The following is a 55,973-nucleotide window of genomic DNA, read 5'->3' on the forward strand; positions in this document are numbered from 1 at the left end:
ACCTCGCCGGCCTCCACCTCCGTGCCTCGATGATCTGGATCGACGACATCCTGAAGGCAACTGGCTGATCACAACATCACACAGGCCCTAGTACTCCAGCATGCCTCCGAAGATCCCCACCGCCCCCGTGCACAAGCCATCGGTGCGGTCGTAGGTGACCACTCGAGCTCTTTACTCTCATCAAAGCAGGTCAGATGGTAGGCGGTCCAAACTCAGCTCCGGTGAACACAGTTGAGATGCCGCAGGTCACAGCGATGGACATGTCTCAACACTACGTACTCCGCTCCCCCACCCCGAGCGCCTGCCATACCGGTCTGCACGGCGTTGACACCGGCTTTCGTCACTCGTGTCACAAACATTCGGCAGGGGATGTCAGTAGCTTGTCCCTGCTCAAGCCAGGTTCTCCACTGACATCACAATGACGATCAGCAACTGACAATCACACGCAGACCATCAGCGCGCTGCGGATGCAGCCCGGCGAGGGCAAGGTCGCCTCCCTCGTGGTACCAGTTCTGCTCGCGCCGGGCGAGACGGCCGACAACATGCTCACTTCGCGGGCGTTCGGCGGGCTGGCAAAGCTGCTGGAGGCCCTCCGGGCGCACGACGTCCGGGTGGTGGAGCAGCTCGCCGGGCAGCAGGCCCACAGCGTCTCCAAGGACGCGCAGGGCCAGGAGAGCCGGGGTGAGGGGACCGGGCCCGACGGGCCGTCGGCGTCCGCGTGCAAGCTGCTGAAGTTCAGCACCCCGCGTGACCCGGCGCGGCTGGCGGCGTTCATCAACCTGCGGGTCATCAACCCCGAGCACGAGCACTGGCGCCGCGGGGTCGAGGCCGCCGCCCTCTACAGCCGGTTCCACGGCGACCTGAAGGTCCCGTTCACCTACCGCGTGCCGGAGGGCGAGGAAGCCGAAGCGGTCGGATGGCCGGCCTCGCTCGCCAACTTCCCCCTCGGGCAGTGGACCGCCGACAATCGCCGTTTCTACGCACGCGGGCGTCTGGACGAGGACCGTGTCGAACAGTTGGAGCGGCTCGGCATGGTCTGGAGTCACTTCGACGTCGCGTGGGAGGAAGGCCTGGCTGCCGCGCGCGGGTGGGCTGCCGAGCACGGGCATCTCCTGGCGCCGCTCGACGCCGCTCACCAGGGTTACAAGGTCGGCATCTGGCTGAAGAACGCCCGCGCCGCCGCCCGGCGCGCTTTGGAGCTCGAGCAGCGCCAGGCCGAAGGACTCCCCGTCGACTCGTGGTCCGGCGCGATGTCGCCGGAGCGGCGCGAGCAGCTGGAGGACATCGACCCGTCCTGGTACCCGGCCTGGCCCGTCGAATGGCAGCGGGCCTTCCACCTCACTCGCCTGCACCTCGAAGAAGCCGGCGGCGAACTGCCCACCGAACCCGGCATCGTCGTGCACCAGGGCGAAGACCTCGGACGATGGGTGCGGGCGCAGCGCCTCGGCTGGGACAAGCTCACGACCGTGCAGCAGTGGATGTGCGAACAAGTCCTCGGCATCACACCCGCAAGCGAGAACGAGAAGCCGAAACCGCGCCGTACACAGGCCGACAAATGGGCCACCAACTACAAGGCCGCCAAACAGTACTACGAGCGCGAAGGACACCTCCAGGTACCGAGAAAGCACGTGGAAACGATCGTGTTCGGGGTCGGCGGCGAGAACCAGGAACAGCGACCTTTGCGACTGGGCGCATGGGTCAACAACCAACGCAGCAGGGCCGCCACGCTCTCCCTTGAGCGCGTGGAGCAGCTGTCCGCCATCGGCATGCGCTGGGCGTAACCGCCGTCGCTCGTACTACGCGAAGGCCCGCACAAATACTGTGCGGGCCTTCACATTTCGCTTCGCCCAAAGAAACTTCCTTGTCTGTGTGACATCTGTGAGTTCCGGCTCCATTCAAGCGGGTGACCGCGTACAATCAGGACTGCTCTCACGCGCGGATTGGGAGAGGGACGGGGACGTCGGCGAAGGCGCCGGTGTCGAGCTGGGTGATCGCGTTGCTCCACGTAGCGTGCGGGATGCGCACCGGTTCCTGCGCACCGGTGGTCGGCCAGTGCTTCGTCTCGGCCAGGCCCGTGATGGTGAGCTCGGCGGTCAGGTTGAGGTCGGCACCTGCTCGGGCCTTCTCCAGGCCGCGGAGCTGTACCTCGGTGAGCGTGGTCTCCATGGTGAGCGTTGTCGCGAACGGCTTCCGTGCGATGGGGCCGGCAGGGGCGAGTACGCCGATCCAGTTCGCCGGGCCCGGCACGTCGAAGACCCAGAGGCGGCCGTTGACGAGGAACGGGGCGTGGTGAGCGGGGCGACCATCTGCCGGGCCGGACCGAGCATCGGCAGTACCCCGAACCCGATCACGAAGTCCTTGACCAGCCACCGCCGGGCGCCGCCGACCAGGTTGTGCAGGATCGTCATGGCCTGCCAGATCAACGCCCACTGCCACACCCCGAGCAGGGCGCCTGTCAGCGGGAATGCGGCGAAGACGACGACGGCGCGCACGATGGTGCCCGGGATGCGGGCCTGGCCTGCCACCAGCAGGCCGGAGGCGACACATCGCAGGGGGGGGAGGCCGCGCCGGTAGGCAGGGCGGCGTCGTCCAGGGCCAGCAGGGCTTGGCGGGTGAGTTGCCCGATCAACTCCTCGATTCCGGTGGGGCACCGGTTTCCTCCAAGACGGCACGAGTCCGGGCCATCTCATGCGAACCGAGTCGTGTCCCCCGGCCGTGGCCCGTGAGCAGGTCGCGCTCGCTCCCAGTGGTCCTGTGCAGAGCCGAGGCGAGCAGGACGGTGTGCTTTCCCTCGGCCAGATCCTCGGCCGCGGGCTTGCCCGTCTCGGTTGGGTCGCCGAACGCGTTGAGCAAATCGTCGTGTAACTGGAACGCCTCGCCCAGCGGCAGACCGAACGCGCTCAGTGCCCGTGCACACACCGGCGTCCGCGCCCGCCAGGACCGCCCTCAGTTGTAAAGGCCGCTCCACCGTGTATTTCGCGCTCTTGAACCGGGCGGTGCGCAACGTCGCGTCCACATCGGTGCTCGGCTGTCCGGTGGCGAGTAGGTCGAGGTACTGCCCGTACATCAGCTCCGTGCGCATCCCGTCCAGCACTGCCGTGGCTGCGGCGAGCCGGTCCGCGCTCAGTCCGGCCGTGTGCAGCAGTTCGTCGGACCACGCCAGGGTCAGATCCCCAAGTAGCACGGCCGCATCCACGCCCAGCCTCGCCGCGCCGGAAGGTCCCGCATGGCGGGCGGCGGTGGCCTCGTGGGCGCTCGGCCGACCCCGGCGGGTGGCGCTGCGATCCATGACGTCGTCGTGAACGGGGGCGAAGGCGTGGAACATCTCCAGCGACGCGGCCACCCGCAGCACCGGCCCTCATCACCGCACCCCTTGGCCGCGCACCAGCCGGCCACGCGCAACACCGGGCGGGTCCGCTTGCCGCTGCCCAGGACCAGATCCCGCAGAACGTCGGTGGCCTCTGCGGGAAGTCCTGCGCAGCGGCCAGACGCGCTTTGGCGGCCAGGAAGGCGGCCAGGCTCTCATCGACGGCGCTCCGCACACAGGCGGGGTCGAGCACGGGGGCGGGGAGCGGGACTGCGGTCTCGGACGATGGATCTTCCTTCGACCAGCGGACCGGCGGGCACACTCCCAGATCCGCTGAGCCTGTTCCTCCCCTCGAACACGGCACGCCTCGCCTGTCCCTCAGGGCGCGCAGAGGCGCACCACCGCCCCAGAGGGGGCCGCGAACGTCACCACTGCGCCGGCGCGCGTCTCGCACAAATGGTGGCGCGAGCAAGGTCATGGAGAGGTCTGGGTGGTGAAGGCGAAGGAGCGGGAGGCCGCCGCGGCGTGAGCGAGCGCCCTTGGGCAGCCGGACGAACCGATGCGGGGGCCCGGACGGGCTCTGCCTGTCCGGGCCCTCGCTGTCGTGCGACGGTCAACGCGCCACCGGAGCTTGCCCCGGGGGCAGGGCCGACGGAAGAGGGAGCGCCAGGAGCCGCATTTCGTCGGTTCCCCGGTTCTGGCTGTGGCACCAGCGCGTGCTGGTGCCACAGCCAGAGCGCTAGAACCGCGGGTCGAGGAACGAGCCCCACGTGTAGGTGCCGGAGGAGTTGACCACCGAAGTGCGGCTGGTTGCGGCCGCGTCCCAGTCGGAGTTCTCCGGCACCAGTGTCGAGGTGTGGATGTAGTCGCCGTACTCGGGGTTCAGGCAGCTCTGCCAGCGGTACCAGCCGGTGTCGAGGTACATGTCCCGCGTGACCCACTGGTTCCCGCCGATGCGCAGCCCCCAGTTGTAGCTGCCCCTGGCCAGGTAGATGCGGCGGGTCTGCGTGCAGGCGAGATCTCCGCCTTGGGGATTGGACGTCAGGTACTGGGTCCGCAGGACCGAGGCCGTGTCCGCCGACGGCGCGGCCGCCGCGGTGCTGGGCGCGACCATCGCCGTCATGCCCAGCGCGATCAGCAGGGTGGTCAGGATTCGCCTTCGTCGTTTCATCACTTTCTCCTTCCGTGGTCGGCACTGCCTGCGCCGGCGGAGCCGAGGCGCCCTGGTCTGCTCGGATCCGAGCCGGCCGGCTGGTGCCCCGCTGCACCGATTCCAGCGGCCGCCTGGTTGTTCAGAAACCTGCTCCCCCACCCTGAACAAACCACGGCGCGCCCGAGACGGGGACGGTGTCGGCGAACGCGCAGCAGACACCCAGGACGATGGGGGACGTCACACAGTTCCGCCCCGTCTGGCTCGCGCGGTTCGGTGCTCGACCGTCGGTGAGAGCGCTCAACCCTCGCTGCGAGAGGTCAACGCTTGCCGGAGAATTCGTCGGGCGAGCGGACGTCGACGAGGTTCAGGTTGCCGATGGCCGCCATGACATCGTCGCGGAAGGCGCGGATCGAGGTGTCCTGCGGGTCGGGACCTGGGCGACCAGGTCGCGCGAGTCCAGCTCCCACTTCTTGCGGCCGCCGTCGAGGAGCTTCACGTCCTGGTGGCCGTAGACAGTTGTTGTTGCCGCCGTGGAGGACGATGGTCCGTCGACCAGGCCGCGCCGCCGCTGGTGCCGCCCGCGGCGACCGTACCGCCGCCGTAGGTCACCTCGTCGAAGGTCGTTGGCGAAGCCGTTGTCGGGCAGCAGCTTCTCAAACCTGTCTGGCCCACGAAGTCACGGCGCACCGGGTCCCGGGCCGGCCCCGTGGCCCGTGGCCGACGGTGCTCTCATTCGGGCCGGGCCGCACCGCCGACCGTGTGCATGTGCTGCAGCCCTTGCCGGTAGGAGTCGAGTAGCCCGGTCTCGGCGTACGGGAGCCCCAGATTGCGGCAGTGTTCCCGGACCAGAGGCTGTACGAGCCTGAGGTGAGGGCGGGGCATGTTCGGGAACAGGTGGTGCTCGATCTGGTAATTCAGCCCGCCCAGGAACCAGTCCGTGACCGGCCCGCCCCGGACATTCCGCGACGTCAGGACCTGGCGGCGCAGATGGCCCCAGCGCTCGCCCGCCGGGTCGGGCATGTCCATACCCTTGTGGTTGGGCGCGAAGGCCATCCCCAGGGTGAGCCCGAAAAGCGCCTGATGGAGCAGCGCGAACGCGACGGCCTTGCCCACCGGCAGGCAGGTGAGCAGCAGGGCGCCGTAACCGGCCGCGTGCAGCGCCAGCAGGGCGCCCTCGACGGCCCGCTCGCGCACCGGCTGCCGCCGCAGGTCCTGGACGCTGCTCACCTTCAGGGCGATGCCTTCGAGCAGCAGCATCGGGAAGAACAGCCAGGCCTGGTGGCGGGTGACCCAGCGGGCGAATCCCCGGCGCACAGCGGCCTGCTCCGCGGTCCACACCAGTGCGCCGGCTCGGACGTCCGGGTCCTTGTCGATGTGGTTGGGGTTGGCGTGGTGCCGGTTGTGCTTGTCGTTCCACCACGCGTAGCTCATGCCCAGGAGCAGATTGGCGTGGAGGAGTCCGATGGCGCGGTTCGCCCGGCGGCCGACAGCGATCTGGGCGTGCCCGGCGTCGTGGCCGACGTAGGCAGTGCGGGCGGACAGGATGGCGAGCGGCGCGGCGAGCAGCAGCGTCCACCAGGTGTCCCCGGCGAGGACGAACCCTGTTACCACGGCGGCCAGGGCGAGGAGGTTGACGGTGATCATCCGCGCGTACCAGCCCTTGCGACGTTCCAGCAGCCCCTGTCCCCTGACCCTGCGCAGCAGGGGAGTGAACTCACTCCCCCGCTGCGCGGTGACGCCGACGGGTTCGGTGGACACAGGCGGCGCGGCGGTCTGAGACATGGGGGACTCCGGTCCTTAAATCGGCCAGCAATGCTCTGACCTGCTTAAACGTACGGACCGGGGAGCATGTGGCGCCATGGCGTCAACACCCCGCCCGCACGGGGGCCAGCCCCAGGAGCCCGCAGGGGGGTTAGCGACACCTCCGCCCCGGCTTCCAGACGGCCACCACACCGGTGGGTTCGAGTGGCTGGCTTGCAGACGCTCTCATGCCTCATCGGCGTCGAGATCGCTGTGCATGCCCCGGGACGCTCCCCGCCGCTCGCTGGGCGGGCCGCGTGGGTGTTTTTCTCCCTCGCAACCCGATCCGGTCTGGCCTCGGCCCGACCCGTCTGCGACGGCGCTCCTTCCTCACGGCTGTTGCGCCGGGAAGTGGCGCGGTTGGCCCCAAGAGGCGGGGCACCGGGCGCCAGGCCGTCGTTCTGGTCCACGTCGTCGCCACGCCGTGCACCAGCTGGTGCGTCATGCGCGCCTCGGTCACCGAGGCGCGGGCGCCGGCTCGAAGGCGCCTCCTTGAACAGGGTCAGGCATGACACTCCAGCGCGCACCCGACCCCGTCGTCCTCGACGCCCACGAGGCCCAGTCCCTGCTCACGCTCCCGTGAGAAGTCGAAGAGTTCCTCGACGAATGCGAGGAAACCTTCGAGCCCTGGCCGCCCGCTTCGGCGTCAGGAAGGCCCCCTCTTTGAGAGGGTGTTCCGGGGCGGGCACATGCGGGACCGGGCTCTCTGCTGCTTCTTGGTTCCTGCGGTCCTCGACTGTTATGGGAGAGGGGGCGGGCGTCTGTGCGGCCCCGTTGGGTGTTCCGGCCCCGGCTTGTACATCTGACCACCCCGCGGGTGCGAACGCAGCGCCGTACGCGTGGGGTGGAGCGGCCCGCAGGGCGTCGGTCAGGTGATCACACCCAGGCCGTTCCGGACTTGCACTCCGCCGCCGAGCCCGTGGACTTGGTGATCGAGCAGATCTGAATACTGATCTGGGCCCCTGACTCGAAGGTGTTGGGGAGTACGAAGTTCCTGCTCTGTCCGTTGATGCCGGATCGCCACTCGTGCTTGGCGGTGAAGGTCACACTGGTGTTGACTTTCTTGACGACCAGGCGAGCGTAGTAGCCATCGTCGGCGGTGTACGAGGGGCCGTTGTCCCACACCGTGAAGGTGTCGATCGTGTTGTCGTAGCGGGCGCCCGCGTAGTTCCTCGGTGTGTTGACGTCGACCGGGGCCGCGTGTGCCGGCGCGGCTATGCCGAGCACCGCCGCTGTAGCGAGGGCGGTGCCGAGGCCGGTGCTTACGAGTCCATTGCGCATACGCATTGATGACTCCTTGTCTGGTAGGTCCTTGTTCGGTCGTCCTGAGGTTCCGAGGCGGTGCGGTGGCCTGGGAGATGTGGTTACCGTTCACGCCGACGGCACCGAGCCTCGTCAGGCATGTCGGCCACAGCGCCTTCAGAACTTGTGTTGGTGCGCTTCCTGGTTCGCGAGGTGATGTGACCTGACGCGGCAGGGCCCCCGCCGTGCTCCCCCACCCCCGACTCGTTCATCGGGGAGCACGGGCGGGAGGGATATCGGCCCTGCCGGAGAGAAGTTCAGCCGTTCGCAGATTGATAGGTAACCCGCTGGCCTGCGACCTATCAAAATAAGACCGTCTTCGGCCGGGCGTCGGGGCCCTTTCCGCGGCGTACTGGGGGAATTGTGCTGCCTGATGTGAAGGCGCTGGGAAGTGAAGGGAGGGGCAGTGGGCCGTGATGAGAAGCCGCTGGACCCGTCTGCGGGGCCGGTGCAGCGGTTCGCCTCGCAGCTGCGTGCGCTGCGCAGCGAGGCGGGGCGGCCGACGTACCGGGAGATGGCGCGCAAGGCTGGGTACTCGTCGGTGACGCTGTCCACCGCGGCTGCCGGAGACAAGCTTCCGTCGCTGCCGGTCGTGCTGGCCTACGTGGCCGCCTGCGAGGGTGAACAGCAGCAGCTCCAGGAGTGGGAGCGTCGCTGGCGGGTCGTGAGGCAGGAAGCGGCGGCGTGCGGTGACGATGAGGATCGTCTTTCTCCCTACCGGGGGCTGGCCCGCTTCGAGGTGGAGGACAGGGATCTGTTCTTCGGCCGGGACCGGCTGATCGCCGACCTCGCCGCGTTGGCGGCAGCCCATCGGTGCGCGGCCGTCATCGGCCCGTCTGGCAGCGGCAAGTCGTCCCTGTTTCGCGCTGGGCTGGTGCCTCAGCTTGGGGTGGCCGAAGCCGATGAGGGGCGGAGGCCGTTTGGGGAACCGCGGATCCTGGTCCCCGGGCCCCATCCTTTGTATGTCCACCAGGACGTTCTGGTTCCAGGGCCCGGGGGCGGTGACACCTGGCTGGTGGTGGACCAGTTCGAGGAGGTGTTCACGCTCTGTTCGGAGGCAAGGGAGCGGGAGGCGTTCATCGAGGCACTGCTGGCCGCGCAGGATCCGGCTAGCGGTCTGCGGGTGGTGCTGGGGATCCGCGCCGACTTCTATGGCCGCTGCCTGCAGCATCCGGGTCTGGCCGCCATGCTGCGCGAGGCCTCTTTGCCCGTCGGTCCCATGAGCGCGGACGAGCTGCGCCAGGCCATCGTCAAGCCGGCCACGGCACGTGGCCTGTTCGTTGAGCGCGCCCTGACCGAACGGCTGGCCACGGAGGCTGCTGGTGAGCCGGGTGGGCTGCCGCTGATGTCCCATGCCCTGCTGGAGACCTGGCGTCGCCGCAGAGGGCGCACCCTCACTCTGGAGGGCTACGAGGACGCGGGCGGCCTGCATGGCGCCATCGCCCAGACCGCAGAGCGCTTCTACACCCAGCTGACCGTGGACCACGCCGCCGTCACCCGCCGGATCCTGCTGCGTCTGGTGACCCCGGGCGAGGGGGCTCCCGACACCCGCCGACGGGCCGACCGGGCCGAACTGGAGGCTGCCGGTGACGGCGCTGCCGCGGATGTGGTGGAGGGCCTCGTCCAAGCTCGGCTACTCACTTTGGAGAGCGACAGTGTTGACCTCGCTCACGAGGCCCTGCTGTCCGCTTGGCCCCGGCTACGCGGATGGATCGAGGAAGACCGTGAGCGCCTGCGTCTTCACCGCAAGCTGACCGAGGCCGCTCAGGCGTGGGCTGATCTCGGGCAAGACAGCGGTGCACTGTATCGGGGGGTACGCCTGACCGCGGCTGAAGAAGCCTTCACCGGCTATGAGGCTCAAACCGGCCTTACCTCGCTGGAGCGGGATTTCCTTGCCACCAGCAGTCATGCTCGCGACGCGGAGCAGCAAGCGGCGGTCCGCGCCACCCGGCGTCTGCGTGGGCTCGCCATCACCTTGTCTGTCCTGCTGATCCTCGCGCTGGCAGCGACGGTCGCCGCCTGGGATCAGTACCGAACCGGCGAACAGCACCGGCGTCAGGCACTGGCTGCGCGGCAGACTGCTCTGTCCCGACAGCTCGCCGCGCAGTCAGCCAATCTCCTCAACGAGGACCCTGACCTGGCTTCTCTTTTGGCGGTTCACGCCTATAGGAGCCGTCCCACAGCCGAGGCCACTGCCAGTCTGTACACAGCTGCCGCTCTCCCCCTTCGACGACGACTGGCCGGCGACAGCCGCGTCGGCTCCGTGGCGTTCAGCGCGAACGGCCGCACTGTGGCCGTCGGGAACGACGACGGCTCGGTGCGGCTGTGGGATGTCGCCAAAGGGACCAGTCGCGCCATCTCAACCGGGGCATACGCTGTGAAAGCACTGGCCTTCAGCCCCAGGGGCCGCACCCTGGCCGTCGGAGATGACGCCGGGAAAGTACGGCTGTGGGATGCCACCACCGGAAAAGCCCGCGCCACCCTGACCGGCGCATACGGTGTGAAGGCAGTGGCCTTCAGCCCCGACGGCCGTATCCTGGCCGTCAGCGGTGCCGGTGCCCGCAAGGGCGATGCGGGGCGGTTGTGGGATGTGACCACAGGCAAGATCCGCAGGGTTCTGCCCGGGGTTGACAGCGTGTGGTCGGTGGCGTTCAGTCGGGACGGTCGTGCGCCGGCCGTCGGAGATGACGACGGCGAAATGCGGCTGTGGGATGCCACCACCGGGAAAGCCCGCGCCACCCTGACCGGCGCATACGGTGTGGAGCCGGTGGCGTTCAGCCCGGACGGTCGCACCCTGGCCGTCGGCGGTGGCGACGGCTCGGTGCGGCTATGGGATGCCACCACCGGGAAAGCCCGCGCCGCCCTGACCGGGTCTTCCGGGGCGAAGTCGCTGTCGTTCAGCCCCGACAGTCGCACGTTGGCCGTCGGCGGTGACGACGGCAAAGTACGGCTGTGGAACGTACCTGCCGGGCAGATCCGCGCCACCTTGACGGGTCACGGCGCCGGCGTGCAGTCCATGGCGTTCAGCCCGGACGGTCGCAGCCTGGCCAGCGGAAGCGACGACGGCACGGTGCGGCTGTGGAAGGTACCGGTCGGTCAGGTCCGCGCCACCTTGACCGGGTCTTCCAGGACGAAGTCGGTGGCGTTCAGCCCCGACGGCCGCACCCTGGCCGCCAGCGGTGACGACGGCTGGGTGCGGCTATGGGACGCCGCCACCGGAAAGGCCCGCGCCACCCTGACCGGGTCCTCCCGGGCGAAGTCGGTGACGTTCAGCCCCGACGGCCGCACCCTGGCCGCCAGCGGTGACGACGGCAAAGTACGGCTGTGGAACGTACCTGCCAGGCAGGTCCGCGCCACGCTGGTCGAAGGTGCCAGGATGGATTCGGCACTGGCGTTCAGCCCCAACGGCCGCATCCTGGCCACCGGCAGCGACGGAAGCAGCGACGACAACCGGCTGCGGTTGTGGGATGTGAGCACGGGATCCGTCCGAGCCACCTTGACCGGGCACAGTGACGGCGTGTGGTCGGTGGCGTTCAGTCCCGACGGCCGCATCCTGGCCGCCGGCGGTGGCGACGGCTCGGTGCGGCTATGGGACGTGACCACAGGCAAGGTCCGTACCGCTGTGATCGGAACTGCCAGCATGTGGTCCGTGGCGTTCAGCCCGAACGGTCGCACCTTGGCCGTCGGCGGTGATGATGGCAAGGTGCGGCTGTGGGATGTGCATACAGGAGCCGTTCACGCCGCCTTGACCGGCCACGGTGACGCTGTCGAGTCGGTGGCGTTCAGCCCGGATGGCCGCACACTGGCCAGCGGCAGCAACGACCACACCGTACGACTGTGGGACGTGAACACCGGCAGGATCCGCATCACCCTGGCCGGCCACAGTGACGGCGTGCAGTCGGTGGCGTTCAGCCCGGATGGCCGCATCCTGGCCAGCGGCAGCAACGACCACACCGTACGGCTGTGGAACATCTCCCTCCCCGACCCGGCCCGAGCGATCAATACAATATGCCGCGCTATCAGCCGAAACATGACCCCGCAGGAAAGCTCCACTTATCTGCAAGGCCAATCACTCCGCCACCCTTGCCGATCTTGAGCCGGTCAGCCCTGCTGATCGCGGCCACACCAGCGCATCGGCATCTCTGCGGACACGCTGGGTCCAGCAGCAGGACCCGTGTTCCCACGCTACCCGCATCACGACTTCGCCCCTCCAAAGCGGACACACCGGCCACTGCGGCACCGTCAGGAGGCGATCTGCTTGCCGTCGGCGGCGCCGGTGATGGCGATCTTGCCGACGGGTTCGCCGTGCGCGCCGGTGCCCTTCCCGGTGGTCTGCCAGGCCAGGCGCGGGGGGTGTTGGCGGCCCGGGCGGTCAGCTTGGGGCGGGAGGTGGTGTCCTTGACGCCCTCACCGGCCCGATGTCACCTTCGTGCGTGCCCGGTGGCCTCCTGGCGCTCCTCGCGGGTGGCTCGTGGCGGGCGGGGGCGACGGGGCTGTCCGGTCAGCGCGGCCAGGTGCACCGCGAGCATCACCGCGGCGGTCACGGCGGCGCTGTGCCACAGCAGCGCGTCCATCCGGCCCGCCGAGAGGTACGCGCCCGCGGCCACCGCCGCCAGGGCGCACACCGCGCGGTCGATGATGCTCTCCACCGACAGCAGGGTGGCGCGCGGAGCGCCCGGCGGCACCGCGTCGTTGACCAGTTTGCGCTGGATCGGGTACGCGAAGCCGGTGGCCGCCGAGAACAGGCAGAGCAGCGCCACCGCCGCCATCGGCCCGCCGAGGGTGATCCCGGCCAGGGACACCGCCATCGCCAGGCTCAAGACGGACACCATCGTCAGCGGTTTCAGCTTGCGGCCCAGCCACTGCGGCCGGGCCGCGCCCACGGCCTCGGCCACCGTCACCGCCGCCAGCACACCGCCGTGCGAGGGCTCCGGGATGCCCTGGTCGATCAGGATCGGCTGGAACAGGTTCACCTGGCAGATCCGGGAGAGTGTGAAGACCGCCACGCCCTGCACCATCACCACCGCCAGCCACGGGGAGCCGCGCAGATGGCGCAGCGCCCGCCCGGCCTCCCGCCACGCCCCCGGCCGGCGTGTCCCCGGCTCGGTGCCCGCCGGCCGGGGCAGGGCCATGGCACAGGCCAGTGACGCCGCTGCGCTGGCCGCGCTGAGGAGGTACGGGGTGGGCCGGGACAGCGCCATCAGGGGTCCCACCAGGGGCCAGCACATCACCTTCGCGGCCAGCCCGAGGGCCCGCGCGGTGCCCTCGGCGTGCAGATAGTGGTCGTCCGCGCCCTTTGCGTGCAGTGCGTCGTAGAGGTAGGCGCTGGCCGCCCCGGAGGTGAGGGAGCGGCCCGCGGCGATGGCGAGGAAGTGGGCCAGGAAGCCGGTGTAGTCGGGCGAGAGGACCGGGGCCAGGTTCGCCGCGGTCATCACCACGGCGCCCGCGCGCAGACAGTTGCGGGCGCCGATCCGGTCGGCCACCAGGCCGGTCGGGATCTCGAACAGGCAGAAGGCGATGTAGTAGAGGGACTGGATGCCGAAGATCTGCGCGTCCGAGAGCCCGGCCTGGCGCTGGTAGGCGTAGAAGACCGGCATCCACCACAGCAGGTTGAACAGCAGCTGGAAACCGTTGTTGAGGGCGATGACCCGGCGTGCTGCGGCGGTGAGCGGGGTCCGTTCCTGTGCCGGGGAGCGGCGCAGGAACGGCACACGGCCTTTCACAGGGCGTACGGGCGGAGCTGGACCAGCTTGAAGGCGCCTTCTTCGGTCATCAGCCACTCGATGTCCAGCGGATCGTCGGGATCGGTTGCGAAGTGCGACTGGAGCAGCCGCCCGGTGAGCGCGAGATCCGCCAGCCGCGCCCGGGCCGGGGACGGCAGGTCCTCAACCGAGGAACCGAGGTCCACGGTGCGGCCTCCGCCCTCCACGGTGTTGTAGAGGTACTGCAACGGCAGCGCGGTGCCGTCGACGACGCTCTCGGGCGAACCGGGCGTGCAGTTGATGTAGACGTTGCGGAAGTCCTCGCGCCGCGTGGGGTTGCAGGTGACCAGCACCCCGCCGAGCCCGGCCGGGGTGTACTCCTGGACGATGACGCCCATGTAGGTGTCGTCCAGGGAGATGCCCGCCTGGTGACGGAGCCGGACGCTGCGCGGCGACACCAGCGAGGCCCACACCTGCCGGACGGCGTCGAGGAGTTCGTCGGTGCCGTGCACCGTGGTGATGGAGTCGTAGACCCCGGCGGCGGAGAAGCCGGGCAGGTCCTCGGCGTTGGAGGAGGAGCGCACCACCAGCCGCTTGCGGCACACCCGGTCGGCGAACGGGCCGGTGATCCGGGCGGCCACATCCTCCGGCAGCGGGGTGGCACGCACCAGTTGCTGCAGGCTCAGGCACAGTGGGTCCAGGACCTCGGTGGCTCCCAGCTCCAGCGCCATCTTCAGCTTGCCGATGCCCTGTTGCAGAGCGGGTGAGGAGGTCAGGAAGCGGTGCTGGAGGGCGAACGGCAGTGCCACGCCGTCGGGCGCGGTGATGGTGGCCGCCACGAATCTTGAGGCCGCCTGGCGCAGTGTCTCGGGGTCGGCGGACGCGGTCAGCCGGGAGGCGAGATGGCCGTACAGGTCTTTCCGGGGCGGCCGGGCGCGGCCGTAGAAGGCGGTGAGGTCGGCGGTGCGGCTGTCCAGCACATGGTGGAGTTCACCGAGGTTGGCGGCCTTGGTGCCGTAGCGGTCGCGGTCCTCGCGGCGCAGCCGGTGCAGTTCCAGGACGGGGGTGTCCTCCAGCAGCGGCGGCTCCAGCCGGATGCGCTGCTGGTGCCAGGCGGGTTCGTCCAGCTGCGGGACCTCGTGCAGGCGGACCAGGCTCACCTCGTCGTCCTGGACCCGGTAGCGCACCCACGCCCCGTCCAGTTCCTGAGACTCCACCAGATGGGCCATGTCGCGCACGATGGCGTTGGGGATGCCCCAGCCGGAGGCCAGCACATTGGTGTGGGACAGCGGGGTGATGGGGGCGGCGTTGATGAATCCGGCCACCCGTGGACAATCGTCGGGCAGGCAGTCCATGGCCACGATGTCCGACCAGCGCAGGTCGGCGGCGTGCGCGCGGTACTCCTCGAGCGAGGCGAACCAGCGCAGCCGGCCGGTGGCCTCTGCGGTGTTCAGCGGGGTGCGGGGGCGGCTGACGAACAGCTGGTGGCTGAGGATGCGCGGCAGCGTTACGTCGCTCATGGGGGCGAGTGCCGCTTCCTGGCCGTGGTTGGCGGGTTTCAGCAGCAACGGCAGCCGCCCGTCCACCCGCTCCCGGACGAAGTCGTAGAACTCCTGGAGCATGGGGCCGTCCATGGTGTCGGCTTCGGTGGTCTCCAGCACCAGGAACGGCCGGTTACGGCCCTCAGTGTCCTGGCCGGCGTGCAGCGACAGCACGCCGAGCAGGAAGCGGCGGCCGGGGTCGGTGTACACCGAGGCGTTGAACGCGTCGAGCCCGGCGTCGAGTTCGTTCAGGTCCATCCCGAGGATGCGGGTGGCCACATAGTTGACGTGGAAGGGGTGGGCGGCGGTGTCCAGCAGGTGCCAGGTGTGCTCGGTGCGGTCGACCACCACCTTCAGGTACGGGTGTCCGGCCAGCACTCCGGACAGCGAGCGGAACAGCGGCAGCGACAGGTTCTCGCCGACCACGGTGGCATCGGTGCCGGGCGCGGTGGCCGGGCCGGGAAGCGTATGGATGCCGGTCATCAGGGCCTCCCGGTGGCCGGGACGGGCGGCAGGGCGGTGGGCAGGGCGTCGTTGAGCCTTTCGAAGTCACGTATCACCGTGACCGGGTCGTCGGCCACCAGCAGGCACAGCGCTGCCATGGTGTTCGCGCCCGCCGCCGGGTCGTAGACCGGCACCGGGGTGCCGTCCGGCAGCGAGTGCTCGGCCACCTTCGTCAGCCGTGCCCCGGTGGAGATCAGTCCGGAGCGCTGGAGGGCGTCGAAGTCCCACAGCCGCCGGTCCGGCCACGGCGCGCCGGAGCCGTCGACGGCCAGTACCACCAGCGAGCCGGCCGCGCCCTTGGCGTCGGCGGCGCCGAGCACCGAAGCGGGCCCGGGGTCGGGCCAGTCGGCCTCGCGGCCGAGCAGCCGGTCGATGAGCATGCCGATGACGTCCACCCCGAAGACCTCCTCGATCTGGGGGACGGTCATCGCGCCGCCGAAGCGGGCGGCGGTCTCGATGACCCACATCCGCCCGCCGGCGCCCAGCTTGATCTCGGTGTGGGTGCCGCAGGTGCGCAAGGAAAGCGCGTCCACGGCGGCCGTCGCCAGTTCCACCACCTTGCGCTGGGCGTCCTCGGGGAGCAGGGCGGGGGTGATCCCGGCGCGCTCGGTGAACGGCTCGACGGTGGGCATCCGCCCGCTCAGGCACACCGGGTGATAGACGCCCTCGGCCACGATGCCCTCGACGCTGACGTAGTCGCCCCAGCCCGGCTCTTCGAACCAGTCGGCGGCCGTGCCCGTCACGATCTCCTCGACGAGGAAGTCGGCGTCCGCCCCGGCCACATGGAGTTCGGCGTAGCCCTGGCGGGCGGAGTCCTCCATCACCTCACGGGCCCGGGCCCAGGCGGGCGCGATGTCCTGCGGGCCGCGCAGGATCTGATGGGCGGTGGACCCGGCGCTCCAGGCCGCCTTCATCAGCATCGGGTAGGGGATCCGGGCCGCGGCCTGGTGCAGGTCGCGCTCGGTGGCCACGGAACAAAACCGTGGCTGGGAGATCCCGTGCGTGTCCCAGGTGCGGCGCATCATCCGTTTGTCCCGGGCCAGTACGCAGTGTGCCCCGGCCCCGGTGAGGCCCAGCCGCTCGCAGGCGTCGGCCACCGCCACCACGGCGTATTCGGACGGGGTGAACACCGCATCGGCGCCGACGGCCTGTGCCTGAGCTGTGATGAGCGCGACGAGGTCCTGGGACGCGGTGTCCGCGGGGGCGGTCACCGAGGCGCACAGCCGGGTGACCTCCTGGTGGGCGGAGGGCGGAAGGGGGCTGAGCACGAGCAGATGCACTTCGGCCTTCGCGGCGACCCGGGACAGCGCGTATTCCAGCGGCGGCCCGCCCTTGGCGTAGACAAACAGCACCTTACTCACAGATAACGACTCCTCGGTTCCACGTTTTCCGACGGCTCGGCGAAATGCGGCGGGCCGGCCCGTCCGCCGCGTTCCGGGCCCGTCAAGCGAATCAGTCGGGCATGACGCGTACCCCCCGGATCGGGGGTGGGCACTCAGGCAAATGCCTGAGTGTCACGAGGGGTTCACGGTGAGCGAGGCCGTCGGGCATGGGTTTCGGCCCTTCTTCGCCCCTTGTGTGTTCCGGCTGGTTACGCCGCATGTGAGCGCGGGGCCTGGGCAGTCCTTGGGTCATGCCTCCGGCGGTCCGCACCCGGAGGCCGGAGGGGAAAGGCGACTGGTGTCCGATATGGGCCTGAGTACGCTGCTGGAGCGCATGCCCGTGTCATGGTGGGAAGCCGATGAAGAACTGCGCATCGTCAACTGCGGCGGGGGCGCCTTCCACGACCCCGGTACCGCACAGCGGTTCCTCGACAGTCTCATCGGCACGGCCGGCGCCGCGCGGGAAGGGGCGGCCGCCGAGGGCCGGGAGCCGGGGATCGACCGCCGCCAGGTCCGGTTCGGCGGGCGGCTGTTCGACGTCACCTCCTACCCCGGCCGACTGGCCGGTGACGGCCCGGGAGGGGTCAGCGGGCTCGCGGTGGACATCAGCGCCCTGGAGCTCGGACGCCACGGCTACGCCGCGTTCACCGACTTCGCCGACTTCGCGCCCGCCGCGGCGTTCATCCGCGACGCCCACGGCCGCTACCTGTGGGCCAACCACGCCTACGCCCATCTGTACGGCACCACGCCCGAGGGCGTGATCGGCAGCAGCGTCACCGATGTCGACGCCCCCGAGGACGTGACGGCCTTCCAGACCCTGGACCGGCAGGTGCTCAGCTCGGGCAGGCCGGTGCGGCACACCATCGGCTACCACCGCCCCGACGGCTCACCCGGGCGCGCGGTCGGCCACCGCTTCCCGGTGGCCGAGGGTGGCCGGAGTTGTGTGGCCGGGATCTACATCGACATCACCGACTACACCCTCGCCCTGAGCCGGCGGCGCGCCGCCGAGGAGGACCTTAAGGCGGTCACCGAACACAGCGGTCTGCCCTGCGCCCTGCTCTCGCCGGGCGGCCGGATACGCCAGGTCAGCGCCTCGGCCGCGGAACTGCTCCGGGTCCGTGTGCCTGATCTGCTCGGCCGCCCCGCCCACCGCTATCTGGCCCCCGCCGACGATCTGGCCGGACTGCGCCACGCCTGGCGGGATCTGGTGAACCGGCGCCGGCGCCGGTTCCAGACCTGGGCGGTCTTCCGCGACGCCCGGGGCGAGGAGTGGCGGGCCCGGGTGCTGCTCACCGCCGTCAGCAGCGGTTCACGGCGGGCCCGCGGCGTCTGGGCGGTACTGCCCCACCACACCCTGCCGCACCCGCCGCTGCCACCGCTCACCGCGGCGCAGTTGCGCATCCTCACCCTGCTGTCCGCCGGGCACGGCAACAACGAGATCGCCGCCTCGCTCCGGCTCTCCCGGCAGACCCTGGACTACCACCTCGGCCGGCTGCGGGAGTTGCTGGCGGCACCCACCCGGCTGGCGCTGGTCAGCCGGGCGTACGTACTGGGCATCCTCGATCCGCAGGCGTGGCCGCCGCGCTCGGCCGCCGGCTGCCGCCCGGCCGGCCCCTGCTGACGGAAAGCGGACGGGAAGCGGACGGGAAGCGGACGGGAAGCGGACGGGAAGCTTCAGCGGGGGCTGACGGGAAACGGACAGGGAGCTTCGGTGCGGGGTGGTTCACCAGCGCCTTGCGCCCCATCTGCTGAACGAATCCCTGGTATCCGCCGTCCCGGCAGGACGGTCCGGGGGCCCCGGGCCGGCGGGCGAGCGCTCCGCCGGGGGGTGTGCAGCTGCCCAACTTCCGTCCACGGGCCGACGGGCGGAAATGGCTGCTGTGAAGTTCCGGCGGCGACGCAGTCACAGGACGTCGTAGGTCAGGTGCGTCGCGGTCGATGTCGCGGTCACGCTCCGCTGCACCAGCGTGCGCGGCGCTGCGCCGGTGAACAGTGGCGTCCCGGCACCCAGCACGACGGGCGCGAGGTGCAGCGTTTAGCGTGTCGACCAGCCCGGCGCCGAGCGCCGGGCCAATCGTGGCGCCGCCGCCCATAAGGGACGACGCCGAGGTCCCTGCCGCTGTGCAGCGACGTCGCCTCGGCGCGCTCGCGCGCGGCGGTGACAGCGTCGGGCAGAGCGGTGGTGACGAACGTCCAGTCGAGGTCGGTGAGCCCCACCGACTCCGGCGGCGAGCTCGTCAGGACGACGAACGCGGGCTTACCGGCCTCGCCGGCGCCGTAGCCGGTGCTGTCGTCCCAGCCGTTCGGCCCGTCGGCCACGTCGAAGGAGCCGGCGGCCGAGGACGACGGCGCCCCAGCGGGCGGTCGCCTCGCGCAGGACCCGGCGGTCGTCGGGGTCGTCGGAGAACGCCCAGATGTGCAGGGCCTCGCCGCCGGTGCCCAGGCCGCTTGTCCGGGCCGGGCACCGGGCCCGGTGACGAAACCGTCGAGGCAGACCGAGATGTCAGCGATGATCCGAGTCATGCCAGGGCAGACCCGATCCACGCCGGCCGAGCTCATCGCAGCGGCCACACCCCGGCTCACCTACCGGTCCAGCTGGTATCAGGCGGGGAAAGCGGTGGTCGTCTACCTCTACGCCGACGGCGACGACGCCGGATACGTGAACTGGAACGCGGCCCCGGTGGGGAACGGGCCCCGGAGACGCGCTGCGGGCCAGGGGACGACGCGGCCGACGGGTGGGGCATCGAGGGGACCGTCTCGGAGCCGGGCCGGCTGATCCGCGAGGCTTCCACGCGAAAGCGCTCCTCCCCCTGCACGACCCCGTGGCAGACCGGCAACCTCGACGAAGGCAACCAGTACACCCTCGACGTGCGCCTGGTGAAGGGCCCGGAACAGGTCTGCCTCTACGGCTGCTTCCGCGTCAAGTCGTAGGCGGATCTCTCACCCCAGGTGGCAGGGTGTGGTGATCTCCGCCGCCGTCTCTCACCAGAAGCTGAGCTCGCCGCCCGCCGTGTAGACGCCGGTGTCCCCCTCGCACTCGCCGCAGCCTCACACCGTCAGCCCCTGGGGACGAGCGTGACCGCGAGCGCGGGCCATTATGCGAACGCCCGCAGGCGCGCACCGCTTGCACCCGGCGCAGTGCACCGCGGCCCAGGCCGGGCTCGTGCGCAGGCCGGCGACGCGCATGCTGCCCGCCCCGGAGATACGCTCACCGTCCCGCCCGTACGGCCGTGCAGCCGCCGCTGACCGCGCGGGTCCGGTCGCGCTCCTGGGGTTCGTGCTCGGGCTGCCCGGCTCGGGGTTCGGTGGTGACGGCCCGGTGCTTGCAGGCGTCGCACAGGTGCGGGTGGGCGTCGCGCGGTGTGCCCCAGCCGGTGCGGGTCCGGTGGCCTTCCACCGTTCGTCGGTGAACTTCGCGCCGCAGTCGGCGCACACCGGACGGCGCGCTTCCCGCTTGGTCTTCCGCTGTTCGGCCCGCGCGGCGCAGCTGCTCCTTGCACTGCCCCCGGCGGGCCTGGTTACCGGCCCGCTTGCCGGGCCTCGGCCGCTTCGCGGCGGCGGTTGCCTCCCCCAGGGGCTGCATGTGGTCGCGGCCGAAGCGGAGAAACACCGAACCGGCCGGGCCGTGCTCGCGCAGGTTGCGCAGCCCGGGCACGACGATCGGGATCTTCTGGTCGTGCAGGTGGTGGTCCTCGAACCGCTCCCCCTGCCACAGGTGATTGAGGGAGGTCGATCAGGCGCGGGATCGTGCGTTGGGGGTTGCGGTCGCCGATGCGGTTGCACACCAGCAGCACGGGCGAGTGCGCCACATCGCCCGGACAGCCCACGGAAGCCGTCCGGCAGGTGCGCTATATCGGGCGCTCCTTGCGTACTTCTCCAGCCTGTCGGCAATCTCCTGTGCGTAACTTGTGGCAGTTGCCGACCTCGATGAACAGCAGCGGCGCCTCGTCCTGCGGGGCAGTGAGCACGATGCCGGCCCCCGGAGGGGGCACGCTTGCCGGGCGCGTTCCACGTGCCGGTGGCGGGCAGCGGGACCTCGGTCCCGTAGGCGAGGCGGCCGATGCCCTCAGGGGTGTCGATGGCGGCCTGGGCGGCTGCCTGGACGTCGGGCGGGCCCTCGGTCATCCGGGCAAGGTCCGCGCTTGGGGCGCAACGGCGGGGCGGGCACCCCCGGCTGGTTCCGGGTTCGCGGATGTGGCCGCGAGGCGCCTCGACCACGCCGGCCGGCATGCGGCGGATGGCCGACCGGGTCCAGCCCTCGGCACACACCGTTGCCGAGGTGGCCCGGGGAAGGTGAGGGGCACCGCCTCCGGCGCAGCGGTCCTGTGCACTTCGGTGTCGTCGCCTTCCTCGTAGCTCTGGTCGGTCATCGGGCCACCTTGAGGGTTTGCGGTCGCCCGGGAGGCGCTGCCGGTGTTCGTGGCCGTGGAGTAGGGGGCATGGCGCAGGCTCGTGGTCTTGCGCCGTGAACGGGGTCGGCGGCTTGATCGAAGAACAAGCCGGCCGGGATCACACGGCGCCCGCCAGGCGGGGCCGGCAGGCTGTCCGGGAGGTGGTGCATGGCGCCGGGCTCACGGACTGCTCGCGGCCGCGATCTCGTCGGATGTGCCGGGGGTGTGGCCGCGGTGCTTATCCCGGGCGGCCGGTGTGCTTGCGGGGGTGGCCGAGGAAGTCCCCGAGGGCGGAGCTCAGCTGCTGGATCTCCTGGTGCGTGTTGTAGTAGTGGACGGACGCGCGCAGTGTCTGCTCCAGTTTGCGGTCCTCCATGTCCACGCAGGCCGTGTTCGACCTGGAGACCCACAGGTTGACGTCGGACCGGCGCATCGCCTGTCGGATCTGCTCGGGTTCGTGGCCGTCGACGGTGAAACCGACGATGCCGGCCAGCTCCCCTTCGTCGTCCACCCGCTCGAGCAGTTCGACGCCGGGGATGGCGTGCAGTTCCCGGCGCAGTGTTCGGCCCAGTTCGGCGATCCGCGCCCAGCTCGCCCCGATCCCGGTCTCCAGCGCGTAGTTGAGGGCGGCACCGAGGCCGATGCGGGCCACGGCGTTCACCTCCCAGGTCTCGAACCGCTTGGCGCCCGGGGCGATCGTGTAGTGGCCGCCTCCGAGCCAGCACGCGCCGTCCAGACCGACCATCAGCGGATCGACGCTCTCGGCAGCCCGCGGACTCATATAAAGGAGCCCGGTGCCGCGCGGGCCGCGCAGGTACTTGCGCCCGCAGGCGGAGAGGAAGTCACAGCCCACCTCCCGCACGTCGATCGGCAGGTGCCCGATCGACTGGCAGGCATCCACCAGGTACAGCGCGCCGCTGTCGCGGACCGCGGCGCCGATCTCGGCGATCGGGTTGACGATGCCGCAATGGCTGGGCACGTGCGTCATCACCACGGCCTTCACCCGGTCATCGAGCATCGCCCGCAAGGCGGCCACATCGACGCGGCCGAACTCGTCGTTCGGCAGCACCTCGACGCAGGCACCGGCGCGGCGCGCCACGTGCAGCAGGGAGAGGTAGTTGCTGCCGTACTCGACGGAGGAGGCGAGTATGCGGTCCCCCGGCTGGAAGGGAATGGAGTAGAAGGCCAGGCTCCAGGCGCGGGTGGCGCTGTCGGTGATGGCGATGTCGCCCGGCTCGCAGCCCAGGATCTGCGCAGCGGCGGCATAGGGCAGGTTCAGTGCCTCCTGCCGGATCTCGGCGGCCTCGTACCCGCCGCGCCGCGCCTCCAGTTCCAGGTGTGCCGTCATCGCGCGCACCACGGGGGCGGGCATGAGTGCGGCACCGGCGTTGTTGAGGTGGGTCACGCTCCCGATCCCGGGCGTCTCCTTGCGCCGGAGCTCTACGTCCAGGTCCTGAGCTCCGATGGCTTTCACAGGATCAACTCCGGATTTTGTGGCGATGGGACACATACACGGATCCTCGGAACGGCTAGGGGGTGGGAGGGATCAGGGATGAGAGGGATCAGGGGTGGGAGGGATCAGGGGTGGGAGGGATCAGGGGTGGGAGGGGCCGGGGGCGGGGGCCGGTCGGTGTCGGTGAAAGGGGGCCCTGAGAGGCCCGGGGCTTCGGGTGTTCCGGGGAGGGGGCTGCGTACGCTGCGCGGCGTGGGCCTTGCCAGGTGGCCGCGTAGCTCCGGGCCTCTCGGCGGGGTCCGGCGGGCCGGGTGTCGAGGAGGCCGTGCAGCGGGGCAGGGGCGGGGACGCGTGGGCGTGGGGCAGGCTGGGGAAGAGCGGTGGCGGCCGCGCGATGCGACCGTGGGGGGGGTGAGTGCGCGACTCCCGCCGGGTGTCCGGCCGGTCGGCGGGTACGCGCCTTTAGACCGGCATGGGTCACGCTCCGGTGGGCATCGCTGTAGGCGACCTTCGCGCCGGGCTGCCTGGTCTGCCGCACCAGCGGTCCGGAAAGCGGCCGGAGCAGGTCCGTGCGCAACATGTGTCGTCGTCCCTTCGAAGGCGACAGCAGACAGGCAGCCCGTAAAGGGCAGATGGTTCGCCCTACCCGGTCCAGTCTTGTCGCCCGACCGCTGCCCAGACCCCCTGATCACCCCCCTAGAACATCCCTAATTTGCCGTGTGACCGTGGTTAGCCGGGGGACGTTCGGGGCGGTGGGCCGGCCGCATTGTGCTCCATCGCCGTACGGTCGATCACCGCGTTATCGTCCATCCGCCCGAAATACGCCCGTAATGAACGGCCCGTGTTTTATGTGAATGCCCGAGGGGGGGGCAGGATTGTCTTTTCCGGCGGTTTCCCCTGTCGGCGGTGGCCGGCAGGGAAAGGGCCCCCTACGGGCATGGCGCATTCGGCACCTGGGCGCACCCGGGTCCGGGCGGGCTCGGTGACCGTGCCTAGCCCGTGGACGCCCGTGACGTCCACGGCGTCCACGGCGTCCGCGGCGTCCACGGCGTCCACGGCGTCCACGGCGTCCACGGCGTCCACGGCGTCCACGGCGTCCGCGGGCGTGCCGCTCCCCGCTGCGGTCCAGGATCAGATGGCCGGTCTCGCGGAAGCCGCGGGACGGGTCCGGCAGCGGCCTGCCGCCGAGCGGGATTCGGCCGCCGACGCCGGTAGGCCCCGACGTATCGCACGCCGGTGCGGCCCGCCGTGTGCGCCCAGGCGAGCGCGGCGGGTCGCCGTCGTCGGCACAGGGCCACCCCTTCCGTGGTGCCGAACCATCCCGCAGGGCACTGCTCAGGTCGGCGCCGGCCCAGCCGGGGCGGCCGGCGCAAGCAGGGCGGCCGGGCCAGACGGTGGCCGGGCCAGACGGTGGCCGGGCCAGACGGTGGCCGACCCAGGCAGCGGCCGGGCCAGGGGGCGACGTCCGGGTGGCGGGCGCCGCCGCGCCAGGGTCGGCGCGGACCCCCGCGGGCGTGCCGGGCGAGCGGGTCCGGGGCGGCCGCCGGGTCCGCTCCCCCGTCGGCCGTGGCCGGCGGGGGAGCGGAAGGCGGCCTCGCGCACGGTGGCGGCCTCGCGTTCCGCCGCGCGGCGCCACCCTTGGTGGCGCCGATGTCGATGCCCAGGCGGTCGCGGATGGGGTGGCTGCCGGCCGGTCAGTTGGTCAGGTGACCGCTGACGATCTCGGCGACCTGGCGGAGCACGCGGGGACTGCTGAGCATCTCCTCGTGCACGCAACCCAGTTCGTGGCGGACGATGTCGCCGGCGACGTAGGGCTCCCAGGCCCCGCTGGAAGCCGCCTCGGCCACCGGGCTGGGATCGGCGGCGAAGAAGTGCATGGTGCCGCTGTACTTCTCAGGCCGGTGCTCCCGCCAGGCGCCAAGGTCGGTCAGCATGGTCCCCACGAAGGTCTCCGCCGCGCTTTTGCGGCCCCGCCAGGCGTAGTTCGTGGCCATGTCGGCGAACTCGGCGATGTCCTCGTAGCGCAGGGGACGCTGGTAGTCGGCGAGGTCCTTGCCGTTGATCTGGAGGATCAATTCGATCAGGCCCTGCTCGTCGCGGTCCTCCTTCTGCGTGAGGTGGGGATCGATGTTGAATATCCCCAGGAACTCGATCTCCTCGCCGCGCTTTTGGAACTCGGTGGCCACGGCATGGGCCAGGATGCCGCCGAAGGACCAGCCCAGGAGGCGGTACGGGCCGCGGGCCTGCACACCGGCGATGCGGTCGGCGTAGTCCGCCGCGATGGCCGCGATGGTGTCGACAGGGGTCTCGAACTCCTGGAAGGTGTGCGACTGGAGGCCGTAGATCGGGTAGTCCAGGCTGAAGTGCTGGGCCAGGACGCCGTAACACCAGGCCGTGCCGCCGAGATGGCGCATGCAGAACAACGGACGTGCGGTGCCCTTGGTCATCAGCGGCAGCAGGACCTCGAAGGAGTCCTGCGGCTCCTCACCGGTCAGCCGCCGGGACAGCTCGGCCGGTGTCGGAGACTCCACCAGCATCCGGATCGAGAGATCCAGGTCCATCTCCGAGCGCACCCGCGCCAGCAGCCGTGCCGCGAGCACCGAGGAACCGCCCAGGTCGAAGAAACTCTCCCGAGGGCCCACTTGCTCGATTCCCAGCACCTCGGCGAACAGCCGGCTGAGCATCAGCTCCGACTGCGTGAGGTGGGTCTCGACCATGGCGGCCTGCTCGACGACAGGGGCCGGCAGGGCCTTGCGGTCGATCTTCGCGTGCGCAGTGAGGGGAAACACATCCACAGCGACCACGGCGGAGGGCACCATGTACAGCGGCAGCGTGTCCGCCACGGAGGCACGCAACTTTACGGTGTCGGGCACGCGGCCGGGCGCGGGAGTCACATACGCCACCAGACGCCGGTCGCCGGGCCGGTCCTCGCGGACGGTGGCGACCGCCTGCCCGACGTCCCCCGAGCGTTCCAGGGCGGCCTCGACCTCGCCCAGCTCCATCCGGAAACCGTGCAGCTTGACCTGGTGGTCGGTGCGGCCGATGTACTCCACAGCACCATCCGGACGCATCCGTACCAGGTCACCCGTGCGGTACATCAGGCCCTGACCGCCGCCGCCCTCACCGCCGCCCTCACCGCCGCTGCCGCTGTCACTGTCACTGTTGTGGAACCGGTCGGGCAGGAAGCGTTCGGCGGTCAGTTCAGGCCGGTTGAGGTAGCCGCGGGCGACACCCGAACCGGCGATGAACAGCTCTCCCTCGGCACCGGGCTCGACCGGCGCCAGCTCCTGATCGAGGACGTACAGGCGGGTGTTGCGCAAAGGCCTGCCGATGACGGCCGCGTCCTCGGGCACGGTGACCGGATGCACGGTGGACCACACGGTGGTCTCCGTGGGCGCGTATCCCTGGATGATCTCAGCGCCCAGATCCAGCAGCGTCGCCGCCAGCTTCTGCGAGAACGCCTCTCCGCCGATGACAATACGCAGCCCGCGCAGCGCCTGAGGGCTGACCGTGGCCAGCATGTGCCAGTGAGTCGGGGTGGCCTGGGCCAAACTGATCTTCCGGCCCACGATCAGGTCGCCCAGCTCCCGCGGATCCTGCCCAGTGGCCCGCGGCGCGATGACCGCGCAGGCACCGGTGTAATACGGGAAGAACAGCTCGGGCACCGACATGTCGAAGGTCGGAGTGGTGACCTGCAGCATCCGCTCCCCCGGCCCGAGTAAGAAGTGCTCTTGCATCGCCTCCATCAGGTTGTGCAGAGCCCGTACCGGGATCTGGACCCCCTTGGGCGTGCCGGTGGAACCCGAGGTGTAGATGACATACGCCAGGTCCTCAGGGCCCGGCGGGGCGCTCCGCTCGGCGTCGGTGAGATGACCGCCCGGCAGCGCGGCCAGCGTGCCGGCCGTCGCGGGATCGTCCAGCACAATACGCGCAACACCCAGCTCACAGCGGCCGGCATCGATGGCGGACGACGTCACCAGGACGACCGGGGCGGCGTCACGGACCTGGAAGGCCAGACGCTCGCACGGGTACTCCGGGTCGAGCACGAGGTAGGCCCCGCCGGCCTTGAGCACCGCCAGCAGCGTCACCAGCAAATCCGTGGAACGAGGCAGCATCACCGCCACCACACGGTCCGGCCCCACCCCCCGGGCGACCAGGTGACGGGCGAGCCGGTTGGCCCGCTCATGCGCCTGGCGGAACGTCAGCTCCACACCCTCGCATTCCAGCGCGGGGCAGTCCGCAACGGCCTCGGCCCGCTCCTCCAACGCCTTGACCAGCATCATCATCTCCACAGGGCTCGTAACGGTCGTGGTCTACAGCGCCGGTCACAGGGCCGGTGTGCGCATCCAGCGGTGCCACAGCGGCCGCCACCCGTGACGGTGCCAGAACGGCACCGAGATCGGGTTGAACATCGCGTGGTAGCCGACCGCCGCCCCGATACCCATGGCATTCAGCTCGGTATGCGCATGATTGGCCATGGACGTGCCAACCCCCAGCCCCCGGTACTCCTGCCTGACAGCAGTACCGACCAGATGAGCAACCGGAGTGGTAGCGATCTTCGTCGCAAGCCATGCCTGCTGCGGCTCGGAAGGCTCCTGACCCCGGTGCACCCCCACGATCCGGCCCTCATACTCCGCAACCCAGACCAGCGGATGATCCAGCGCGAGCTGCTCAGTGATCTCCGCACGCAACAACGCCTCAGTGGTAGAACGCTCCACCGCGCCACTGATGGCAGCATCGAACCGGGTCTCCACCATCTGCAGCTCACACACCTCCTCGGTATCCTCAGCGGTAGCCCGGCGCACCTTGACATTGCCCGGCTCGGGCATCAACGGACTGTCCTTCAGTTGCCCGATCATCACGAACTCCGGCACGAAACCAAAAGAACGCAAAACCGCGGTCATCGCAACATCCCGGCTGGGCCACTCGACAGCAGCCATCGAATCCACCCCCGGACGCTGCGCATGACCCTCCATATACTGGTTCCACCGCGTCAGCAAAGCCGCCATCCCCTCCGGCCCACACACCCGCGGCTCAAGCTCCCAGCGGTCCAACGGACCCAGCACCGCCTCCAGCGAGTCGACACCCACCCGGGTATGCGTCAGCAATCCATACGCACCCTCGACCTCCAACAACTCCTGACCACCGGAAGGCTCCGGCAACGCAGCAGCCCGCGGAATCAACCGATCCACCGGACGCAACCGATCACAATGAACAGCCAAAACAGAAGAAGCCATCTGACGCTGAAACATACAGTCCTATCCTCAACTTTCAATAAACCCACGACAACAAACACACAGGCCTCAGGGAAAACGTGCTTGAACCAACGAACACACAACCGGCCCACGAACCCGACAAAAGCCGGACGGAGGTTCGGGCGGGGGCCGGGCGGGGGCCCGCGGCAGCAGCCGGTGACCTTCTCCAGCAGCACACACGCCGCGAACCAGCAACCCACGCCACCTAGACCCAAGACCACCCCCGGCAACCAGCAGGCCCATCACGGGCTCACGCCACAACTCCCCCCGGGGCCAGAGATTGGAAAAAGTGAACCCCGGCCCACGGGCGCGGATCCTCGACGAGCCCCTCCCGCAATCCGCGAACGCCCATCACCAAGGCCGACGGGACCGATAACAGCGCCGACAGTGCCGTCACCGGCTCGGAAGGTACGGATCATCACCGCCCCACCGCCCCACCGCCCCACCGCCGTACCGAAAAGCTTCCACTCTCCAGATATGAACCACAGCCCCTTCTCCGGCGACCCATTCCTCCATACCAGCGAGCATGCCCATCCCACAGAACCACGACCAACGCCCCCCGAACACGCCGAAACACGACCCACCCAACAACAACCCACTCAATACACACCCCGCCCAAAACCAGACCACCAACCAACCACCCCCATTTCTAACACCCACCCCAACACACCCACACCAACAAACCAACATGGCCACCATCACAAGGGACACATAGGGGGACACCAAGGGGGGCAGGAGCTGGGTGGCGTCCTTGCGGTGGGCGCCGGTCAACGACACCTGCAACGGAATACCGTTTCCGTCGGCCAGCACATGGTGTTTCGAGCCGGCCGCGCGCGGTCAACCCGGGCTCGGACCCACTTCTGGGCGGCTTCGCCCCCCCTTGGCCTGCCTATGCGAGACGTCGACCGTGACACGGGAGCGGTCCAGCCGGTCCGCCGCCCGCAACCGGTCCGGCAACACCCGCTGAAGCTCATCCCCGACACCGGCCGCCTGCCACTCGGCCAGCCGCCGCCGGCACACAGGCCCCGAACCGGACCCCAACGAACAAGATGCCCTGCTGAGCGTCTTGAGGTCGTCGATCCGTTTTGCGCCCCCGGATGAAGCCATCGAAGTCTGCGGGGCCAGGCCCGCACGATGCCGTGCCTGGCCCCGGTCTCTCAGTTCTCCAGGCGCCAGCGCTGGTTCGTACCACCCGTGCAACTCCACAGCTGGACTTTGGTCCCGTTGGCGGTCTCCTGACCGTTGGCGTCCAGGCAGAGCCCCGACTGCACTGCTGTGATCGCGCCGTCGGCATTGATGTTCCATTGCTGGTCTGCCTGTCCGTTGCAGTCCCAGATCGCCGCGGGCGTGCCGTTGCCCGCTGCCTGACCGGAGACGCCCAGGCACTTGTTGCCGTAGACAACCAGCTGCTTTCCGGCGGTGTAGGTCCAGCGTTGGTTGGAGCCGCCGTTGCAGTCCCACAGCTGTGCCTGAGTGCCGTTGGCCGTGGTGGAGTTGTTGATGTCGAGGCAGCGCCCCGACTGCTGGCCGACGATCTCCTGATTGCCGGAGGGCGGTGGCGAATCCGAGCCGAACTGTGTGAAGAACTGCCACACCGCTGCTGACGTCCACGTGCGCCAGCCGTCACCGGTGGAACCGTCTATGGGACCGGGGTCGTGGCCCGCTCCGTCGAACGCGGCCCAGACGACGGGATATCCCGACCTGCATCCGGAGTAGGTGGTGATGATGTGCGTCAGGCTGCCGTAGACCGGCTCGGGCGGGTTCTGCCGGGTGCAGCCGTTGTTGCGGACGAAGGTGTCGCGCAGTTCCCGTCCTGACGCGATGGGCAGCACGTTGTCCCTTATTCCGTGGAGGCCCATGTAGGCGATGGGCTGGGTGCCGCCGTTGCACCCGCTGAGGTTCGCGCCGGAGTAGACCGCGACCGCGCGGAAGACCTGGGCCCGGGAGCAGGCGAGGGCGTACGACAACGCGCCGCCGTAGCTGAAGCCGGCGGAGAACAACTGGGTGGTGTCAACGCACAGACCCGCTTCGATCTGGCTGACCATGGCGTCGACGAAGGCGACATCCTGGCCGCCGGAGTTGGCCCAGCCGTTGCCGATGCCCTGGGGGGCGACGAAGATCGTGCCGTTGTTCGCGTTGTCCGCCAGCCGCCGGAGGCCGTAGTAGGACCAGTTGTACCCGTCCGTTCCGCCCGAGTCGACGTCGTTGGCCGTGCCGCCCCGCCAGTGGAATCCGAAGATCAGCCGGTAGGGGTGGTCGCTGTCGTAGCCGGCAGGTACCCGCAGTATGTAACTGCGGGTCTGGCCGCCGCTCTGAATCGTGTGCGTACCACTCGTCAGCGTGGGGGCCTTGCCGCAGCCGGCGGTCGCCCGGACGGCGCCGGTGGTCGTGGCCGACGCGGGAGCGCGGAGGCCGCTGCCGAACGAGGCGCCCGGAGCGGTCAGGACGAGAAGTACCGCAGCCGCAATGGACACGAGGAGGCGTTTGCGGTTCATACACTCCTTCTTCCGAAGTCGGGGGCTGGAGCATTGGTCGGTCGGGAACAGGTGCTGTGTGCGGCGGTCGTCCCTGTTCGAGGGTTCGCTCGAAAGGTCGAATCGGTTCGCCGGATCGCGTTCGGGTCGCATTGCCTCTGTGACCGCTCAGACATCGGTGATGGTCCATTCGTTGTTGGTGCTGGAGTTCGGTGTCCACATCACCGCGGTCGAGCCGGCGGTGGTACTGCCACTGCCATCAAGGGCGGTGCCGGTGCCCCGATTGACGATCTGATAGCGGTTGCCGCCGAGGCTGTTGAGGGACCACTGCTGGTTGTTGCCACCGTTCCACGCCTCCTGGCGGGCGGGAGCGCCGTTGGCGGAGTTGCCCCAGCTGTCGGCGGCCATGCCGTTGGTGCGGTTCATGATGCGGTAGTAGCCATTGCCGAGGTCGATCAGCTGCCACTGCAGATTGGCGCTGCCGTCGTAGTTCCACTGCTTGAGGTTGGAGCCGGAGGCGACGTCGCCCCCGCTGTCGAGCACCAGTCCGCTGGTCACGTTGGCGATCTTCACCCAGGTCGTGGAGCCGCCCGGCGCGCCCAGGACGGGGATCTCACCGGAGAAGGTGAGCTTGACCGTGTACGCCAGGGCGCTGAACGGCGGATTGGACGAGGGCATGGTGAGGTGCAGGCCGGAGGCGTCCTGGGCGGGTGCGGGAAGGTCGATGTAGGTGCCGGCCGTGTTGTTCAGCAGTTGCGCGCCCGTCAGGCTGCTGAGGTTGATCTGGTTCGAGTTCAGCGTCGTGATGGTCGTGGTGGCGCCCTGCCAGCCCAGCGCGGTGGCGTAGAGGACCTTGTTGTCCCGGCTGCGGGTGAACCGGATGTCCTGCGGTTTGCCGGCCACCGGTCCGCTGAACGAGCCTCCGCCCATCTTGGTGGGACCCTCGCCGTAACTGGCCCAGGAGCGGGTGGCGTACACCGCCTCTCCGAAACGGCCGAGCCAGTCGCCCATGGCGAGCAGGATGGACTGCTGCCCGGAGGGGATGGTGCCGTCGGCCATCGGAGCGATGTTCAGCAGCATGCTGCCGCCCTTGCTGACCCGGTCGATCAGCGAGTGGAGCAGTGCCTGCGTCGAGTAGTAGCCGATGCCCACCGTGTAGCACCAGCTGGAGGAGGAGATGCTGTCGTCGGTCAGCCAGTAGGGGGTGAGCAGCCCTGCCGGGCCGCCACGCTCGAAGTCGAAGACCTCACCCTTGTTGTTGAGGCCGTCCTTGTAGGTCGCAGCCACGTCCTTGTTCCACGAGACCGCCTGGTTGTAGTAGTGCGCGAGGAACTGGAGCCGGTAGGACTCCTGCACCAGGTTCAGGTCGAAGTCCTGCCAGAGCAGGTCCGGCTGGTAGCCGTCGATGACCTCGATCAGCTTGTCGTACCAGAGCTTGTTCTCCGCGGCCGAGCCCTGCTGGCCGTAGAGGATGCGCAGCGCCGGGTCCGACTGGGACGGCACGTGGTCGTAGTAGCCGTTGAAGTGATAGGCGTGGTGCAGCGCGGCCATGAACTTCAGCCCCTGCCCGCGGATGGCCCGCGCGTGCAGCCCCACGAGGTCGAGTCCGGGGCCGTGCTGGACCGAGTTCCACGGGTTGGAGCGGCTGTTCCACATGGAGAAGCCGTCGTGGTGCTCGGCGACCGGGCCGGCGAACTTGGCGCCCGCGGCCTTGAACAGCTGCGCCCAGGCGTCCGGATCCCACTTGCCGCCCTGGGAGACCGGTTTGGGGGCGAACTGCACGTGGTTGCCGGCCTTGTCGCGGGCGCCGTCGATGAAGTTGTTGTACGGCCATGCCGAGGGGTCGCCGTAGGTGGCGATGTGGTGCCGGTTCTCGGCGGAGCCGCCGATGTACATGTTGCGCGGATACCACTCGTTCCCGAATGCGGGAACGCTGAAGGCGCCCCAGTGGTAGTAGATGCCGAACTTGGCGTCCTGGAACCAGGCCGGGGCCGGGGGGTGCTGGTCCACGGAGGACCAGCTCGCGGTGTAGCTTCCGGGGCCTTCGGTCGCGGCGGCCTCGGGGGCGAACCGCAACAGGCCGAAGGCCGTGGCCGCGCCGGCCGCCGTGAGCAGTCGGCGCCGGCTGACCGGCAGGGAAGAGGGAGACATGTGGGGCCTCTCGGGGGAGATGACGGGGGTGATGCGGGAGTCGGTGATCGTCAGCCGGTCACCGGATCAGTCGCGCGTCCACTTCTGGTTGCTGCCGCCGTTGCAGGTCCACAGCCGCAGCAAGGTTCCGTTGGCCGTTCCCGCGCCGGTGGCGTCCAGGCACAGGCCGGACTGGACACCGGTGATCGTGCCGTCGGCGTGGAGCGTCCATTTCTGGTTGCTGCCGCCGTCGCAGTCCCAGATGTCCACCTTGGTGCCGGGGCTGGTGCCCTGGCCCGCCGCGTCCAGGCAGTAACTGCCGTAGACCCGCAGCTCACCGGCCGAGGTGTCCGTCCACTGCTGGTTGCTGCCGCCGTTGCAGTCCCACAGCTCCACCTGGGTGCCTGCCGTCTGCGACTGGTTCGGCACGTCCACGCACCGGCCGGAGCCGGCCCCGACGATCGTGCCGGTCGTGCCGCCGTCGTTTCCGCCGCTGCCGGGGGTGATGGACAGGTTGTCGAACTGCGCTGTCTCGCCCTGGCTGGTCCCGTAGCCGATCTGCCCGCCCGCCCAGGTGCGGTCGTTCACGGAACCGACCGTGGCACCGTCGATGACGGCGGTGATGGTGGTGCCGGAGAAGGTGAGGCCCAGGGTGTGCCACCGGTTGGTGCCCAGCGCCGCGGTCGTGCCGCGGGCCAGGGTGGAGACGCTGCCGCCTGTGTTCGTGTTCAGGATCGACCAGGCGCCGGTGTCGCTCACCCGCAGGTGGTAGGCGTTCAGTCCTCCGGTGCGGTCGTAGTCGTGCCCGCCCCCGCGGCCGATCAACTCGGCGTATCCGGGCTGTTCGAGCAGCACGTCCGACGAGACTGTGTAGTTGCCCCAGCTCACGTCACCGAGCAGGGCGTGCGGATCGGTCAGCGCGTCCCAGGTGATCGGCTTCTGCGGGCTCATCTGGCGCACGCACTTGCCGTTGCGGCCACCACCGCAGCCCACCGCCTCGAAGGCGCCCTGCCAGTCCATGAGGTACTTCGCCTCGGCGCCGGTGGCGTAGCTGTCGAAGGAGTCGCTGTACGGCAGCTTCAGCTTGCCCTGGGCAGGGCCGGTGGCGGTGCCCTTGCCCTGACCGGTCGTGGTGGTCAGGGTGTACACGTGGCCGGGCTGGACGGTGAGGCTGAAGCCGCTGCCGGACGGGGTGATGTCCGTGGTGTGCACGAAGTAGTCGGCCGGGTTGCTGGAGCGGACGTCGGTCGACCAGACGTGGACGGTCTTGGTGGACAGCCCACCGGTGACGTTGAAGTCCAGCGTCTGGGCGCCGTCGGCGTCCATCGTCTCGATGACCGTGGAGTAGTCGGAGTTGTTCGTGGACTTGAGTGAGACGTAGCTGCCGTTGTTCCGGTTGCCGCCGATGTAGCCGCTGGAGGCGTCGAGGTAGTGCCACCCCGGGGCGGTGAACTGGCTGGTCTGTGCCATCACCCAGGCGTTCTTGCCGATCGCGTAGTGGCCGGACCAGGGCTGCGAGGCCAGGGCGAGCCCCATGGTGGGGTACGGGATGTTGGGTGTGATGGCGGCGACCACCGGCCAGTTGAGGTACGCGGTCATCCGGCCGTCGATGTATCCGCGGTTGATGCCGCGGGCCACGGCCTGCGCTCCCCCGTTGTAGTCGTCCGAGCCGTTCTCGCTCGCCCACAGTGTCTTGCCGGACGACGTGGCGGCCGACGGCACCGAGCAGTTGGACTGGGACGACCGGTAGCCGCAGGGGTAGTGCGTGCCGATGGCGCTCACCGCGGCGGCGAACGCCGGGTTGGAGTTGACGTCGTTCGCCACGTTCCAGTCCGAGTCAGCCGCGACGATCTTGACGTTGCCGTAGCCGTTGCTGTTGAGCGCGCTGCGCAACTGCTCGTACCACGAGATGTTGTAGCCTCGCTCGTTCCACCCGCCGAGGTAGTCGATGCTCAGCCCGTGCTGCTTGGCGCAGCCCAGCCAGGAGAGCAGGTAGTTGGTCATGTCGGTGGACCAGAAGTTCCCGCCGCCGATCCAGCCGGGCGCCCCCCAGGCGAGCCCGTACAGCTTGATGTCCGGGTTGCGCGCCTTGGCCTGCTCCATGAGCCACCACTCGTAGCCCCGGTCGCAGTTCAGGTCGGACCGGGTGTGCTGGTGACTGGGCTCGGCACCTGAGGTGGAGTTGGTGTCACCCCCGACCTCCGCCTTGAGGATCTGCAGGGAGGCGCCGTAGCCGGGTTTGAACAGGTAGTCGAGGATCTGGCCGCGCTGGGGCTCGGGATAGTCGATCAGGAGTCTGCTGTTGCCGCCCCCGCCGCTGATCGCGCCGACGCCGTCGAAGGTCCGGCCGCCGGAGGCGCCGTTGATCGTGATGGAGGTCGCGGCCTGGGCCGGCGCGGCGGCCGTGCCCACGATCCCGCCGGCGGTCAGGAGGAGGCCCGCGAGCACGGCGGTCGAGGCGCGCAGGCGCCGGAACAGCCGTCTGAATGGTGACACGGTGGGTTCCTTTCGCAGATCGATCAGCGGAGGAAGAAGTCCTGGTTGGTTCCCGGCCCGTTCTTGCACTGCCACTGGTCCAGTTGCTGGCCGAGGTTGCTGCCTGCGCCGTAGACGTCCAGGCACAGGCCGCTGTTCTTGTTCTGGAAGGCGTAGGAGCCGTCGGACTGCGGCAGCGGCAGCCAGAGGCCGCCCGCGGCCGTGCCGGGGGCCTGCTGGACGATGTCCGGGGTGCCCGCCGCCGTGGAACTGCCGGCCACCGCCACGTCCAGGCCGGAGTCCTGGGCCCGCAGTTCGCCGTAGCCGCCCGAGGCGGGCACGAACCGGAACTGCTGGTTGCCCTGCCCGTTGCAGGTCCACTGGTCGATCGCGGCACCGGCGCTGCTCGAGTTGCCGTAGACGTCCGCGCACAGGCTGTTGGAAGCGACCACGAGTTGGTGGTAGCCGTCCGGGAAGCCGCCACCGCCGGAAGAGGCCGGTGTCAGGTAGACGGAGAACGCGTCGTGCGCGCCCTGGAACGTGATCGGCACGGTGATCGAGCCGCCCGAGGCGCTCACGTTCTGGTCGTACACCGTCTGGGGGGCGCCGAGCGGCGCCTGGTCCGGTATGCGGCGCACGGTGACGTGCACGCCGTCGGCGTTCGCCAGCCAGGGCACGGACGCCAGCCCGTCGAAGGTCACCGACGCGGCGCCGGTGTACCCGTTCGAGTCGCCGATGACCGCCACGGCTCGCTTGGCGGAGGAGTCCTCGGAGGCCGAGATCGCCGTCGAGCCGGCCTGGCCGGAGGTGTCGACGAGGGTGCCGGTCATGTCGGCGTAGTCCCGAAGCGCCCACCAGTTGCCGGTCGGCTGCCAGCTGCCCCCGCTCTGGGTGAGGACTCCGGTGAGGTTCGGGGTGACGCAGCACACCCAGTTGCCGCGCATCGCGTTGGTGTACCCGGACTGCGCGAACCGCGCCAGGTACCACGCTGTCACCCCGGCGGTCTGCCGGTCGGCCGGCTGGTACTCGTTCGAGGACAGCGGCAGCGGACCGATGCCCGCCGCGGTCAGGTCGCTGTTCAGGGTCCGCGCGACGGTGACCGGGTCGTCGACATCGCCCTCGTTGTGGTTGGTGATCATGTCCGGCACCGTCCCGGCCGCCTTCACGTGCGCGAGCCAGGTCTGCCATTCACCCGGGTTACGCTGCGGGGTGAATGCCAGTGACGGCCCGACGATCTGCGCCCCGGGGGCGATGCGCCGGATCTCCCGGTAGGCGGTGTCCCACATCCGGAAGTACTGGGTGCTGTTCACCCCTCGGGTCCAGAAGGCGGAGATGTCCGGCTCGTTCCAGATGTCGTAGGCGAACGTGAGCCCCGAGGCCTGCAGCGCTCCCACCGTGGAGTCGATGAAGCTGACCCAGTTGGAGCAGTCGCCGTTGTCGCACGGGTACCGCGTGTTCGACGGCTGGCCGCCGTTCGCGCCGTAGATGTCGCTCACGAGCACCTGGTACTGCGCGTGATAGGGCGGCCGGGTGAGCCGTCTCGCCTGCGCGGTGATCGAGTCGAGGTCGGCCCGGGTGGCCGGGCCGTACTGGTAGCCGTCCCTGATCCAGCCGCCGGAGAACCATCCGCCGCCGCGGAAGGCGTTGATCCCCAGCGGCTGGATGAACTGGTCCGCCGGCTGGCTGCCGTCCTGGGTGAAGCCGTAGAGGAACCCCTCCCCCACGCCGGTCGACGGTCCCCGCGTCGACGCCAGGTGCACGCTCAGCGACTCGCCCGCGGCGGCCCGGCTCGCGGTCGTCGACAGCAATGACAGCACGAACGCCAGGACGATGCCGACCGCCAGTACCAGCCGGCCGGGCCTCGCTCTCGACCTCATCCGATCCTCCTCCCGGTTCGGCGCCGCCGTGCTGCGGCGCGCGTCATGGACGGGTCCTGCTCCCCCGCTCGGGCGGTGCGGCGCGGTGGCCCGCCGGGGCGGCGGTCGAATGCCGCCCCGGTGTCGAGCGCGGGTCTCTCACAAGGTCAGCTCAGTGACCATTGCTGGTTGGATCCCCCGTTGCAGGTCCACAGTTCGACGGGGGTGCCGTTGGTGGTGGCGGCGCCGGTCACGTCCAGGCACAGGCCGGACTGGGCGTTGGTGACGGTGCCGTCCATGTTGAGGTTCCACTGCTGGTTGGTCTGGCCGTTGCAGGCCCAGGTGATGACCTTGGTGCCGGGGCCGGTGCCCCGGCCTGAGGCGTCCAGGCACAGCCGGCTGCCGCCGGAGTACACGGTGAGCTCCTGGGAGGCGGTCTTCGACCAGGTCTGGTTCGCCGCGCCGGCGCAGTCGCGGATCTGGGTCTGCGTACCCGGCGTCGTGGACGCGCCCGGCACCTCCAGGCACCTGCCCGCACCCACCGCACGCAGCGCACCGGTCGTGTTGCCACCGCCGCCGCCCACCCCGTAGCCGGCGGCGGTGATGGCGGCCTGCACGGCGTTCTCGGTGGCGTCGGAGGGGTAGCCCGCCGTCATCGCGCCTTCGAAGAACTCGCCGGTACCCGAGACACTGTTGTCGCCCCCGGTGCCGAGCAGGACCGAACTGTCGAGCTTCATCGGTGAGTAACCGCCCGGCAGGGGACCGGAGAAGGTGGTGGTCAGGCCGCCGCTACTGCCGTTGCCGTATTTGAGGGTGAAGTTGCTGGTGCCGTTGTTCTTCAGCCACGCGCTGACAAACGGGTAGTGCACACCGGTGTTGTTGGGGTCCTTGTTGGAGCCGGTGTTGGTGTGGTACATGCCGTTCTCCAGATCGGCTTCGGCCCACGGGCCGTTGCCGGTGCACCCGTTGAACCAGCAGGCGTTGCCCCAGTAGATGGCGTTCATGGTGGCGTTGCCGGTGTCGGTGTGGGAGTTCTCCCCGCTGCCGTAGTCGAAGCAGCACCACTGGTTGGTGTAGTTCGACGACGTCACCATGTAGATGCCTTCGGGCTGGGAACCAGTGGCCACGCCCTTCGCGTGGTCGATCCGGTAGCCGACACCTTGCTTGACCTTGACGCCGAAGACCTGGTGGCCGGCCGCGGTCACCGGCAGGGCCATGGCGTCCGCCCCGACGTCGGATCCGCCCGGGCCAGGGCCCTTCCAGAAGCCGCCCCAGGAGATGGGCAGGTCGTTGTGCTCGGTCGTCTGGTCGTAGATCTTGGTGATCGTGCACGACGTGCCCGAGCAGAACGAGACCTGGGAAGCCGCGTCGGCGTATCCGCCCGCGCCGAGCACCGCGATGTCGCGGTAGCTGTGATCGGAGGACCGCTGGATCTGGTACAGCGGCCCGTTGTACGACGCGAAGAGGGCCCTGGTGGTGGAGTGCGCCGTCACACACGGCGTACCGCCCGCGGCGTAGATGTCACACGGAAGCGACGCGTCCGCCGTGCGGTGGGCCGCCGGGTGGATGGTGGCGGTGGTCCGGGGGTGCGATGATGTGGCGAACGCCGGCGCGCCGAACGCGGCCAGGGCCATCGCCAGGGCGACAAGGAGTACGGCTTTCCCTCTCCTTCGCCGGGGATGGACGGCTGGTTCGATCATGGCGACCTCCTCTGTGGCGGTGCCGCCCCACGGCGGCGCCGAAGCTGCCAGTGGTCGATGCGGAGGCCCCCGGCCGTCCGGGGCGGGCAGGCTCCGCGGGAGGGCCCGGCCGGTGCTGGGCCGAGGCACGGAGGGGGACTCATCCCAGCGTCCAGCGCTGGCTGCTGCTGCCGTTGCAGGTCCACAGCTCGGCGAGGGTTCCGTCAGCCGTGGCTCCTCCGGTGACGTCCAGGCACAGGCCGGACTGGACTCCGGTGATCGTGCCGTTCGAGTTCAGCGTCCACTGCTGGTTGGTCTGGCCGTTGCACGACCAGATCTCCACCTTCGTCCCGGGGTTGGTCCGGTTGTCGTAGGCGTCCAGGCACATTTGGCGGCTGCCGGAGTAGACGGTGAGCTGGTCGGAGGTGGAGTGCGTCCAGATCTGGTTGTCCCCGCCGTGGCAGCTCCAGATCTCCACCTGGGTGCCGGCGGTCGTGGTCGAGTCCGGTACGTCCAGGCACTTGCCGGCACCCACTGCGTGCAGCGCGCCGGTCACGCTGGTGCCGCCGCCGCCACTGGTGCCGCCCGCGACCCGGTACATCACCGTGCCGTGTGCCGGCACCGAGGCGCTGATCGTGCCGGAGGTGGTCGAGGACGCTCCCGACCACAGGTCGGTCAGCGCGTAGGCGGACGCACCGGTCTTCCCGATCGCGGCCGCGGTGGTGGTGATGGTCGCCGTCGAGCCCGTCTCGTTGAACAGCGCCACCGACACGTCCCCATTGGCCAGCGGCTTGGCCAGCACGTCCAGGCCGCCCGAGGAGGAGACCATGGTGCCCTGCTTGCCCAGGGGATCCTGGTCCACCGCGATCACCCGGGAGTTGGTCAGCGTGGACAGGGTGTCCGCACTGGCCGAGGGGATGTTGGTGCCCGCGATCAGCGGCGCGGCCATCTCCGCCCACAGACTGAACTCGCTGCGGCTCTCGGTGGCCGTCATCGAGCCGTTGCCGACCTCCAGCATGTCCGGGTCGTTCCAGTGGCCGGGACCGGCGTAGGAGGCCAGCCCCACGTTGCTGTGGAAGATCGACAGCATGCTGGAGAAGCTGGCGTTGATGTCCCCGGTGGTGCGCCAGCTGTTGCCCACCCCCGCGCCCCAGGTCCACACGTTCTCCTGGCCCCAGTTGCACAGGCTGAACAGGATCGCCCGGCCGGTGGCCGCCAGGGCGTCACGCATCACGGTGTACCGGGTCCGCGCGGGCGCCCCTGTGTTGTTGCAGTTGTCGTACTTCAGATAGTCCACGCCCCAGGAAGCGAACGACTGCGCGTCCGTGGTCTCGTGCCCCAGGCTGCCCGGATACCCGGCGCAGGTCGCGGTGCCCGCGTCCTCGTAGATCCCCAGCTTCAGCCCCAGCGAGTGCACGTAGTCCGCGGTGCCCTTGATGCCGTCCGGGAACTTGGCCGGGTCCGGCACCAAGCGGCCGCCGGAGTCGCGGCTGTGGGTCATCCAGCAGTCGTCGATGTTGACGTACGAATAGCCCGCCGCCTGCATGCCGTTGGTGTGCATCGCCTGCGCGGTGGACTTGATGAGCGACTCGGAGACATTGCAGCCGTACGCGTTCCAGTCGTTGAAACCCATCTGCGGGGTCAGCGCGAGCCCGTTGCCGAGTGCGGCGGCGGGTTGCGCCGTTCCGAGGGAGACGAGGGGAACGGCCGCGGTGAGCAGCACGACCGAGACGATGAGCGTCAATGTTCTGCGCAAGGACATCCGCGGGGACAGCGACAACCGTCGCCTGGCTCTCGCAGTGGACACGGGCATGATTCATCACTCCTGGGCCGGGTTGCGGAAGGAGGCGCCCACTCCCGGGGCGCATCCGCCGGGCGTGGTGCCGGTGCGGCGGGTGACGTTCACCTACGCGATTCGCGGAGCCCAGGACCGGAAGTGCGGTCCGCCGCTGATGAATGCCGCACCTGGCCGCGCACGGGACGGGGCGGTTTGATCCAGCCCGCCGCGTCCGCGGCCTGGACCCCCGCGTTGAAGGCGTCCGCCATCTTGCGGTAGCCGTTGTCGTTGGGGTGCAGGGCGTCGGACAGGTCCGCGGCAGTCAGAGCGCTCATGTCCACCAGGCGTACGTGCTTGCCGGCGGTCTGCTCGTCCCGGACGATTCCGGGGAGCTTGGCGTTGAACGCGGGCCGGTGGGCCTCCTCGGTACCGCTGGTGGAGACGATCAGGGTGCCGACGAGGACGGTCGCGTCGGGCGCGTCCCTCGTGATCTGGTCGATGAGTGCACGGAGCCGGTCGGGGGCGGTCGGGACCTGATAGTTGCCGTTGAGATCGTTGGTGCCGATTTCCAGGGTGACGACATTCGGCCGGTAGCGGGCCAGCACGGAGTCCGTGATGCCCGCTATCTGGTCGATCCGCCAGCCGGAGTGGCCTTCGTTGTCCGGGTCGGACATGGACCCGCTGCGTCCCGAGCCGACGAAGTCCACGGCGTGCCCCTCGGCCGCCAGACGGTTCCACAGAAAGCCCCGGTAACCATTCCCGGACGGGCTGCCGACGCCCCAGGTGATCGAGTTGCCCAACGGCATCAGCCGCAAGCCGGCGGGCGCGGCGGCCCGCGCGGCAGGAGGAGGCGCCTCGGTGCTGGTGGCGGCGGTCGCGGGCAATGCGGCGCCCATGCCGAGCGCGGCCGTCAGCGCCGCGGCCAAGGGGGCCCAGTACTTCTTCATCAGCGTTCCTCACTGGTGCGGGACGGTGGATGTGGTGAACGAGCCGCCGGTCCGTGCGGGCCTGTCGGCACTGCCCGGCGTCGACACGGAATTCCTGCCTGGTTCGTGCCGGTCGGGAGCGAGGGCCCGGGCGCGGGCCGGTCAGCGGGGGGTGAAGTCCTGGTTGCTGCCGGCGGTGTTCTTGCAGGGCCATTGGTCGAGCTGCTGGCCGAGGCTGCTGCCGCCGCCGTGGATGTCAAGGCACAGACCGCTGTTCTTGTTCTGGAAGGCGTACGAGCCGTCGGGCTGTCGTACCGGCAGCCACAGACTGCCGGCCGCTCCGTCCGGAGGCTGCTGCACGATGTCGGGCGTACCGGCGGCCGTGGAGCCGCCCGACACCGTCACGACGTGTCCGGAATGCTGCGCCCGCAGTTGCCCATAGCCGCCTGAGGCCGGCACGAACTCGAACTGCTGGTTGCTCTGCCCGTTGCAGGTCCACTGGTCGATCGCGGCGCCCGCACCGGTGGAGTCGCCGTACACGTCCAGGCACAGACTGTTGCTGCCGATCACCAGCTGGTGGTAGCCGGTGGGGAAGCCGCCACCACCGCCACCCGAGGACTGGACGCCCGCCTGCTGGATGACCTGTTTGGCGCCCTGCGGCCAGTTGGTGCCGCTGACCAGGACGTTGCCGGTGAGGATGTTGTTGTGCGGAGGACCGGTGGCCACGTACGTGTTGCCGCCGTTGTACCAGTTGCCGGAGAAGGTGCTGTCGTCGGTGTGGTTGTTCCCGTTGGCATTGGTGAGCGCCCAGTTACCGGCGTCCTGCACCACGTTGCGGGACACTGTCAGGTACCGGGATCCCTCGTCGAGGTACAGCGCGGTGGTGTGGTTGTTGCCGTACATGTAGTTGCCGCTGATCACCGAGCCGGGGCTCGCGGACAGGCTGTAGATGCTGCCGCCGTCGAACATCGCCTTCTTGGTGTCGAAGACCAGGTTGTGGGAGACGGTGTTGTTCTTCAGCGTCGTGGGCGTGCTGTAGACGGGCTGATAGGCGTACGTTCCCCGGTTGACGTAGTCCTGGCTGCCGCCCGGGTCGTTGATGCCCCAGCCCCAGCCGATGTCGATCCCGTCGTAGGGAAGGTGGTCGCATTGGTTGTGGGTGATCGTGGCGTTCGTGACGTAGGTGGACAGGATGCCCGCGTTTTCCTTGTAGTCGGTGCCCACCCCGCTCACCCGGTTGTTGCTGACGGTGATGTCATGGTTGGTCATCTGCGGGTTGCCGGGGTGGTGCGCGTCCGGCTGAATCCCGCCGACCTGGATGCCACTGCCTGCGATGTCGGTGAACGTGTTGCCGGTGATGGTGATGTCGCCCGCGCCGAGTCCGGTGCCGGAGGCCGTGGCGGCACCGTCGTTGCCCACGCCCAGTCCGGCCTGCCCGAGTTCGGAGAAGGTGTTGCCGGAGAACGTGATGCCGGTGGCGGCGGAGACCTGTACGGCCGCTGGCATCTGCACCCAGTGGTTACGGGTGGCCTCGAACTGCGTACAGCCCGACTTGCAGGTGCTCAGCCAGTTGGCGGGCATCGCGTGGACGCCGGTGATGTGCGCGCCGCTCTGCTGGTCCGCGTAGCCGTCGGATCCGCTCGGGCCGAGCCAGGAGGTTCCCGTGAACCGGATGCCGGCGAATCCCAGGCCGGTCGCCGGTGAGCCGTAGCTGCCGCTGATGCCGAGCAGGCTCTGCAATTGGGGCAGTTCGACATCGAGGGTGTTGGGGTTCTGCCCCGGCTGGGCCCGGTAATACAGATCGCCGGTGGACGAGTCGAGGTACCACTGTCCGGCCTGCTTGAGGAACGCGTAGTTGTTCTCCACATACATGGTCCCGCCGGCGAACGGCGCGTTGATGGTGTCGTAGCCCCACGAGTTGTTGTTCCAGGCGGGCTGCTGCATGGTGATGGTTCGGCCGCTGATCGACTGAACCGGCGCGTAGCGGTCGGTGAAGGAGTTGACGCTCTCGACTTCCATGTGGCTCTTGTCCGAGAGACCGGCCAGGTAGTCGAGGGAGGGGTCGGTAACGGTCAGGCCGGTCTGGGTGAAGGTGAAGGCGGAGCGGGGCACCTGGATCGCCGCCCGCGGCGCCTCCTTGCCGTTCACGTACAACTGGCGCGTGTTCACGCCGGTGCCGATGTGGGCCGACCAGATGTTGCTCGACTGATCATGCACCTGCCAACTTCTTACCTGACGGGCGCCGGTCACGACCGGCTGCTGCCCGGACGCGGCCTGGTAGGTGATGGTGTGGCCGTTCTGGCCGCCGTCGCCGGAGCCGAAGGTCAGCGGCTTGGACAACCGGTAGGTCCCCCCGGCCAGGTAGACCACGACGTCCGCATCGGCCGAGAGCTGGTGCGCGGGCCGCTGCGCCTGGTCGATCGTCGCGAACGGCTGTCCGGCGGTGCCGTCCCCGCCGGGATCCGCACCCGGAGCCACGTACAGGGCGGCGGCCGGAGCGTGGCGCTCGGCCGGTACGGCGAACGTGGCCCCGGCCGTGGCCAGGCTCCCGGCCAGTAGGGCGAGCACAGCTACGGGGGCGGCCCAGAGGCCGCGGAGCGCTCTGGCTCCGGACATCGTCATCCTCCAGTGGTGGCGCGTGGGGACCGGTGGCGCCGGGGCGGTGTTGTGGCGTTGTTCGCCGTCGAAGCCGCCTGCGTGACGCGCCCCCTGCCGGGTCGGGGCGAGGGGGATCGGGCGATTCGGCCGGACGGTCGGAAGATCCGGGAGGTGCCGCCGGGCGCCGGGCACGCGGATGCCCGTATCCGGTGGCGAGTGGCCCGTTACGGTGGTGAGCCGGCCACGGGCCGGTCACGTCAGTCGAGATTCCATTGCTGGTTGGACCCACCGTTGCACGGCCAGAGTTCCGCCAGCGCGCCATTGGCGGTGGAAGCGCCGGTGACGTCGAGGCAGAGACCGGACTGGATGCCGGTGACGGTGCCGTCGGAGTTCACCTGCCACTGCTGGTTGGCACCGCCGTTGCACGGCCAGGTCACCACCTTGGTACCGGCGGACGTCTGGTTGTCGTACGCGTCCAGGCACATCTGGCTGCTGCCGCTGTAGACGGTCAGCTGGCCGGAGGGCGTGCGGGCCCAGGTCTGGTTGGCGCCGCCGCTGCAGTCCCAGATCTGTAGCTGGGTACCGGCCGTGGTGGACGAATTAGGCACGTCCAGGCACTTGCCCGCGCCCACCGCGTGCAGCGCGCCCGTGCTCGTCCCGCCGGAGGAGTTGCTGTATCCGGCAGCGGTGATGTTGGCCTGGACCGCGTTCTCGGTGGCGTCCGACGGGTAGCCTGAGGTCATCACGCCCTCGTAGAAGGTGCCTTGGGCGCCCTTGCTGTTGTCCCCGCCGGTGCCCAGGATGATGGCACCCTGCTTCCGCATCGGGTTGTAGCCCGGGACGCCTGGACGCGGCCCGTCGTAGAAGGTGGACAGGGCGCCGGACTGGGCGTTGCCCCCACGGATCGCCCAGTGGTTCGGGCCGCCCTTGATGATGGCGGTCGTGTACCGGTAGTTGATGGTCGGGTCGCCCGCGTTGTAGCGCGGGTTCACCCCGGAGAACAGGCCGTTCTCCAGATCGGCCATGATCCAGGGGCCGTTGCCCGAACCGTAGCCCCAGACCCTGATGTTGCCGAAGTAGATGGCCTCCATGGTGCCGTTGCCGTCGTCGTTGCTGTCCGTCTCGGCGTTGCCGTAGTCGAAGCAGCATCCGCCGTTGTAGTGCGTGCCGTCGAAGATCGCGTACATGCCCTCGGGGTTGTCCCCGGTCGCGATGCCGTTGGTGTGGTTGTTGCGGTACCCCGTGCCGGGCGCCACGAAAACGCCGTAGGCCTTGTGACCTCCCACCATGGTGGGCGCGGCGGTCGCGTTCGCGAGGTTGTCGGGGCCGCCCGCGGCACCGCCGCCGGGCGCCTGGGTGAGGTTGTTGCCGCGGCCGGACTGGTCATAGATGATCGTGATGAGACAGGTCGTCCCCGAGCAGAACGAGTCCTGGGCGGCGGCGTCGGCGTATCCGCCCGCGCTCAGGACGCCGATGTTCCGGGTGCTGTTGTCCGAGGCACGCCGGACCTGGTAGAGCGGCCCGTTGTACGAGGCGTACAACGCTCGGGTCGTGCTGTGCGCCGCCACGCAGGGTGTAGCGCCTGCCGCGTAGATGTCGCACGGCCCGGACGTGTCGGCACGGGCCGTACCCGCCGTGGCCGTGGCACCGGCCAGCGCGCCGGCGACGAGCACGGCTGCGGCCGCCACCCGGGCGAACACCGCCGCCCGGGAGCCGGGCGAGCGCGCCGACACAGGCACGTGTGCCCGGTCCGGCACGTTGTCCAGCCTGCCACGACGCCGTACCGCTGCGGTACGCATGAGTCCCATCTGATCCCCCTATCGTGCCGGCGCGACCCGATCGGGTCGTGTTGGTGGCGCTGACAATCCGGAAGCGCTTGAAGGTGCCGTGCAGCGAGATTGCAGAGGAGTTCCGGGGGGAGACGGTGCTCCCGGGTTCGCGGACTGTCAAGAGTGCGGAACCAACTGATACGAACCTTGTCGCGGAATCGATTCGACGGCTGATTCCTGCGGTTCGGGACCGATCGGCGCACTCGAACGGTTCCGGGGTGGCGGCAGGCGGTCAGCGACCGCGCCTCCCGTCGGACGGACGCGGCGGGCCGCGCGGGTCTGCCCGGCGGCCCGGCCCCGGATCACGGGGTGGCTGCCCAACATGCCGATGAGCAGGGACACAGCCGCCAACCTCATATGGCCAAGAGCCGGTTCGCAGAGCACTGGCCGAAGCGGTGGGGCTTCGGACCTCGTGTCGGTGTCGCCTTCGCCTCGCAGCACGGGACCGACCCCGCACTCCGCTGGTCTAGCATCCCGGCGACGCACTTGCGCGGAATCGATTCGCTCTACGTCCATGCGGGGCAACGGGCGGGACGGCCAGGCCGGATGCCGGGTCGGGCTGGTCTTCCGGGTGTCCGTCCGGGGGCAGGATCCGTGGCGGTGCCCGCCGCCGGGTCCGCGACCAGCCGGAGGAAGAGGACTGTGGCGCAGGCCGTGCCAGGAGCTCGGTGAAACCGTTCCGGCTCCTTCCCACCGGACAACCGAAGGTTTCCGAACACACCGTTCCCTGCCCCGATGGCGAACGGATCCGCGCGAGTATCCTTGCGACCCGCGAGTAAGTTCTGGGGAGTTGCATGAACATCGGGGAGATCGCTCGGCGGGCCGGCGTGTCACGCAGCACGGTGTCGTACGCCCTCAGCGGCAAACGCCCCGTCGCCACCAGCACTCGCAGGCGTATCCAAGACGTGATCAATGAATTGGGCTATCGCCCCAACGCGACTGCGAGGGCCCTCAAGGAGGGCCGGACCCGGACCATCGGTCTCGTCATTCCACCGGCCGGAAACAGGCTCACCCACATGCAGCTGGACTTCGTCGCCAGTGTGGTCGACGCCGCCGCCCGGGTCGACCTGGATGTGCTGCTGTCCCCTTCCGGCGGGGATAACGACCGTTCCTTCGAGCGGTTGGTCTCGGAGAGCCGCGTGGACGGCGTCATTCTGATGGAGATCCGCCTGGAGGACCCTCGTGTGGGGCGCCTGCAGGATGCCGGGCTGCCCTTCGTCGGCATCGGGCACACGGCCGGCGACCACCAGATGTCCTGGATCGACGTCGATTACGCCGGCCTGGTCCAGCACAGCGTGCGGCACCTCGCCGATCTCGGACACCGCCGGGTGGCCCTGGTCACTCGTTCCCCGGAACTCATCGCGGCCGGCTACGGCCCCGCGCACAGGGCCAGAGAGGGTTTCGAGGCGGCCGTGGCGGAACGCGGCCTCGACGGTGTCGAAGTGCCGTGCGGGGATGACAGCCGCTCCGGTCAGGAAGGCGCCGAGGCACTCCTGCGCAGCCATCCGGATGTCACCGCCGTCACCACCATCAACGAGGCCGCCCTGCCCGGCATCCAGCGCGCACTGGCGGACGCCGGACTCAAGGTGCCGTACGACTTCTCCATCACCGGAGTGGCGGCCAAGGCGTGGGCCGAAGACTTCCGCCCGCCGCTCACGGCAGCGGACGTACCGGCCCTGGAAATGGGCGAGAAGGCCGTTTCCCTGCTGGTCGAACGCATCGCAGCGCCGGAAACGCCGCCTCGGCACATCCTGTTGGCTCCCCCGATCTCGTTGCGTTCCAGCACAGCCGCCGTACCCACCGGCGGGCCGGCACGGTTCAACCGCGCGGCGCGCTGAGCGGGCGGTTCGGCGATCGCGGCCGGCACATGTCCGGCGTCTGGCCCCTGGAGGTCGAGCCGAGGACCAACCCGGCCTCGGTGTCCAGACGCCCGCAGATCGTGGCGATGGGTTTGGCGCGGCTGATGTGCGGGGCGTTGCTGAGGACGCGGAACACCACCGAGCGGGAGACGCCGACGCGTTCGGCCACCTCGTCGGCGTCGGCTGCCGGCGTGGCGCGTCCCCTGCCATCAACCATGAGCTCTTCCCTCTCGGCCGCGCGGAAAGCGTCTCATCTCCGACCCGGTTCCACTGCCACCCGCCCCGGTGAGCGCCGCAGAGCAGGTGCGGGCCCCAGGGCCTGGAACTGTAAGCACGTTCAGTCCCAGAACTGCAGCAGTCTTGTCGCCTCGTGTGAAGTGCACTTCGTGCAGCGGCCCTTGACAGCTTCGCCAAGGCGCAACACGATACCGGCCACACCCCAAACGGTTCTGAATGGCTTTGGGAGCACCCTCGAATGGGAGCGCTCCCAAAGCCAGCCTCCGGCTCTTCGGGGGTGCGCCCTGCCGGAGCCCGCCGGCCCAGGGGCGTCGTACCGCAGCACTTCCTCAGCGCGTTGCACGCTCGGGGCCGGAACGTGAGACGCATCCCTGCCAGGAAACCGAGGTACAGTCATGCGCCGCAGACTCCGCACCCTCATGGCAGCGTTCTTCGCTCTGCCGCTGTCGCTCGCCGTCGCACCGTCCGCCCACGCGGCCGACCCGACCACCATGACCAACGGGTTCTACGTGGACCCCGACTCCAGCGCGAAGAGGTGGGTGGCCGCCAACCCCCGCGACGGCCGGGCGTCCGCGATCAACGCCTCCATCGCCAACACTCCGATGGCCCGCTGGTTCGGCTCTTGGAGCGGCACCATCGGCACCGCCACGGGTGCGTACGCGGGCGCGGCGGACAGTCAGGACAGGCTGCCCCTCCTCGTCGCGTACAACATCTACAACCGCGACTACTGCGGCGGGCACTCCGCGGGCGGGGCCGCTTCTCCGTCCGCCTATGCGAGCTGGATCGCCCAGTTCGCCGGCGGTATCGCCAACCGCCCGGCCATCGTCCTCCTCGAACCGGACTCCCTAGGGGACTACGGCTGCATGACCCAGGCTCAGATCGATGAACGCGAAGGCATGATCACCGGAGCCCTCGCGCAGTTCAACCGCCAGGCACCTAACACCTGGGTCTATCTGGACGCCGGCAACCCGGGCTGGGCGGACGCGGCGACCATGGCCCAGCGCCTCCACGAAGCCGGCCTCCGACAGGCCCACGGCTTCTCGCTCAACATCTCCAACTACTACACCACGGCCGAGAACATCGCCTACGGCAATGCCGTCAACAACCAACTCAACGCCCGCTACGGCTACACCAAGCCGTTCGTCGTGGACACCAGCCGCAACGGCAACGGCTCCAACGGCCAGTGGTGCAACCCCTCAGGCCGCCGCATCGGCACTCCCACCCAGAAGGGCGGAGGCGCCGAGATGCTTCTGTGGATCAAGACCCCGGGCGAGTCAGACGGAAACTGCGGTGTCGGCGCCGGCTCCTCGGCCGGGCAGTTCCTCCCCGAGGCCGCTTACAAGATGATCTACGGCTACTGATCCCGGATCGCCGCCATCGTGGTGCTCACCGCCTGCGCCGCCCTCACCGCGACGCAGGCGCAGGCGCAGGCGCAGGCGCAGGCCACAAGGCTCTCGTCGACTTCAGGAAGGGCGACATCGAGGACGCCACGAACATGGCCGGACTCGCACGTTGGCCGCAGGCCCAATGGTTCACCGAGGGCATCGCCCGACGAGGTGTGCGTCAAGGCGGACAGGCTCGCCCGCGGCTCCAACGATTTCGCCCCAGCACGGCCGTCTCCCCCGCGGACCGCACCACCTCGTGGTGGACCGACACCTGGTTCGACCAGACGTGGGGTGGGCCTCGCCAGGCATCGGGCGTAGAGCGAACCTCTGGGTGGCGATGGTCCGCCACTCCCTGCCCACCACTACGAACCCTCCCGATCACCACCCGGCGCTTGGGAGGTCACCCGCAGATGTGCGGGCAGCACACTTCAGGAGGTGGTACCGGCTGCCGTCGTTGCGTCAGCCGCGCCCGGTGGCTGTGCCACATCGCGAAGCGTGCGGCGGCTACGAGCACGGAGACGATCTCGCGCACGCGCTCACCAGCGGCTTCGCCGCGCTCGGCCACTCCGCAACTGGCTGCACGGACCCCGACCGCCTCCCGCCCAGGGGAGCACACACGGTGACATACACCGGTCGCCCTGCGGGTGATACGGGCCCACTCCATGAAGACGCCCACCGATATCGCGGAGAGACGCCCGTGCGGCGCGACCGCAAAGGCGATCGTGATGTGGGTCTTGCCGACGCCGGGCGGCCCCAGCAGGGCAGTATTGGCCTTCGTTTCGACTAACGGCTCGGTCCACGATTGATGGTGGGTGTAGCTCCGTCTCGGAGACAGCTGTTCTGAGGTGTTGCGACGAACGTTGACCAGCCCCGGGGTGTTGTAAATGGGCGGTGCCCGGTCGGGATATTCGCTGGTCGCCACTTGTTGATGGTGGTCATACTGCCGCGATGGATCCAGTGACGCTTGAGACCGACCGTCTGGTGCTGCGGGCCTTCACACCTGCCGACGTGGATGCGGTGTACGAAGCCTGCCAGGACGAGGACATCCAGTTCTACACTCCGGTGCCGGTGCCGTACCGGCGTCCGGACGCGGAGAAGCTCGTCGGCGAGAAGCTGCCCGCTCAGTGGGCGGAGGACAGGGACTACACCCTCGGCGCGTTCCGCAAGGACACCGGCGCCCTGGTCGGCTCGTACTGCCTGACCCTCGTCAGCCGGGGCGTCTGGGAGCTCGGTTACTGGGCGGTCAAGGAACAGCGCGGACGCGGGTACTCGATGGAGGCCGCTCGGGCCCTGTGCGACTGGGGCTGGGCCACCCTCGACGTCCACCGCATCGAGTGGTGGGCCATGGCCGGGAACACCGGCTCGCGTGCCGTCGCCGAGAAACTCGGCTTCACCGTCGAAGGGACACTGCGCAATCGGGGCATCGCCAACGATGGCAAGCCGCACGACTGGTGGGTGGGCGGATTGCTGAGGCCCTGATGCTCGCCCGGTGCGAGTCGGAGCTTCGTGAGCGGCGTGGCACCGAGCGGCAGCGGGAGGCCGGTGCCGGCCCGAAGAACGATCTGGCCACCGACCGCCTACTCGTCATCCCTGGTCCACCTACGCACCGGACTCCCGCACGCCGCGCTGTACGGCATCGCCCGCTCCACGATCTCCCGCGCCATCGGGGAGATCCGCCCGTTGCCGGCCATGCGTGGCTTCGCAGTCCCCGACCACCCCGGCGCGCGACTTCGGATTTTGGCGGACGTGTTCGCCTACACCGAGGCCGCGGGAATCCGGTTGCGGATCGATGGCGCCGAGAATCAGGTTCGCCGCCCGAAGGCAGGCAGGCCCGGACGGCGGGCCCTCGTCTCCGGCAAGAAGAAGCAGAACACCATCAAGACCACCACCATCAGCGACGGCCAGGGCCGTCTGCTGTGGTCGGGTGCGGACCGCCCTGACCGTATACACGACCAGACCGTGATGCGCACCGAGGGTATCGCCGAGCAGTGCCGGCTCCATCCGAAGGTGACGGCCGAGGTCGACGAGGGCTACCGGGGGCTGGCCAACGTGTCCCCTGACCAGATCAGCGCCCCTCCGAAGAAGCCGAAGGGCGACGTGCCGCTCGGCGAGCAGTATGCCTGGCAGGAGATGCGCCGACGGCAGTCCTCGGAGCGGATCTGCGTCGAGCATGCCAACGCCGCATACGCCGCATTGCGGCAGTGGTGCCCGCTCCAGCGCTACACGGGCCCACGCGAGGACTACGCCGCAACCCACCAGGCGATCGCTTTCGCCGGGCGGGAATCAGGTGGTCCTGAGTTTCTGGGCAACGGGAAACCCAGGGCCGCACCTGCGATCGACCGCCTTGCGCCACCGCCACGGCCGCACAGAGTTGAAGCCGGCGCATCGCGGGCGCTGCCGTGCCCGGTCAGGGTGCTCATCGACCAACTTGTGGCCGGGTATACGGCCTCGAGTAGGCGGCGAGCCCGCTCGCACCGGCAACACAGCCCGCCTGATTCCGGCCGGTAGCCGTCAGAGGCCCGCCGAAGCAGGCGGCCGAGATCGTGTCACAGCTGGAGGCTGGGCGGTTGCCGGGGCGCGCACCTGGCTATTTTGTTAGCGTCGCCCCCGCACGGGGTCCGAGCAGCGCTTCGAGGGCGGCTGGTTCAAGAGTGTCCGCGCGGTCGCGAGCGATCTGCTGCGCATCGCCGACACCACCGCCGCTCAGCGCGGGCGCACAGCCTCCAGCGCCTTGCTGCTCGCCCATCCTCGGCAACCCGACATCCCCGCCCTCAAGCCTCCGGCGCAAGAACCTGTGCCGACGCAGGACGCGAAGGGAGTCCTGGCTTGACCGTCTGTGGGGCAGAGGTAGCGTGAAATGAGGGGTGCGAAGGTTCATCGCGTGGAATGTCCATCACTGACCGATGAACGGATCGAGCCATGACCAGCACGAAAAAGGCAGGCACCAGCGTCGGCCCGCGGGCCGCGGTGGAAAGTGTGCGCTCACGCCGTTCGGTGACCCTCGACGTGGCCGGCCACCGGGTGGAACTGCCGCCGAAAGAACAGCTCATCTTCCTGGGGGGCCTCGGCACCCTCGCCGCCCTCGGCGCCATTGAGTGGCCGGTCGCCCTGGTCATCGCGGTCGGCCACGAGCTGTCCCACAGCCAGCACAACGAAGCGCTGCGCGAGGTCGGAGAAGCCCTGGAAGCGGCCTGACGTACCGCCCCGCTCAGAGCGTGGCGCGCACGGCCGTGGCACGAGCGGACGTGACGTGTCCATGCCTGATGGATAGGTCGCGCACAAGCCGCAGGAGCCACTGCCCGAGTTGCAGCACGATGAATGCGGCGGGAAGGTGGGAGAAGAGTGACGAGTACCCACTTGGCTTGTCGTTTATCTGACGGGTCAAAGGTGCCTCGAACTGGTCGCTCACCTGGGCATTCGCCGGACGCGCGGTAGCCTCGCCTGATCATGCGCTCCGGCGGTCGCTTCTTGGCTTCGCCTGGTTCTGAGCCACGACTCACCTGGCGACGAGCCCAGTGGCCAGTGTCGCATTCCCGGCCACGATGCGATCGCGCAGTCGCAGCAGGGAGAGACGACGCGTCGAGGAGGGCGACGGCGGGGCGACACGGACCGGCGACCCGGATGAAACCTACGGAATGCACAGCCCATCACAGCCGGTAAGCGGTATCCCTCGGTGGCGTGAAAGCTCAAAGGGGAGAGGAACCCCAGCCGACGCACGGCTGGGGTTCTTCGATGTGGTGAGTACCGGTCAGGAGGTGGAAGCTGCCCATGCCGTGAACCGCTCGTCTACGCCCCGGTCGACCGCACCACATCGCGATCAGACAATTCAGCGCTGAAGGGTGAGGACACCCGGTCGCCAGGGCAGTTGGTCGTAGGGGCCGCCCGCGGAGGGGGACTTGCCCTGGTAGAGGAATTGCAGGTTGCAGGGGTCGACGGTCATGGTCTGGTCGGGGTTGTTGCGAACCAGGTCACCATGGCTGATGTCGTTGGTCCAGGTGGCACCGCTGTTGGCCTTGCCCGCGAAGGGGTTGCGTTCGCTGCTGGCCTGCGGGGTCCACGAACCGCTCAGGCTGGAGGCCGTGAACGAGCGGAAGTAGCGCCCATTCGCACCCATCGCCTCAACGATCATGAGGTACTGGTTCTGGCCCTGAACCTTGTAGACCTGCACCCCCTCGAACAGGTTGTTCGTCGTGTCGCTCATGACCGTGGTGTACGACGAGCCGAAGTTGCCCGGGAAGTTCCCGATCGGCATGCTCGCTCGGTAGATCTTGCCGTTGTCACCGGCGAAGAACAGGTACATGTTCTGGCCGTCACCGATCAGGGTCTGGTCGATCGGGCCGGTACCGGAGCTGGAGATGCTACCGGTGAACAGCGGCTGCGGCGTGGACCAGCCGTTGGGGTTGGTGGGGTCGCTCGACGTGCGGTAGATGAAGGGCCACGCACCCCACTGGTACGCCAGCACCCAGATGTTCTTAGGTGCGAAGTAGAACAGCGTGGGCGCCACCGCGGCCTGGCCCATCCCGGTCTGGCCGGCCGACGCCATGTCCGACCAGTTCGTGAAGGGACTGAACCTCATCGAGCCGTAAGACGATCCCGACACGTTCGACGCGTAGACCAGGTGCTTGCCGTTGTACACCACGTTGGTGAAGTCCTTCAGCGAGACCCACCCGTTCGCCGGCTGCGCCAACACACCCGTCGACGTCCACCGGTACGTCGACGGAAGAGAACACGCGCTGGTGGCCGCCTGAGCCGGGTTGGCGGCGGGCGTCGCCGCCAACGAGACCAGGGTCGCAACCGCGGCGGCGAGCGTCACCGACAGACGTTTGCGGCTGAAACTTCCTCTGCGCATGAGGACCTCGTGATTCTTGAGTAAGCGGTTCCGGTTGGCCCGTCGGAGGCTGTCCGGACTGTCGATGCGGTGCGGTTCCTAGCGGTTCGTGGGCAGCAGGCCGCCCCCTTGCGGCTGCCCGGTCCTGCAAGACGTTCCGACACACCGGTGGCGCCCGGTGCCTTCGGGCCGCATCGAAACGCACCGGCCCGCGTGGCCCGGAGGAGTCAGGCAGGGCGCCAGTCCGGCCCGGTCGCATCCCGCATCGCGGAGTGGTCGCGCTGGACCGTGGCGGTGGATGCGGGTCCCTGGACGTGGCCGGTGGCGAACAGCAGCGCGCGGCGACGGGAGAGCTGAGGTGACCATGACATATGCATGCCGACATGCTCCTTGTGACTCGGCCGTTTCGGTACGCGTGACCCGGAGTGCCTTGCTGTGCGAGCGGAGCAGCTCTTGTGCATTCGTGATATCGAACAAGGGTCGAAGTGTCGAGCAACCTGGATGGTAGGGCACCGGCGAGCGACGTCAACACCTCTCGCAAGATTCGTGAGCAAGGCGGAAATATCTCGCAGGGCTTCAGGGATGAAACGCCGCAATCAAGCCGATCGAATGGCTGGGCTTGCGGGATGAACAGCCGCTGGTAGCTTGCCCAGGGCGTGTGTCGAAAGTGGATCTTGGACTGAGGTGATCTTGATTCGTGACACGTGGAGATCTGACGGAGGCGCAGTGGGCGGTGCTGGAACCCCTGCTGCCGAAGGGCAAGAAGCCGGGACGGCCGCCGACATGGACGCGCCGGCAGCTGATCGACGGCATACGGTTCCGAGTCCGCACCGGCGTCCCCTGGCGGGGCGTGCCCGAGGAGTACGGTTCGTGGGGCCGGGTGTACGACCTGTTCCGCGGCTGGCAGCGGGACGGCACCTGGCACCGGATCGTCACCGAACTGCAGGCCCAGGCCGACGCGAAGGACTTGATCACCTGGGATATCAACGTCGACTCCACCGTCGTGCGCGCCCACCAGCACGCCGCCGGGGCGCGGAAAAAGGGGGAGCTGCAGAAGGAGCCGCCCGGCGGCGTCACTGCCGAACCTGCCGACCACGGACTCGGACGCTCGCGCGGTGGCCTGACCACCAAGCTGCACCTGGCCGTCGAGCCCCATGTCGATCGTGCTCACGGCCGGGCAGCGCGGTGACTCTCCGCAGTTCGAGGTTGTGCTGGGCCGCATCCGGGTCCCCCGGCTGGGGCCGGGTAGGCCGCACATCCGGCCCAGGGCGGGTACGCGCCGACAAGGCATACGCCTCCCGCAAGAACCGCGATTACCTGCGTCGGCGCGGTATCTGCTGCACCATCCCCGACAAGGCCGACCAGGCGCGCAACCGCAAGAAGCGCGGCTCCCGCGGAGGCCAGCCGCCGAAGTTCGACAAGGCCGACTACCGCGAGCGGCACGCGGTCGAGTGCGGCATCAACCGCCTCAAAAGGCACCGCGCCGTGGCGACTCGCTATGACAAGCTCGCCGTCCGCTACGAGGCGACCGTGCTGGTCGCGGCCATTAACGAGTGGCTGTAACCGGCACCGTCCCCGTGGCACGGGAAGCGTCAGCGGTGGCTCAGAACGTTGACCACGCGGCCGTTGGGGTCACGGACGAAGAACCGCCGCACTCCCCATTCCTCGTCCTGCAGGGGGTGAACGATCTCCGCCCCGCTGTCCCGCATGACCACGTAAGCCGCCTCCACGTCGTCGACTTCTACGCTCATATCGGGGGTGACTGGGGCGGTTTTGTCGCTGGTCATGACGCTGACCTGCGCCGCCGGATTGGACGGCGAGGCAAGCGTCGTGATCCAGCCGAGATTCATGACTTCCTCAAAGCCCAGCAGGCCATAGAACTCCCGACTCTCCTGCGCAGCCTCCGACTGGATGATGGGCATAACACGACGAACGGCCATCGACGACTCCGGATGAGAACAGACACGGATCCATGACTCTCCAGGAGTACTACGGCCCGTCCGTCATCGCACACACTTTCGACAAACGCCCTACTGTAGTACTCCAGCAGCGTTTCGCTATCTGGCTTGGTCAGAGGCATCGTCGGGAGTGTAGTTGGCTGCTGGCATGTCAGGGGCGGTCTTGCCGGAC

31 protein-coding genes and 8 pseudogenes are annotated in these 55,973 nt (G+C 69.2%); 9 read left to right on the forward strand and 30 right to left on the reverse strand.

All coding sequences use genetic code 11. The features are described 5' to 3' along the window. Positions 1 to 467 precede the first annotated feature (467 nt). Positions 468 to 1,781 carry a Helicase associated domain protein gene (locus tag ACFZCY_RS43100; protein WP_391186857.1) on the forward strand — a complete coding sequence of 438 codons (1,314 nt, stop codon included), beginning with the start codon at positions 468 to 470 and terminating at the stop codon, positions 1,779 to 1,781. Between the two features lie 148 nt (positions 1,782 to 1,929). On the opposite strand, the gene ACFZCY_RS43105 is transcribed toward ACFZCY_RS43100, so the two are convergent. The 7 genes and pseudogenes from ACFZCY_RS43105 to ACFZCY_RS43135 all read right to left on the reverse strand — a co-directional run bounded on the left by ACFZCY_RS43105 (position 1,930) and on the right by ACFZCY_RS43135 (position 7,541). Beyond that, a complete protein-coding gene (locus ACFZCY_RS43105) occupies positions 1,930 to 2,166 on the reverse strand; it encodes a hypothetical protein (protein ID WP_391186860.1) in 237 nt (78 codons plus the stop codon). Between the two features lie 459 nt (positions 2,167 to 2,625). After that, positions 2,626 to 2,919, reverse strand: a complete 294-nt coding sequence (locus ACFZCY_RS43110; protein ID WP_391186863.1) for a polyprenyl synthetase family protein — start codon at positions 2,917 to 2,919, stop codon at positions 2,626 to 2,628. A gap of 55 nt (positions 2,920 to 2,974) precedes the next feature. Then, positions 2,975 to 3,325: pseudogene (locus ACFZCY_RS43115) on the reverse strand (polyprenyl synthetase family protein); the annotation flags it as partial. A 721-nt stretch (positions 3,326 to 4,046) separates the two neighbouring features. Beyond that, on the reverse strand, positions 4,047 to 4,478 hold the full coding sequence (locus ACFZCY_RS43120) for a hypothetical protein (RefSeq protein WP_391186866.1): 432 nt from the start codon (positions 4,476 to 4,478) through the stop codon (positions 4,047 to 4,049). Positions 4,479 to 4,783: 305 nt separating this feature from the next. Further along, positions 4,784 to 5,156, reverse strand: a pseudogene (locus tag ACFZCY_RS43125) (hypothetical protein); the annotation flags it as partial. 33 nt (positions 5,157 to 5,189) lie between these two features. Then, positions 5,190 to 6,242 (reverse strand): fatty acid desaturase, encoded by a 1,053-nt coding sequence (locus ACFZCY_RS43130; protein WP_391186869.1) that lies wholly within the window; start codon positions 6,240 to 6,242, stop codon positions 5,190 to 5,192. Positions 6,243 to 7,136: 894 nt separating this feature from the next. Next, positions 7,137 to 7,541 (reverse strand): hypothetical protein, encoded by a 405-nt coding sequence (locus ACFZCY_RS43135; RefSeq protein WP_391186872.1) that lies wholly within the window; start codon positions 7,539 to 7,541, stop codon positions 7,137 to 7,139. 427 nt (positions 7,542 to 7,968) lie between these two features. Between ACFZCY_RS43135 and ACFZCY_RS43140 the strand changes: the two genes are divergently transcribed. Further along, a complete protein-coding gene (locus tag ACFZCY_RS43140; protein ID WP_391186875.1) occupies positions 7,969 to 11,658 on the forward strand; it encodes a hypothetical protein in 3,690 nt (1,229 codons plus the stop codon). Positions 11,659 to 11,983: 325 nt separating this feature from the next. Here the strand turns inward: ACFZCY_RS43140 and ACFZCY_RS43145 are convergent, their stop codons facing one another. From ACFZCY_RS43145 to ACFZCY_RS43155, 3 genes are read right to left on the reverse strand one after another with little or no spacing between them, the layout of a single operon-like run. Beyond that, entirely contained in the window at positions 11,984 to 13,285 is a 1,302-nt protein-coding gene (locus ACFZCY_RS43145) for an MFS transporter (protein WP_391186878.1), read from the reverse strand. Beyond that, positions 13,282 to 15,288 carry a PEP/pyruvate-binding domain-containing protein gene (locus ACFZCY_RS43150; RefSeq protein ID WP_391186881.1) on the reverse strand — a complete coding sequence of 669 codons (2,007 nt, stop codon included), beginning with the start codon at positions 15,286 to 15,288 and terminating at the stop codon, positions 13,282 to 13,284. The genes ACFZCY_RS43145 and ACFZCY_RS43150 overlap by 4 nt, the downstream gene beginning before the upstream one ends. After that, entirely contained in the window at positions 15,288 to 16,670 is a 1,383-nt protein-coding gene (locus ACFZCY_RS43155; RefSeq protein WP_391186884.1) for an ATP-grasp domain-containing protein, read from the reverse strand. The genes ACFZCY_RS43150 and ACFZCY_RS43155 overlap by 1 nt, the downstream gene beginning before the upstream one ends. 328 nt (positions 16,671 to 16,998) lie before the next feature. Between ACFZCY_RS43155 and ACFZCY_RS43160 the strand changes: the two genes are divergently transcribed. Next, entirely contained in the window at positions 16,999 to 18,312 is a 1,314-nt protein-coding gene (locus ACFZCY_RS43160; RefSeq protein WP_391186887.1) for a PAS domain-containing protein, read from the forward strand. 282 nt (positions 18,313 to 18,594) lie between these two features. Here the strand turns inward: ACFZCY_RS43160 and ACFZCY_RS43165 are convergent. From ACFZCY_RS43165 to ACFZCY_RS43235, 15 genes and pseudogenes are all read right to left on the reverse strand, one after another. Next, positions 18,595 to 19,214 (reverse strand): annotated as a pseudogene (locus ACFZCY_RS43165) (dihydrofolate reductase family protein). Positions 19,215 to 19,899: 685 nt separating this feature from the next. Next, on the reverse strand, positions 19,900 to 20,346 hold the full coding sequence (locus tag ACFZCY_RS43170; protein ID WP_391186890.1) for a hypothetical protein: 447 nt from the start codon (positions 20,344 to 20,346) through the stop codon (positions 19,900 to 19,902). 974 nt (positions 20,347 to 21,320) lie between these two features. Beyond that, positions 21,321 to 22,556 (reverse strand): aminotransferase class V-fold PLP-dependent enzyme, encoded by a 1,236-nt coding sequence (locus tag ACFZCY_RS43175; protein ID WP_391186893.1) that lies wholly within the window; start codon positions 22,554 to 22,556, stop codon positions 21,321 to 21,323. A gap of 1,673 nt (positions 22,557 to 24,229) precedes the next feature. After that, positions 24,230 to 26,821, reverse strand: coding sequence for an amino acid adenylation domain-containing protein (locus tag ACFZCY_RS43180; RefSeq protein ID WP_391186942.1), 2,592 nt, complete (start codon positions 26,819 to 26,821; stop codon positions 24,230 to 24,232). A 39-nt stretch (positions 26,822 to 26,860) separates the two neighbouring features. After that, entirely contained in the window at positions 26,861 to 27,787 is a 927-nt protein-coding gene (locus tag ACFZCY_RS43185; protein ID WP_391186896.1) for a GNAT family N-acetyltransferase, read from the reverse strand. A gap of 732 nt (positions 27,788 to 28,519) precedes the next feature. Continuing rightward, a pseudogene (locus ACFZCY_RS43190) lies at positions 28,520 to 28,882 on the reverse strand (IS5/IS1182 family transposase); the annotation flags it as partial. 65 nt (positions 28,883 to 28,947) lie between these two features. After that, the gene (locus ACFZCY_RS43195; protein WP_391186899.1) at positions 28,948 to 30,285 is read right to left on the reverse strand and encodes a ricin-type beta-trefoil lectin domain protein; all 1,338 of its coding nucleotides are present in this window, start codon (positions 30,283 to 30,285) and stop codon (positions 28,948 to 28,950) included. A gap of 147 nt (positions 30,286 to 30,432) precedes the next feature. After that, positions 30,433 to 32,415, reverse strand: coding sequence for an alpha-L-fucosidase (locus ACFZCY_RS43200; protein WP_391186902.1), 1,983 nt, complete (start codon positions 32,413 to 32,415; stop codon positions 30,433 to 30,435). Between the two features lie 66 nt (positions 32,416 to 32,481). Further along, the gene (locus ACFZCY_RS43205) at positions 32,482 to 34,890 is read right to left on the reverse strand and encodes a ricin-type beta-trefoil lectin domain protein (protein ID WP_391186905.1); all 2,409 of its coding nucleotides are present in this window, start codon (positions 34,888 to 34,890) and stop codon (positions 32,482 to 32,484) included. A 23-nt stretch (positions 34,891 to 34,913) separates the two neighbouring features. Next, positions 34,914 to 36,746, reverse strand: a complete 1,833-nt coding sequence (locus ACFZCY_RS43210) for an RICIN domain-containing protein (RefSeq protein ID WP_391186908.1) — start codon at positions 36,744 to 36,746, stop codon at positions 34,914 to 34,916. Positions 36,747 to 36,892: 146 nt separating this feature from the next. Next, a complete protein-coding gene (locus ACFZCY_RS43215; protein WP_391186911.1) occupies positions 36,893 to 38,425 on the reverse strand; it encodes an arabinofuranosidase catalytic domain-containing protein in 1,533 nt (510 codons plus the stop codon). 139 nt (positions 38,426 to 38,564) lie between these two features. Further along, positions 38,565 to 40,166, reverse strand: coding sequence for a ricin-type beta-trefoil lectin domain protein (locus ACFZCY_RS43220; RefSeq protein WP_391186945.1), 1,602 nt, complete (start codon positions 40,164 to 40,166; stop codon positions 38,565 to 38,567). Between the two features lie 185 nt (positions 40,167 to 40,351). Next, positions 40,352 to 41,128, reverse strand: a pseudogene (locus ACFZCY_RS43225) (SGNH/GDSL hydrolase family protein); the annotation flags it as partial. Between the two features lie 141 nt (positions 41,129 to 41,269). Further along, positions 41,270 to 43,723, reverse strand: a complete 2,454-nt coding sequence (locus ACFZCY_RS43230; RefSeq protein WP_391186914.1) for an RICIN domain-containing protein — start codon at positions 43,721 to 43,723, stop codon at positions 41,270 to 41,272. A 239-nt stretch (positions 43,724 to 43,962) separates the two neighbouring features. Then, entirely contained in the window at positions 43,963 to 45,504 is a 1,542-nt protein-coding gene (locus ACFZCY_RS43235) for an arabinofuranosidase catalytic domain-containing protein (RefSeq protein ID WP_391186916.1), read from the reverse strand. Positions 45,505 to 46,328: 824 nt separating this feature from the next. On the opposite strand from ACFZCY_RS43235, the gene ACFZCY_RS43240 reads away from it, so the two are divergent. Continuing rightward, positions 46,329 to 47,372 (forward strand): substrate-binding domain-containing protein, encoded by a 1,044-nt coding sequence (locus tag ACFZCY_RS43240; protein ID WP_391186919.1) that lies wholly within the window; start codon positions 46,329 to 46,331, stop codon positions 47,370 to 47,372. On the opposite strand, the gene ACFZCY_RS43245 is transcribed toward ACFZCY_RS43240, so the two are convergent. Further along, positions 47,353 to 47,610 (reverse strand): hypothetical protein, encoded by a 258-nt coding sequence (locus tag ACFZCY_RS43245; RefSeq protein ID WP_391186922.1) that lies wholly within the window; start codon positions 47,608 to 47,610, stop codon positions 47,353 to 47,355. The two genes, ACFZCY_RS43240 and ACFZCY_RS43245, sit on opposite strands and share 20 nt — an antisense overlap. 415 nt (positions 47,611 to 48,025) lie before the next feature. Between ACFZCY_RS43245 and ACFZCY_RS43250 the strand changes: the two genes are divergently transcribed. Continuing rightward, positions 48,026 to 48,991, forward strand: coding sequence for a glycoside hydrolase family 6 protein (locus ACFZCY_RS43250; protein ID WP_391186924.1), 966 nt, complete (start codon positions 48,026 to 48,028; stop codon positions 48,989 to 48,991). Between the two features lie 727 nt (positions 48,992 to 49,718). Here the strand turns inward: ACFZCY_RS43250 and ACFZCY_RS43255 are convergent. Further along, a pseudogene (locus ACFZCY_RS43255) lies at positions 49,719 to 49,811 on the reverse strand (ATP-binding protein); the annotation flags it as partial. Between the two features lie 152 nt (positions 49,812 to 49,963). On the opposite strand from ACFZCY_RS43255, the gene ACFZCY_RS43260 reads away from it, so the two are divergent. The 3 genes from ACFZCY_RS43260 (at position 49,964) to ACFZCY_RS43270 (ending at position 52,210) form a co-directional block, all read left to right on the forward strand. Then, positions 49,964 to 50,494 carry a GNAT family N-acetyltransferase gene (locus ACFZCY_RS43260; protein ID WP_391186927.1) on the forward strand — a complete coding sequence of 177 codons (531 nt, stop codon included), beginning with the start codon at positions 49,964 to 49,966 and terminating at the stop codon, positions 50,492 to 50,494. A gap of 27 nt (positions 50,495 to 50,521) precedes the next feature. Beyond that, positions 50,522 to 51,523 carry a transposase family protein gene (locus ACFZCY_RS43265; RefSeq protein ID WP_391186930.1) on the forward strand — a complete coding sequence of 334 codons (1,002 nt, stop codon included), beginning with the start codon at positions 50,522 to 50,524 and terminating at the stop codon, positions 51,521 to 51,523. Between the two features lie 411 nt (positions 51,524 to 51,934). Next, on the forward strand, positions 51,935 to 52,210 hold the full coding sequence (locus ACFZCY_RS43270; protein WP_391186933.1) for a hypothetical protein: 276 nt from the start codon (positions 51,935 to 51,937) through the stop codon (positions 52,208 to 52,210). A 631-nt stretch (positions 52,211 to 52,841) separates the two neighbouring features. On the opposite strand, the pseudogene ACFZCY_RS43275 reads toward ACFZCY_RS43270, so the two are convergent. Then, positions 52,842 to 53,744, reverse strand: a pseudogene (locus tag ACFZCY_RS43275) (non-reducing end alpha-L-arabinofuranosidase family hydrolase); the annotation flags it as partial. 326 nt (positions 53,745 to 54,070) lie between these two features. Beyond that, positions 54,071 to 54,220, reverse strand: a complete 150-nt coding sequence (locus ACFZCY_RS43280) for a hypothetical protein (RefSeq protein WP_391186936.1) — start codon at positions 54,218 to 54,220, stop codon at positions 54,071 to 54,073. Positions 54,221 to 54,540: 320 nt separating this feature from the next. On the opposite strand from ACFZCY_RS43280, the pseudogene ACFZCY_RS43285 reads away from it, so the two are divergent. After that, positions 54,541 to 55,406 (forward strand): annotated as a pseudogene (locus ACFZCY_RS43285) (IS5 family transposase). A gap of 29 nt (positions 55,407 to 55,435) precedes the next feature. Here the strand turns inward: ACFZCY_RS43285 and ACFZCY_RS43290 are convergent. After that, entirely contained in the window at positions 55,436 to 55,783 is a 348-nt protein-coding gene (locus ACFZCY_RS43290; RefSeq protein WP_391186939.1) for a VOC family protein, read from the reverse strand. Between the last annotated feature and the right edge of the window lie 190 nt (positions 55,784 to 55,973).

Origin of the sequence: Streptomyces sp. NPDC007983 (genome assembly GCF_042958345.1) — a bacterium.
Taxonomy (GTDB): domain Bacteria; phylum Actinomycetota; class Actinomycetes; order Streptomycetales; family Streptomycetaceae; genus Streptomyces.

What these genes read in the sequence shown, in the direction of transcription:
- ACFZCY_RS43100 (WP_391186857.1), top strand. Translation starts at nt 468, where the DNA reads ATGCAGCCCGGCGAGGGCAAGGTCGCCTCCCTCGTGGTACCAGTTCTG.
- ACFZCY_RS43105 (WP_391186860.1), bottom strand. Translation starts at nt 2,166, where the DNA reads ATGGAGACCACGCTCACCGAGGTACAGCTCCGCGGCCTGGAGAAGGCC.
- ACFZCY_RS43120 (WP_391186866.1), bottom strand. Translation starts at nt 4,478, where the DNA reads ATGAAACGACGAAGGCGAATCCTGACCACCCTGCTGATCGCGCTGGGC.
- ACFZCY_RS43130 (WP_391186869.1), bottom strand. Translation starts at nt 6,242, where the DNA reads ATGTCTCAGACCGCCGCGCCGCCTGTGTCCACCGAACCCGTCGGCGTC.
- ACFZCY_RS43135 (WP_391186872.1), bottom strand. Translation starts at nt 7,541, where the DNA reads ATGCGCAATGGACTCGTAAGCACCGGCCTCGGCACCGCCCTCGCTACA.
- ACFZCY_RS43150 (WP_391186881.1), bottom strand. Translation starts at nt 15,288, where the DNA reads ATGACCGGCATCCATACGCTTCCCGGCCCGGCCACCGCGCCCGGCACC.
- ACFZCY_RS43160 (WP_391186887.1), top strand. Translation starts at nt 16,999, where the DNA reads ATGGGCCTGAGTACGCTGCTGGAGCGCATGCCCGTGTCATGGTGGGAA.
- ACFZCY_RS43180 (WP_391186942.1), bottom strand. Translation starts at nt 26,821, where the DNA reads ATGATGATGCTGGTCAAGGCGTTGGAGGAGCGGGCCGAGGCCGTTGCG.
- ACFZCY_RS43185 (WP_391186896.1), bottom strand. Translation starts at nt 27,787, where the DNA reads ATGTTTCAGCGTCAGATGGCTTCTTCTGTTTTGGCTGTTCATTGTGAT.
- ACFZCY_RS43195 (WP_391186899.1), bottom strand. Translation starts at nt 30,285, where the DNA reads ATGAACCGCAAACGCCTCCTCGTGTCCATTGCGGCTGCGGTACTTCTC.
- ACFZCY_RS43200 (WP_391186902.1), bottom strand. Translation starts at nt 32,415, where the DNA reads ATGTCTCCCTCTTCCCTGCCGGTCAGCCGGCGCCGACTGCTCACGGCG.
- ACFZCY_RS43210 (WP_391186908.1), bottom strand. Translation starts at nt 36,746, where the DNA reads ATGAGGTCGAGAGCGAGGCCCGGCCGGCTGGTACTGGCGGTCGGCATC.
- ACFZCY_RS43215 (WP_391186911.1), bottom strand. Translation starts at nt 38,425, where the DNA reads ATGATCGAACCAGCCGTCCATCCCCGGCGAAGGAGAGGGAAAGCCGTA.
- ACFZCY_RS43220 (WP_391186945.1), bottom strand. Translation starts at nt 40,166, where the DNA reads ATGTCCTTGCGCAGAACATTGACGCTCATCGTCTCGGTCGTGCTGCTC.
- ACFZCY_RS43230 (WP_391186914.1), bottom strand. Translation starts at nt 43,723, where the DNA reads ATGTCCGGAGCCAGAGCGCTCCGCGGCCTCTGGGCCGCCCCCGTAGCT.
- ACFZCY_RS43235 (WP_391186916.1), bottom strand. Translation starts at nt 45,504, where the DNA reads ATGCGTACCGCAGCGGTACGGCGTCGTGGCAGGCTGGACAACGTGCCG.
- ACFZCY_RS43240 (WP_391186919.1), top strand. Translation starts at nt 46,329, where the DNA reads ATGAACATCGGGGAGATCGCTCGGCGGGCCGGCGTGTCACGCAGCACG.
- ACFZCY_RS43245 (WP_391186922.1), bottom strand. Translation starts at nt 47,610, where the DNA reads ATGGTTGATGGCAGGGGACGCGCCACGCCGGCAGCCGACGCCGACGAG.
- ACFZCY_RS43250 (WP_391186924.1), top strand. Translation starts at nt 48,026, where the DNA reads ATGCGCCGCAGACTCCGCACCCTCATGGCAGCGTTCTTCGCTCTGCCG.
- ACFZCY_RS43260 (WP_391186927.1), top strand. Translation starts at nt 49,964, where the DNA reads ATGGATCCAGTGACGCTTGAGACCGACCGTCTGGTGCTGCGGGCCTTC.
- ACFZCY_RS43270 (WP_391186933.1), top strand. Translation starts at nt 51,935, where the DNA reads ATGACCAGCACGAAAAAGGCAGGCACCAGCGTCGGCCCGCGGGCCGCG.
- ACFZCY_RS43280 (WP_391186936.1), bottom strand. Translation starts at nt 54,220, where the DNA reads ATGCATATGTCATGGTCACCTCAGCTCTCCCGTCGCCGCGCGCTGCTG.
- ACFZCY_RS43290 (WP_391186939.1), bottom strand. Translation starts at nt 55,783, where the DNA reads ATGGCCGTTCGTCGTGTTATGCCCATCATCCAGTCGGAGGCTGCGCAG.